At 72.5% G+C, this 48,431-nt stretch carries 49 protein-coding genes and 1 riboswitch; of the genes, 18 read left to right on the top strand and 31 right to left on the bottom strand.

What is annotated here, in order from left to right:
* Positions 1-514 precede the first annotated feature (514 nt).
* The gene (locus tag ACFXMF_RS25310; RefSeq protein ID WP_379992357.1) at positions 515-2,107 is read left to right on the top strand and encodes an ATP-dependent DNA ligase; all 1,593 of its coding nucleotides are present in this window, start codon (positions 515-517) and stop codon (positions 2,105-2,107) included.
* A 52-nt stretch (positions 2,108-2,159) separates the two neighbouring features.
* On the opposite strand, the gene ACFXMF_RS25305 is transcribed toward ACFXMF_RS25310, so the two are convergent.
* Positions 2,160-2,945, bottom strand: a complete 786-nt coding sequence (locus ACFXMF_RS25305; RefSeq protein ID WP_379992353.1) for an amidohydrolase family protein — start codon at positions 2,943-2,945, stop codon at positions 2,160-2,162.
* 249 nt (positions 2,946-3,194) lie between these two features.
* Between ACFXMF_RS25305 and ACFXMF_RS25300 the strand changes: the two genes are divergently transcribed.
* Positions 3,195-4,907, top strand: a complete 1,713-nt coding sequence (locus ACFXMF_RS25300) for an alkaline phosphatase D family protein (protein ID WP_379992354.1) — start codon at positions 3,195-3,197, stop codon at positions 4,905-4,907.
* A gap of 54 nt (positions 4,908-4,961) precedes the next feature.
* On the opposite strand, the gene ACFXMF_RS25295 is transcribed toward ACFXMF_RS25300, so the two are convergent.
* A complete protein-coding gene (locus ACFXMF_RS25295) occupies positions 4,962-5,975 on the bottom strand; it encodes an NAD(P)-dependent alcohol dehydrogenase (protein WP_379992356.1) in 1,014 nt (337 codons plus the stop codon).
* A gap of 132 nt (positions 5,976-6,107) precedes the next feature.
* On the opposite strand from ACFXMF_RS25295, the gene ACFXMF_RS25290 reads away from it, so the two are divergent.
* Entirely contained in the window at positions 6,108-6,917 is an 810-nt protein-coding gene (locus ACFXMF_RS25290; RefSeq protein WP_360320508.1) for a helix-turn-helix transcriptional regulator, read from the top strand.
* 97 nt (positions 6,918-7,014) lie between these two features.
* Here ACFXMF_RS25290 and ACFXMF_RS25285 read toward each other — a convergent pair whose 3' ends face one another.
* The 5 genes from ACFXMF_RS25285 to ACFXMF_RS25265 form a co-directional block, all read right to left on the bottom strand.
* Positions 7,015-7,992, bottom strand: coding sequence for a ribonucleotide-diphosphate reductase subunit beta (locus tag ACFXMF_RS25285; protein ID WP_360320622.1), 978 nt, complete (start codon positions 7,990-7,992; stop codon positions 7,015-7,017).
* Between the two features lie 17 nt (positions 7,993-8,009).
* Positions 8,010-10,328, bottom strand: a complete 2,319-nt coding sequence (locus tag ACFXMF_RS25280; RefSeq protein WP_379991941.1) for a ribonucleoside-diphosphate reductase subunit alpha — start codon at positions 10,326-10,328, stop codon at positions 8,010-8,012.
* Positions 10,329-10,403: 75 nt separating this feature from the next.
* A riboswitch (cobalamin riboswitch) is annotated at positions 10,404-10,654 on the bottom strand.
* 133 nt (positions 10,655-10,787) lie between these two features.
* On the bottom strand, positions 10,788-10,976 hold the full coding sequence (locus ACFXMF_RS25275) for a hypothetical protein (RefSeq protein ID WP_360320511.1): 189 nt from the start codon (positions 10,974-10,976) through the stop codon (positions 10,788-10,790).
* Between the two features lie 112 nt (positions 10,977-11,088).
* On the bottom strand, positions 11,089-11,664 hold the full coding sequence (gene mug / locus ACFXMF_RS25270) for a G/U mismatch-specific DNA glycosylase (protein ID WP_360320628.1): 576 nt from the start codon (positions 11,662-11,664) through the stop codon (positions 11,089-11,091).
* Positions 11,665-11,744: 80 nt separating this feature from the next.
* Entirely contained in the window at positions 11,745-12,569 is an 825-nt protein-coding gene (locus tag ACFXMF_RS25265; RefSeq protein ID WP_360320514.1) for a GNAT family N-acetyltransferase, read from the bottom strand.
* A 128-nt stretch (positions 12,570-12,697) separates the two neighbouring features.
* Here ACFXMF_RS25265 and ACFXMF_RS25260 point away from each other — a divergent pair, with 128 nt between their 5' ends.
* On the top strand, positions 12,698-13,075 hold the full coding sequence (locus ACFXMF_RS25260; protein WP_379991939.1) for a VOC family protein: 378 nt from the start codon (positions 12,698-12,700) through the stop codon (positions 13,073-13,075).
* 126 nt (positions 13,076-13,201) lie between these two features.
* Here the strand turns inward: ACFXMF_RS25260 and ACFXMF_RS25255 are convergent, their stop codons facing one another.
* Complete coding sequence (locus ACFXMF_RS25255; RefSeq protein WP_360320520.1) at positions 13,202-13,372, bottom strand: hypothetical protein; 171 nt, start codon at positions 13,370-13,372, stop codon at positions 13,202-13,204.
* Positions 13,373-13,524: 152 nt separating this feature from the next.
* Between ACFXMF_RS25255 and ACFXMF_RS25250 the strand changes: the two genes are divergently transcribed.
* Positions 13,525-14,229, top strand: coding sequence for an MOSC domain-containing protein (locus ACFXMF_RS25250; RefSeq protein WP_360320523.1), 705 nt, complete (start codon positions 13,525-13,527; stop codon positions 14,227-14,229).
* Between the two features lie 13 nt (positions 14,230-14,242).
* Here the strand turns inward: ACFXMF_RS25250 and ACFXMF_RS25245 are convergent, their stop codons facing one another.
* Positions 14,243-14,839 (bottom strand): LysE family translocator, encoded by a 597-nt coding sequence (locus ACFXMF_RS25245; RefSeq protein WP_360320631.1) that lies wholly within the window; start codon positions 14,837-14,839, stop codon positions 14,243-14,245.
* A 254-nt stretch (positions 14,840-15,093) separates the two neighbouring features.
* Here ACFXMF_RS25245 and ACFXMF_RS25240 point away from each other — a divergent pair, with 254 nt between their 5' ends.
* Together ACFXMF_RS25240 and ACFXMF_RS25235 are read left to right on the top strand one after the other, a co-directional pair.
* The gene (locus tag ACFXMF_RS25240; protein ID WP_360320526.1) at positions 15,094-15,435 is read left to right on the top strand and encodes a S26 family signal peptidase; all 342 of its coding nucleotides are present in this window, start codon (positions 15,094-15,096) and stop codon (positions 15,433-15,435) included.
* 105 nt (positions 15,436-15,540) lie between these two features.
* Positions 15,541-17,232: a dihydroxyacetone kinase family protein gene (locus ACFXMF_RS25235; RefSeq protein WP_380020787.1), complete on the top strand. Its 1,692-nt coding sequence runs from the start codon at positions 15,541-15,543 to the stop codon at positions 17,230-17,232.
* A gap of 205 nt (positions 17,233-17,437) precedes the next feature.
* Here the strand turns inward: ACFXMF_RS25235 and ACFXMF_RS25230 are convergent, their stop codons facing one another.
* From ACFXMF_RS25230 to ACFXMF_RS25210, 5 genes are all read right to left on the bottom strand, one after another.
* Positions 17,438-18,448, bottom strand: a complete 1,011-nt coding sequence (locus ACFXMF_RS25230) for a serine hydrolase domain-containing protein (protein ID WP_360320532.1) — start codon at positions 18,446-18,448, stop codon at positions 17,438-17,440.
* Complete coding sequence (locus ACFXMF_RS25225) at positions 18,445-19,389, bottom strand: DUF6895 family protein (RefSeq protein WP_379990244.1); 945 nt, start codon at positions 19,387-19,389, stop codon at positions 18,445-18,447. Before ACFXMF_RS25225 ends, ACFXMF_RS25230 begins: the two co-directional genes overlap by 4 nt.
* Positions 19,386-20,135: a hypothetical protein gene (locus ACFXMF_RS25220; protein ID WP_360320538.1), complete on the bottom strand. Its 750-nt coding sequence runs from the start codon at positions 20,133-20,135 to the stop codon at positions 19,386-19,388. Before ACFXMF_RS25220 ends, ACFXMF_RS25225 begins: the two co-directional genes overlap by 4 nt.
* A 42-nt stretch (positions 20,136-20,177) precedes the next feature.
* Positions 20,178-20,363, bottom strand: a complete 186-nt coding sequence (locus tag ACFXMF_RS25215; RefSeq protein ID WP_360320541.1) for a hypothetical protein — start codon at positions 20,361-20,363, stop codon at positions 20,178-20,180.
* A gap of 248 nt (positions 20,364-20,611) precedes the next feature.
* Complete coding sequence (locus ACFXMF_RS25210; protein ID WP_360320544.1) at positions 20,612-21,499, bottom strand: virginiamycin B lyase; 888 nt, start codon at positions 21,497-21,499, stop codon at positions 20,612-20,614.
* A 180-nt stretch (positions 21,500-21,679) separates the two neighbouring features.
* Here ACFXMF_RS25210 and ACFXMF_RS25205 point away from each other — a divergent pair, with 180 nt between their 5' ends.
* The gene (locus ACFXMF_RS25205; protein ID WP_360320547.1) at positions 21,680-22,288 is read left to right on the top strand and encodes a TetR/AcrR family transcriptional regulator; all 609 of its coding nucleotides are present in this window, start codon (positions 21,680-21,682) and stop codon (positions 22,286-22,288) included.
* Between the two features lie 165 nt (positions 22,289-22,453).
* On the opposite strand, the gene ACFXMF_RS25200 is transcribed toward ACFXMF_RS25205, so the two are convergent.
* Positions 22,454-23,257, bottom strand: coding sequence for an APH(3') family aminoglycoside O-phosphotransferase (locus ACFXMF_RS25200; protein WP_380017848.1), 804 nt, complete (start codon positions 23,255-23,257; stop codon positions 22,454-22,456).
* A 97-nt stretch (positions 23,258-23,354) separates the two neighbouring features.
* On the opposite strand from ACFXMF_RS25200, the gene ACFXMF_RS25195 reads away from it, so the two are divergent.
* The gene (locus ACFXMF_RS25195; protein WP_360320553.1) at positions 23,355-23,879 is read left to right on the top strand and encodes an O-acetyl-ADP-ribose deacetylase; all 525 of its coding nucleotides are present in this window, start codon (positions 23,355-23,357) and stop codon (positions 23,877-23,879) included.
* Between the two features lie 130 nt (positions 23,880-24,009).
* Here ACFXMF_RS25195 and ACFXMF_RS25190 read toward each other — a convergent pair whose 3' ends face one another.
* Positions 24,010-24,954, bottom strand: a complete 945-nt coding sequence (locus ACFXMF_RS25190) for an acyltransferase domain-containing protein (RefSeq protein WP_379990253.1) — start codon at positions 24,952-24,954, stop codon at positions 24,010-24,012.
* 140 nt (positions 24,955-25,094) lie between these two features.
* Positions 25,095-25,706, bottom strand: coding sequence for a GNAT family N-acetyltransferase (locus ACFXMF_RS25185; RefSeq protein WP_379990246.1), 612 nt, complete (start codon positions 25,704-25,706; stop codon positions 25,095-25,097).
* Positions 25,707-25,778: 72 nt separating this feature from the next.
* On the opposite strand from ACFXMF_RS25185, the gene ACFXMF_RS25180 reads away from it, so the two are divergent.
* Positions 25,779-26,522, top strand: coding sequence for an SDR family NAD(P)-dependent oxidoreductase (locus ACFXMF_RS25180; RefSeq protein WP_360320556.1), 744 nt, complete (start codon positions 25,779-25,781; stop codon positions 26,520-26,522).
* Positions 26,523-26,586: 64 nt separating this feature from the next.
* Here ACFXMF_RS25180 and ACFXMF_RS25175 read toward each other — a convergent pair whose 3' ends face one another.
* The gene (locus ACFXMF_RS25175; RefSeq protein WP_379990247.1) at positions 26,587-27,111 is read right to left on the bottom strand and encodes an HD domain-containing protein; all 525 of its coding nucleotides are present in this window, start codon (positions 27,109-27,111) and stop codon (positions 26,587-26,589) included.
* Positions 27,112-27,134: 23 nt separating this feature from the next.
* The gene (locus ACFXMF_RS25170; protein WP_360320562.1) at positions 27,135-27,941 is read right to left on the bottom strand and encodes a hypothetical protein; all 807 of its coding nucleotides are present in this window, start codon (positions 27,939-27,941) and stop codon (positions 27,135-27,137) included.
* A 182-nt stretch (positions 27,942-28,123) separates the two neighbouring features.
* Between ACFXMF_RS25170 and ACFXMF_RS25165 the strand changes: the two genes are divergently transcribed.
* Together ACFXMF_RS25165 and ACFXMF_RS25160 are read left to right on the top strand one after the other, a co-directional pair.
* Positions 28,124-29,071 carry a Gfo/Idh/MocA family oxidoreductase gene (locus ACFXMF_RS25165; RefSeq protein ID WP_380020785.1) on the top strand — a complete coding sequence of 316 codons (948 nt, stop codon included), beginning with the start codon at positions 28,124-28,126 and terminating at the stop codon, positions 29,069-29,071.
* A gap of 221 nt (positions 29,072-29,292) precedes the next feature.
* Positions 29,293-30,144 carry a phosphotransferase gene (locus ACFXMF_RS25160; protein WP_360320640.1) on the top strand — a complete coding sequence of 284 codons (852 nt, stop codon included), beginning with the start codon at positions 29,293-29,295 and terminating at the stop codon, positions 30,142-30,144.
* A gap of 86 nt (positions 30,145-30,230) precedes the next feature.
* Here ACFXMF_RS25160 and ACFXMF_RS25155 read toward each other — a convergent pair whose 3' ends face one another.
* The gene (locus ACFXMF_RS25155; RefSeq protein WP_360320568.1) at positions 30,231-31,850 is read right to left on the bottom strand and encodes an MFS transporter; all 1,620 of its coding nucleotides are present in this window, start codon (positions 31,848-31,850) and stop codon (positions 30,231-30,233) included.
* A 200-nt stretch (positions 31,851-32,050) separates the two neighbouring features.
* Between ACFXMF_RS25155 and ACFXMF_RS25150 the strand changes: the two genes are divergently transcribed.
* A complete protein-coding gene (locus ACFXMF_RS25150) occupies positions 32,051-32,740 on the top strand; it encodes a TetR/AcrR family transcriptional regulator (RefSeq protein WP_379990249.1) in 690 nt (229 codons plus the stop codon).
* On the opposite strand, the gene ACFXMF_RS25145 is transcribed toward ACFXMF_RS25150, so the two are convergent.
* Positions 32,741-33,430, bottom strand: coding sequence for an HAD family hydrolase (locus tag ACFXMF_RS25145; RefSeq protein ID WP_379990250.1), 690 nt, complete (start codon positions 33,428-33,430; stop codon positions 32,741-32,743).
* Positions 33,431-33,548: 118 nt separating this feature from the next.
* Between ACFXMF_RS25145 and ACFXMF_RS25140 the strand changes: the two genes are divergently transcribed.
* Positions 33,549-34,391 (top strand): SDR family oxidoreductase, encoded by an 843-nt coding sequence (locus ACFXMF_RS25140; RefSeq protein WP_360320577.1) that lies wholly within the window; start codon positions 33,549-33,551, stop codon positions 34,389-34,391.
* A gap of 77 nt (positions 34,392-34,468) precedes the next feature.
* Complete coding sequence (locus ACFXMF_RS25135) at positions 34,469-35,296, top strand: MOSC domain-containing protein (protein ID WP_379990251.1); 828 nt, start codon at positions 34,469-34,471, stop codon at positions 35,294-35,296.
* On the opposite strand, the gene ACFXMF_RS25130 is transcribed toward ACFXMF_RS25135, so the two are convergent.
* On the bottom strand, positions 35,268-35,912 hold the full coding sequence (locus ACFXMF_RS25130; RefSeq protein ID WP_360320583.1) for a helix-turn-helix domain-containing protein: 645 nt from the start codon (positions 35,910-35,912) through the stop codon (positions 35,268-35,270). The genes ACFXMF_RS25135 and ACFXMF_RS25130 overlap by 29 nt on opposite strands.
* Positions 35,913-35,974: 62 nt before the next feature.
* Here ACFXMF_RS25130 and ACFXMF_RS25125 point away from each other — a divergent pair, with 62 nt between their 5' ends.
* Positions 35,975-36,646 carry a phenylalanine--tRNA ligase beta subunit-related protein gene (locus ACFXMF_RS25125; RefSeq protein WP_360320586.1) on the top strand — a complete coding sequence of 224 codons (672 nt, stop codon included), beginning with the start codon at positions 35,975-35,977 and terminating at the stop codon, positions 36,644-36,646.
* A gap of 5 nt (positions 36,647-36,651) precedes the next feature.
* Here the strand turns inward: ACFXMF_RS25125 and ACFXMF_RS25120 are convergent, their stop codons facing one another.
* The 7 genes from ACFXMF_RS25120 to ACFXMF_RS25090 form a co-directional block, all read right to left on the bottom strand.
* Positions 36,652-37,080, bottom strand: a complete 429-nt coding sequence (locus tag ACFXMF_RS25120; RefSeq protein WP_360320589.1) for a YchJ family protein — start codon at positions 37,078-37,080, stop codon at positions 36,652-36,654.
* Positions 37,081-37,114: 34 nt separating this feature from the next.
* A complete protein-coding gene (locus tag ACFXMF_RS25115; RefSeq protein WP_360320592.1) occupies positions 37,115-37,624 on the bottom strand; it encodes a TetR family transcriptional regulator in 510 nt (169 codons plus the stop codon).
* A 74-nt stretch (positions 37,625-37,698) separates the two neighbouring features.
* Positions 37,699-38,988 carry an MFS transporter gene (locus ACFXMF_RS25110; protein ID WP_360320595.1) on the bottom strand — a complete coding sequence of 430 codons (1,290 nt, stop codon included), beginning with the start codon at positions 38,986-38,988 and terminating at the stop codon, positions 37,699-37,701.
* Between the two features lie 173 nt (positions 38,989-39,161).
* The gene (locus tag ACFXMF_RS25105; RefSeq protein WP_360320598.1) at positions 39,162-40,613 is read right to left on the bottom strand and encodes a M1 family metallopeptidase; all 1,452 of its coding nucleotides are present in this window, start codon (positions 40,611-40,613) and stop codon (positions 39,162-39,164) included.
* A 190-nt stretch (positions 40,614-40,803) separates the two neighbouring features.
* Positions 40,804-41,649 (bottom strand): siderophore-interacting protein, encoded by an 846-nt coding sequence (locus ACFXMF_RS25100; RefSeq protein ID WP_360320601.1) that lies wholly within the window; start codon positions 41,647-41,649, stop codon positions 40,804-40,806.
* A gap of 127 nt (positions 41,650-41,776) precedes the next feature.
* Positions 41,777-42,553: an SGNH/GDSL hydrolase family protein gene (locus ACFXMF_RS25095; RefSeq protein WP_379992070.1), complete on the bottom strand. Its 777-nt coding sequence runs from the start codon at positions 42,551-42,553 to the stop codon at positions 41,777-41,779.
* 121 nt (positions 42,554-42,674) lie between these two features.
* A complete protein-coding gene (locus ACFXMF_RS25090; RefSeq protein ID WP_360320607.1) occupies positions 42,675-43,280 on the bottom strand; it encodes a class I SAM-dependent methyltransferase in 606 nt (201 codons plus the stop codon).
* A gap of 218 nt (positions 43,281-43,498) precedes the next feature.
* On the opposite strand from ACFXMF_RS25090, the gene ACFXMF_RS25085 reads away from it, so the two are divergent.
* Entirely contained in the window at positions 43,499-43,927 is a 429-nt protein-coding gene (locus ACFXMF_RS25085; RefSeq protein ID WP_379992071.1) for a response regulator, read from the top strand.
* A gap of 52 nt (positions 43,928-43,979) precedes the next feature.
* Here the strand turns inward: ACFXMF_RS25085 and ACFXMF_RS25080 are convergent, their stop codons facing one another.
* Positions 43,980-45,017, bottom strand: a complete 1,038-nt coding sequence (locus ACFXMF_RS25080; RefSeq protein WP_379992072.1) for a TetR/AcrR family transcriptional regulator C-terminal domain-containing protein — start codon at positions 45,015-45,017, stop codon at positions 43,980-43,982.
* 287 nt (positions 45,018-45,304) lie between these two features.
* Here ACFXMF_RS25080 and ACFXMF_RS25075 point away from each other — a divergent pair, with 287 nt between their 5' ends.
* A complete protein-coding gene (locus tag ACFXMF_RS25075; RefSeq protein WP_379992073.1) occupies positions 45,305-46,930 on the top strand; it encodes an MFS transporter in 1,626 nt (541 codons plus the stop codon).
* Positions 46,931-47,009: 79 nt separating this feature from the next.
* Here the strand turns inward: ACFXMF_RS25075 and ACFXMF_RS25070 are convergent, their stop codons facing one another.
* Positions 47,010-47,897, bottom strand: coding sequence for a class I SAM-dependent methyltransferase (locus tag ACFXMF_RS25070; RefSeq protein ID WP_360320619.1), 888 nt, complete (start codon positions 47,895-47,897; stop codon positions 47,010-47,012).
* Positions 47,898-48,431: the final 534 nt, after the last annotated feature.

Genomic DNA, 48,431 nt, shown 5'->3' with positions numbered 1-48,431 from the left:
TGGTGTGTCTCGCTCCGCACGTGTTCTTGCCTCCGGTGGTCGGGTTCGGCTCGCGTCTCGGGTGGTGTGTCTCGCTGCGCTCGTGTTCTTGCCTCCGGTGGTCGGGTTCGGCTCGCGACTGGGGCGGCGCGTCTCGCTCCGTTCGCGTCCCCGCCCCGGTGGTCGGATTTCGGCTCACGACTCGATCCAACCGGCCCGCTCCGCCCGCGACCTCCCCAGCCCCCGGGCCCGACTCACCCCCGCTGCGCATGACCGCCCCACTCCACCGGCCCCACCCACCCCACCGGCCCCGCCCCACCCCACCGCGTCCCGCCCCTGACCGCTTCGCCAGGCCCCGCGCCCGAGCCGTTTCGCCGGCCCCGCCCCCTGGCCGCCCCGCCCGCCCTCTCCGCCCCGCCCACACGCCACCCCTCTCCCCACCCCGCCGCCGGATGGTTGCTCAGGGTGTGGACCGGGCGGAGTGGGGCGATGGTGCTGGGGGATGGCGCTGGCGTGAGGAGTGGTGGGTGTGGGGTTGTTGTTCGGTGATGTGGCCGTTGCGTCTCGGGAGATTGCCGGGGAGGCGGGGCGGAGTGCGAAGGCGGAGTTGGTGGCCGGGTGTTTGCGGCGCGCGGATCCGGCGGAGGCGACCGTCGTGGTGGCCTATCTGGCCGGTGCGTTGACCCAGCGGCAGATCGGGGTCGGGCCCGCCGCGTTGCGCGAGTTGCCGGCGCCGGCCGCCGAGCCGTCGTTGACACTGCTGGAGGTGGATGCCGCGCTGGAGGCGATCGGGAGCACCACCGGCGCCGGGTCGCAGGCCGCCCGACGGGCGCTGCTCGAAGCGTTGTTCGCCCGGGCCACCGCCGTCGAGCAGCGGTTCCTGATCGGATTGCTGGTCGGCGAGGTGCGCCAAGGCGCGCTGGACGGCGTGATGGCGGACGCCGTCGCGCGGGCCGCCGAGGTCCCGCCGGCGGCGGTACGCCGGGCGCTGATGTTGCGCGGTGCCGCCGGCCCGGTGGCCGCCGCGGCGCTGGCCGGCGGCACGGCCGCGCTCGCCGCGTTCACGCTGGAGGTGGGCCACCCGGTGCGCCCGATGCTGGCCGCCTCGGCGCCGGACGTGCCCGCCGCGCTGGCCAAGCTGCGGGCCAAGGACCCGGAGGCCGAGGTCGCGCTGGAATGGAAGATCGACGGCATCCGGGTACAGATCCACCGTGACGGCGACCGGGTCGCGGTGTTCACCCGCAGCCTGGACGACATCACCACGCGCGTCCCGGAACTGGTCGAGCTGGTGCGCGCGCTGCCGGGGCGTACCGCGGTGCTGGACGGCGAGGCGATCGCCCTGCGCCCGGACGGCCGGCCGCACCCGTTCCAGATCACCGCGTCCCGGACCGGCACCCGCGACGCCGCGCGGCTGCGGGCCGAGACGCCGTTGACGGTGTACCTGTTCGACGTGTTGCACGTGGACGGCGCGGACCTGATCGACCGACCGGGCGCCGAGCGCTGGGCCGCGCTCGAAGCGCTCGCGCCGGCCGGGCTGTTGGTGCCTCGGCTGGTCACCGGGGACGACGCGGCCGCGAACGCGTTCTTCGCCGACGCGGTCGCGCGTGGGCACGAGGGCGTGCTGGTCAAGTCGCCGGACACCCCCTACACGGCGGGTCGGCGCGGCGCCGGGTGGGTCAAGGTCAAGCCGCGGCACACCCTGGACCTGGTGGTGCTGGCCGCCGAGTGGGGCCACGGGCGTCGGCGCGGGACGCTGAGCAATCTGCACCTGGGCGCTCGGGATCCGGGCGGGGACGGGTTCGTGATGCTCGGCAAGACGTTCAAGGGGCTCACCGACGAGTTGCTCGCGTGGCAGACCGAGCGGTTGCAGGAATTGGCCGTCCGCCGCGACGACTGGACCGTATGGGTACGGCCCGAACTCGTGGTCGAGATCGCCTTCGACGGCCTGCAGACCAGTACCCGCTATCCGGGCGGATTGGCACTGCGGTTCGCCCGGGTGCTGCGCTACCGCGAGGACAAGACCGCGGCAGAGGCGGACGACATGGACACGGTCCGCGCGTTGGCCGCCGATCGACCCGATCGACCCGATCGACCCGATCGACCCGATCGACCCGACCGAGCCGACTGAGTCGACCGAGTCGACCGACCCGACCGCGCCCAGTCCGCCGACGCCGCCCGGGTCACCCCGCCCCGCCCCCGCGCGGCCGATACAGGGCCCGCGCGTTGTCGTGCAGCACGGCGCCGGCCAGATCCGGGCCGGCCGCCTCCGCGATCAGGTCGAGATCGCTGTCCCGGAACGGCCTGGGCGCCCGGGTGGACGGCAGGTCGGTACCGGCCACCAGCGCGTGCGGGGCGACGGCGAGCACGGCCCGCAGCGCGGCGGGTACGTCCAGGTCGCCCCGGCCGAAACCGGTGGCCTTGACGTAGGCCCCGCGCTCGACCAGGCGCAGCAGTTGCGGCAGGCCCTCCCGGGACAGGCCCAGGTGGTCGATGCTCAGCTTCGGCAGCGTGGCCACGACGGGCGCCAGGTCGGGCAGGTCGCGGGCGTCGAGGTACAACTCGACATGCCACCCGACCAGGTCGTGCACCCGACGGGCGAGCCGGGGCAACTCCTCGATCCGCGCGGATCCGCCACGACGGATGTTGTACCGGATCGCCCGCACGCCCGCCGCGTCCAGCTCGCGGATCGTGTGATCCGCGACGTCGGCCGGGAGTCGGGCGACCCCCACGAAGCCCGGACCCAGCCGGCGCAGCGCGTCGAGCAGATGGGTGCGATCGAGGCCCTGGAACGAACCGGACACCACCGCGCCACCGGTCACGCCGAGCGAGGCGACCCGGGCCAGGTAGTCGGCGACGGTGAAGGTCGGCGGCAGGTAGCCGTGATTGGCGACGAGCGGGAAGCGCGGATCGACGATGTGCAGGTGCGCGTCGAACACCGGCCGCGTGACCGCCGAACGCCCGGTCACCGGCTGCTCGCGGGTGTGCGCCGACGCGGATCGAACACGACACGGCCTCCGATGTGGCGCGGGAGCGGCTCGGTCACGCATACCGTAACCGCTCGACCACGCCGCATCCGGTAATGGCTCGACGACGCCGGGCCACCGGAGCCGCATAACGTATCCAAGAGCCCGCCGGCAGGCGAGTATTGGTGCCGGCCGTTCCGGGCAGGCGCCTGGCGCGGAGAGCGTCGACGAGGGTGGGGAGGGCCGAGGACGATGGCCGAGTTGTTGCTCGGTCCCGTGCTGCGGCACGTGGATCGTACGAGTGCCACCGTGTGGGTGGAGACCGACGGGCCGTGCGTGGTGACCGTGGCGTGCGAGGACGGCGTGGCCGAGGCCGGCACCTGGAACGTGTTCGGGCACCACTACGTGCTGGTGGTGCTCGACGGGCTGGCCCCCGGGCGGTCGCGGGAGTACCGGGTGTTGCTGGACGGGCGGGTGTGCTGGCCGCAGGAGCACTCGACCCAGCCGCCGAGCGTGCTGCGTACCGCCTCGGACGAGGTCCAGCAGGACCTGAACGTGGTGTTCGGGTCCTGTCGCTGGTCGAGTCCGCCGAGCACCGAGGCGGGCGAGGAGCGCCGGATGGACCCGGACGCGCTGGACACGCTGGCCCGCCGGCTGATGCGCTCGCCGGACGAACCGCTGCCGGACGCCCTGCTGTTGCTCGGCGATCAGGTGTACGCGGACGAGACCTCGCGCGCGATGCGGAACCGGCTCGCGCGGCGGCGTGACCTGACCAAGGCGCCGGGGCCGCAGATCGCCGACTTCGAGGAGTACACGCTGCTCTATCACGAGTCGTGGTCCGATCCACAGATCCGTTGGTTGTTGTCCACGGTGCCGAGCGCGATGATCTTCGACGACCACGACGTGATCGACGACTGGAACACCTCGCACGCGTGGCGCACCGAGATGGCCGCCACCGACTGGTGGTCCGAGCGGATCGCGGGCGCGCTCGCGTCGTACTGGATCTACCAGCACGTGGGCAATCTCGACCCGGCCGCGCTGGCGCGCGACGAACTGCTCGCGGCGGTCCGGGCAGCGGCGCCGGGCGAGGATGTCGGGCCGCTGCTACACGAGTTCGCCCTGCGCGCGGACGCCGAGGCGGACGGCAAAAGCGGGACGCGGTGGAGTTATCGACGCGACTTCGGCCGGACCCGCCTGTTGATGGTCGACTCGCGCGCGGGCCGCGTGCTCACCGGCGACGGCCGGGCGATGATCGGCGCGGACGAGCTGGCCTGGATCACCGAACAGGCGGACGAGGGCGGCTACGACCACCTGCTGATCGGCACCTCGCTGCCCTGGCTGCTGCCGCACGGCATCCACGACCTGGAGTCGTGGAACGAGGCGCTGTGCGCGGGTGCCCGGGGGCCGCGGGTCGCGGCGTGCAGCGAGTGGCTGCGACGGGCGGGCGACCTGGAGCACTGGGCCGCGTTCCGTGAGTCGTTCGAGGCGTTGTCCGCGCTGATCGGCCGGATCGCCCTGCACGGGCCCCGCGCGGGTGGGCCGCCGCCGGCGACCGTGTGCGTGTTGTCCGGGGACGTGCACCACGCGTACGCGGCCGAGGTGTATTGGCCCGTCCCGGGGGAGGGGCCGGGGGCCGGGGATGACCGGGGCGAGTCGGCCCGGGTCTACCAGTTGACCTGCTCGCCGGTGCACAACTCGGTCCCGCCCGCGATCCGGGTCGGCTTCCGTTTCGGCTGGGGCCGCACCGCGACCGGACTGGGCCGCGTCCTGGCCCGACACGCGCGACTGGCCCCGCTGCCGGTCGAGTGGACGAAGCTGGGCGGACCATGGTTCGGCAACCACCTGATGACGCTCACGCTGCGCGGCCGCCGGGCCGGCCTGGCACTGGACCGCGCCCAGGGCGGCCGGCGAAACCGCGCCGCGTACCTGCGCCGGGTGGGCCGGGCGACCCTACGGGAGCGATGAGCGCGGTTCCCCAGGCCGGCCCACCCCGGCACCCGCGACGGGCGCGCAGCGGGCTCAGGCGTGGTCGATCACCACATTGCCCATGAAGCTGCCCTGGCGGTAGTAGCGCAGTGCCTCCGGAACCTCGTCGAAGGACAGCTCGCGGTGGATCGGCAGGCGCAGCCGGGCCACCTCCACCGCGCGATTCAGCGCCTCGAACTGCGCCCGGCTGCCCACCGCGAGCGGACGCAACACCGCGCCCACCGTGAACAACGCCGCCGCGGCGGGCGACGCGTCGGAGGCGTCCGCGCCCAACCGGTGCCCGGCGAAGGCGATCTCGCCGCCGAGCGCGGTCGCCGCGAGCGACTGGGTCGGCTCGCCCGCGACGTCCACCACCCGGTCGACCCCGCGCCCGCCGCTCACCCGCCGCACCCGCTCGCCCCAGCACGGGTGTTCGCGGTAGTCGACCACCTCGTCCGCACCCAGCGCCCGCAGCCGCGCCGCCTTGTCCGGACTCGACGTGGTGGCGATCACCCGCGCGCCGAACAGCTTGGCGAACTGCACCGCGAACAACGACACGGCACCGGTGCCCAGGGTCGGCACCGTCTCGCCGGGCAACAACGCCCGGCCCCCGGTCAACGCGTTCCACGCGGTCACCGCGGTCAGCGGGAAGGCGGCGGCCTCCGCGAAGGACAGATGCCCGGGAAGGTGCACCAGGGCCTGTTCGCCGACCACCGCGAACTCGGTCAGCACGCTGTCGCGCGAACTGCCCAACTGCGCGGCGCGATCCAGGGCGAACGGCCCGTCGATCCAGTCCGGGAACACGGTCGCGGCCACCCGGTCGCCCGGCCGTACCCGGGTGACGCCCGCGCCGATCGCGACCACCTCGCCGACCCCGGCACCACCGGGGACGGTGTCCGGCAGCACCGGCAGCGGGTGGTGCCCGTCCAGGACCAGCAGTTCCCGCCGACTCTGCGAGGTCGCCCGGATCCGGACCGACACCTCACCGGGGCCCGGCTCGGGCCGCTCGTGCCCACGCAGGGCGAGGCCGTCGATGCCGGCACCGGGCCGCAGGTGACAGCTCTTCATCAAGGTGCCCTCCCGGACCGATCGGCCCACCCGTTCGGCGGGCCGTGGGAAGGATCATGCGAGCGGCGCCCGAGCCGGACAATTCCCGCGAGGGAATTGCCGGCGATACCCTCGGCTGCCTAGAACTGCCCCATGAGCACCACGACGACCCGGACCCACGGCCCGGACTTCCCCGCCGAGTTGCGCCGCTGGCGCACCGCCCGACGGCTGAGCCAACTCGAACTCGCCGCCCGCGCGGAGACCTCCCAACGGCATCTCAGCTTCATCGAGAGCGGCCGATCCCGCCCCGGCCGCACGATGATCATCCGACTCGCCGAATCGCTCGGCCTGTCCCTGCGCGAGCGCAACGCGCTGCTGCACACCGCCGGATACGCGCCGGTCTTCCCCGAATCCGACCTGGACGCACCGATGTTGCGCCCGGTCCACGACGCGCTGCGCGCGGTACTCGAAGGCCATCTGCCCTACCCGGCGATGGTGTTGCGTCCGTACGGGCAGATCGTGGCCGCGAACGCGGCGATCGACGTGCTGACCGAGGGAGCGTCCCCGGAACTGCTCCGGTCCCCGATGAACATGTTGCGGCTGATGCTGCATCCCGAGGGCATGGCGCCGCGGGTGCGCAACCTGAACGCGTGGGGCCGGCACGTGCTGGAGAACATGCGCGCCCAGGCGCTGCGCAGCCCGGATCCGCTCCTGGACGCCTTCATCGAGGAACTGCGCGGCTACGTCCCGGATGCCGAACTCGGCCCCGACCACCTGGGCTTCGCGGTCCCGCTGCGCCTGGCCGAGCCCGACGGCGCGGGCGAGCTGCGCCTGCTGACCACGCTGACGTCCTTCGCGACGGCCACCGACGTCACCCTGGCCGAACTGCATCTGGAGGCGTTCCTGCCCGCCGACGAGGCCACCGCCGCGGTCCTGCGCCGCCGGGCGACGGCACGCCCTTGAGCGGATCCGCCGGCACGGCCGCCCGCACACGACGAGAGCGCCGTGCCGGCCCGTTTCCGGGACGACAGGCGCTCTCGTCGTGTGCGGTGCCGCAGGCTCAGAAGTCCTCGTCGAAAGACACCGATCCGGTGACCGCGACCTGGTACGCGGAGACCCGCCGCTCGAAGAAGTTGGACAACTCCTGCACGTCCTGGAGCTCCATGAAGCCGAACGGGTTCGCCGAGCCGTAGACCGGGGCCATGCCCAACTGGGCCAGCCGGCGGTCGGCCACGTGCTCCAGGTAGGAGCGCATGTCCGCGACCGTCATCCCGGACACGCCGCCCTGGAGCAGATCCTCGGCGAACGCCGTCTCCGCCTCGACCGCCTCGGCCAGCATGCGCCGGACGTCCTCGGCGAGTTCGTCGTCGAACAGGTCCGGCTCCTCGGCCCGCACCGTCTCCACGACGGAGAAGGCGAAGTCCATGTGCGCGGACTCGTCGCGGAAGACCCAGTTGGTGCCCGAGGCGAGACCGTTGAGCAGCCCGCGCGAGCGCAGGAAGTAGACGTAGGCGAAGGCGCCGTAGAAGAACAGGCCCTCGATGCACGCCGCGAAGCAGATCAGGTTGAGCAGGAACTGCCGCCGGTCCTCCCGCGATTCGAGCCGGTCCAGGCCCATCGCCGAGTCGATCCAGCGGAAGCAGAACTCCGCCTTGCGCCGGATCGAGGGAATGTGCTCGACCGCGGCGAACGCCTGCTCGCGCTCCTCGTGGTCGGGCATGTAGGTGTCCAGCAGGGTCAGGTAGAACTGCACATGGACGGCCTCTTCGAAGAGTTGCCGCGACAGGTACAACCGGCCCTCGGGCGAGTTGATGTGCCGGTACAGGTTCAGCACCAGATTGTTCGCCACGATCGTGTCACCGGTCGCGAAGAACGCGACCAGGCGCTGCACGAGGTGGCGTTCGGCCGGGCTGAGCTTGTCCAGGTCGGCGAGGTCGCTGTGCAGGTCGACCTCTTCGACCGTCCAGGTGTTGCGGATCGCCGCGCGGTACTTCTCGTAGAAGTCCGGATACTGCATCGGACGCAGCGTGAGGTTCATTCCGGGATCGAGCAGGCTCACGTGCACGCCTCACAGGCTTCGGGGTTCTCCAGCGAGCAGGCGATGACCTCGAGGTCCGAGATCTCCTCGACCGGTGCGGCCGCCGCCTGGGCCGGCACGGTCGCCTGCTGGATCCGCGTCGCGGGGCGCGAACGCAGGTAGTACGTGGTCTTCAGGCCGGTCGACCACGCGTAGCGATACATCGAGGACAGCTTGCCGATGGTCGGGTCGGCCATGAACAGGTTCAGCGACTGCGACTGGTCGATGTACGGCGAACGAGCCGCCGCCAGGTCGATCAGCGCGCGCTGCGGAAGCTCCCACGCGGTGCGGTACAACTCGCGCACGTCGGCCGGGAGTTCGGCGATGCCCTGGACCGAGCCCTCGGCACGCTTGATCCGGTCGCGGACCTGCGGGGTCCACAGGCCGCGGGCCTTGAGCTCGCGCACCAGGTAGGCGTTGATCTGGAGGAACTCGCCGGACAACGTCTCGCGCTTGAACAGGTTCGACACCTGCGGCTCGATGCACTCGTAGGCGCCCGCGATCGAGGCGATCGTCGCGGTCGGCGCGATCGCCACCAGCAGCGAGTTGCGCAACCCGTGCTCGGCCACCCGGGTGCGCAGCGCGTCCCAGCGCTTGGTCTGCGTGGGGTACACGCCCTCCCACAGGTCCGGCTGGAGCCGACCGCGCGCGGCGTGCGTCTCGGCGTAGGCCGGGTGCGGGCCGTGCACCTCGGCGAGCGCCGAGGAGGTCTCCAGCGCGGTGAGGTAGATCTCCTCGGAGATCAGCGTGGACAACTCGCGCGCCTCGGCCGAGTCGAACGGCAGGCCGAGCGTGAAGAACACGTCCTGCAGGCCCATCAGACCCAGACCCACCGGACGCCAGCGCGGGTTGGACGCGGCGGCCTGCTCGGTCGGGTAGTAGTTGATGTCGATCACGCGGTCCAGGAAGACCACCGCGGTGCGGACCGTCGCGCGCAGCTTGTCCCAGTCCATGCCCTCCCCGGCGACCACGTGCGCGCCGAGGTTGACCGAGCCGAGGTTGCACACGGCCGTCTCGCCGTCGCTGGTGACCTCCAGGATCTCGGTGCACAGGTTGGACAGGTGCACCACGTTGCCCGGCTCCGCGGCCTGGTTGCAGGTGCGGTTGGCGGCGTCCTTGAAGGTCATCCAGCCGTTGCCGGTCTGCGCGAGCGTGCGCATCATCCGGGCGTACAGGTCGCGGGCGGGCAACTGCCGGACGAACCGGCCGTCCCGCTCGGCGGCTTCGTAGACCTTGTCGAACTCGGCGCCCCACAGGTCCGGCAGTTCGGGCAGCTCGTTCGGGTCGAACAGCGACCAGACGCCGTCCTCCTCGACCCGGCGCATGAACAGGTCCGGCACCCAGTTGGCCAGGTTGAGGTTGTGCGTGCGGCGCGCGTCCTCGCCGGTGTTCTCGCGCAGTTCGAGGAACTCCAGGATGTCCGGGTGCCAGGTCTCCAGGTAGACGCAGGCCGCGCCCTTGCGCCGGCCGCCCTGGTTGACCGCGGCCACCGACGAGTCGAGCGTCTTGAGCCACGGCACGATGCCGTTGGAGTGCCCGTTGGTGCCCCGGATCAGCGAGCCGCGCGAACGCACCCGCGACCAGGCCACACCGATGCCGCCGGCGAACTTCGACAGCCGGGCGATCCGCCCGTACATCTCGTAGATCGACTCCAGCTCGTCCTTGGGCGAGTCGAGCAGGTAGCACGAGGACATCTGGGTGTGCACCGTGCCGGAGTTGAACAACGTCGGCGAACTGGGCAGGTAGGCCAGCGAGGACATCAGCCGGTAGAAGCCGATCGCCTCGCCGGGCTCCTGGGCCAGGCCGCATGCGACGCGCAGCAGGAAGTGTTGCGGCGTCTCGACCACCTTGCGCGAGACCGGGTGGCGCAGCAGGTAGCGGTCGTACACGGTGCGCAGGCCGAAGTACTCGAACCGGCGGTCGCCCTCGACGTCCACGGCGGCGTCCAACTCGGCGGCGTGCCGGGCGACGAACGCCGCGGTCTCCGCGCCGATGATGCCCTCCCGGCGGCCCAGCGCGATGCCGGCGCTGAACGAACCGGCGCCGGCCTCGAACGCCTCGTCGGCGATCCGGCCGGCGAGCAGGCGCGCGGCGAGCCGCGAGTAGCCGGGCTCCTCGGCGATCAGTTCGGCGGCGGTACGCACCGCCAGGTCCGCGGCGGCGGCCCGGTCCGCGCCCTCGTTCAGACCCGCGACGACCCGGCGGACGACCCGATCCGGATCGACCTCCGGCAGATCGCGCGCCTGGGTGCGCACCAGGGTCGCGAGTTGCTCCTCGGGGCTTTCGTCGATCCGCATCCGGGTCGTGCCCACGCTGTCCACAACGGTCACGTGCTCTCTCCTCGCGAGCTCGTACGTACAGTGACCCCGCGCCCGAGGGCACGGGCAGCCGGCAGGTATTCGGACTCGCGGGCATGCCGGGGCACCACCGGGCACGACGTGCTCGGCGGACCGCGGAGTTCCCCATGGTCGTCGGGCCCCGAATGCCTCTCGGCGTTCGGCGCTCCAGGACGACGTTCGTTCCCGCTCACCGTTGCGGGGCAGTCCCGGCTTCGCACCGGGTTCCCTCTTGCCTCGCCGTTCCGCTGAACTCGGAACGGCGAACCAGCTACGTCGCAGAGCATATATGTAGTGGCGGGGTGGTCGTCGCACCCCCAGGTGTTGTGTCGTGTCGCGATTCTCGACGTACCACGGACCGCCGCCGGGGCGGCGGTGGGGTGGTTCGCCCCGGGACGCGTGGGACGCGCGGTGCGCGGATCAGGGGCGACCGGTGCGCGGCCCGGGCCGGGCCGGGCGCGCGTGCCGGGCCGGTCGGTCGTGCGGTCGGTCCACCGGTCGCGGCACCTCCCGACCCGAGTCGCGCCACTCGGCGACCAACGCCTCGTAAACGGGGGTCTCGAACGTCTCGGTGGGCCACGGCCCGAACGGGGCTCGCAGGATCTTCATGCCGACCCAACCGTGCAAGACGGCGTGAAGTAACCACCAACCGGGTGATGCCACTCGGTCGGTTGACGTGTCGACTCGGATACAGGTCGTCGAAACGGACCCGACCCGCCCGTCACGCGGGCGGCGCGCCGCCCGGTCCGGGTGGGGCCGCCGAATCCGGGCCCGGGTCCGGATCGCTCGCCACCCGCAGTTCGGCGAACGCCTCGGCCAGCGCCGCCGCCGTCCAGTGCGCGTTCAGGCCGCTGGGATTGGGCAACACCCAGATCCCGGTGTCGCCGATCGTCTCGGGCTGCCGGCCGACCACCGCCTTGGGCCGGCCGAAGCCGGTCCGGTACGCACCGATGCCCAGCACCGCCAGCCAGGCCGGTCGGTACGCGTGCACCCGGGCGGTGAGCGCCGCGCCGCCCGCCCGGTACTCGTCCTTGGTCAACTCGTCCGCGCGGGCGGTGGTGCGGGCCACCACGTTGGTGATGCCGAGGCCGAGTGCGAGCAACCGCTGCTGCTCGGTCGGCGCGAGCAGCCGGGGCGTGAACCCGCTCGCGTACAGCGCGGGCCAGAACCGGTTCCCGGGCCGGGCGAAGTGCCGGTCGGTGGCCCCGGACCACAGGCCCGGGTTGATCCCGCAGAACAACACCCGAAGGTTGGGCCCGATCACGTCCGGGATGCTCCGGCCGTGTGCGGCGGCCATCTCGGCGGCGGTGGGATTGCGGCCCGGCGGGATCGGCAGCACGAGCGGCCGCTCGGGAGCCGGCTCGGGTTCCGGCCCGCTCACGGCGCGTCCGCGATCATCGAGGTGCCCACCGACCGGAAGCCGAGCCGGCCGTACATCCGGGCCACGTCCTCGTCGCCCGCGGACAGGAACACCGTCTCGCTCCCGTCGTCGAGCGCGTGCCCGGCCAGCTCCCAGGTCACCGCCGCCGCGAGGCCGCCGCGTCGGGCCGCGGGGAGGGTGGCCACGCCGACGATCTCGGTGGTGTCGTACAGATGCTGGTAGCTGCCCACGCACAACGGTCCGGTCGGGCCGTACGCGGCGTACATCACCGTCTCGCCGGAGCGCAGCCGCTCGTTGAGGTAGGACAGCAGGTCCGGGTCCTGGCCCAGGGCGGCGGTGTCCCGCTCGGTCGGACCGTCGGTGCCGGACGCGGTGCCCGGATTCGCGAAGCCGACCGCCGCGACGCTGTGCACGATCGCCAGATCGGTCGCGTCCGCCCGGATCCGACGCACCGTCACCAGGTCCGGCAGGAACGGTCGTTCGGCGGGGCGTTCGGCGGGATCGAGCACCATCAGCGGGTGCTCGTGCACATGCAACTCGGCCTCGATCGCGGCCGCGCGCAGCGCGGGGGTGGTCTCGTCGACCCATTCGAACGACTCGGGCACTTTCAACTCTCTCTGTCGTGCCCGCACCGCGCGTACATCCGCGGCGGTGGGCTCGACGGAGCCGCCGAGCGTGGGACGTGCGTACCGGGGCCAGCCCTGGCCATCCCGGACGAACAGGGTCAGTCCGCCGAATGTCTCCGCGTGAGCGGCCCGACGTGCGACCGCGTCGTAGAACGTCTCCAGATGTGCGCGCACCTCGGCGGCGGACTTCGGCATGCGGGCCAGTGTGACACGAACACCCTTTTCGCTACCGGCGGAGGCCGCGCCGGCGACGGAACGAGCGGCCGCGCCCGCGGGCGGTAATCCCGTTGGCCCGCTCGATCCCGCGGCACACAATGGCGGGCATGGCCATTTCGCTGCATCACATCGTGATCGACGCACACGACCTGCCCGGCCTCGCCCGCTTCCGGGCCGACGTGCTGGGGTGGGAGATCCTGTCGGAGCGCGAGCGCGAGGTGGTCGTCGGGACCGAGCCGGGCGCGCCGATCGGCATCTGTTTCATGCCGGTGACCGAGGTCAAGGCGGTCAAGAACCGGCTGCACCTGGACCTGACCCCGGGCGCCGGACCCGGCGAGCGGGAGGCGGAGATCGAGCGGGTCCTCGCCCTCGGCGCCCGCCGCGTGGACGTCGGCCAGACCGGCGACGAGTCGTGGACGGTACTGGCCGACCCCGAGGGCAACGAATTCTGTGTCGTGCGAGCCAAACGCACCCTGATCGGATGAGCGTCGCCGCGCTCGATCACGGAGACCCGGGGCGCCGCCCGTGAACCCGGGCCGCGCGCACGAAAATCCGGGGTGAACGCACCGGACTCGCCGACGAGCGCGGCACGTTCGCCCCGGATCGTCGGATCAGCCGGTGTTGTCGGGCGAGTTGCTCGGCGGGTTGCCCGGGCCCTGCCCGCTGCCGCCGCGCCGACGGCCGAGCCGGTCGCGCACGAGCCGACGGCCCTGCTCGACCTGACGCGGATTGCGGCGGATGTAACCCTGGATCTTCTTGAGCGTCTTCGACAGCGAACTCATGTCGTGGTCCCTCCCTGAAGCCCGGACAGACGGGCCGCGGCGTCCCCGAGGGCGCCGATATCAGCTTTTTGCCCCGGTCCGGCCCGGATACGCGGTCGGTGCTCGCGCAATCGGCCCGATCCCGGCCGCCGCCGGCCCGGTAGCCTGCGGACATGCCGCACGTGATATCGGTGAACCTGGCCCGGCCGCGCCCCAACCCGACCGGGTCCGGGGTCGAAACGACCGGGATCGACAAACGACCCGTCGACCACGCGGTCTCCGTGCGCCCGCCCGGACCCGGAGCCGAGGAACCGGGCAGCGGCCTGGTCGGCGACCGGGTATTCGACCGACAACACCACGGCGGACACGATCAGGCCGTCTACGCCTATGGCCGCGAGAACCTCGACATGTGGGCCGGCGAGCTCGGGCGCGAACTGGGCAACGGCAGCTTCGGCGAGAACCTCACCACCTCCGGCCTGGACCTGGAGGCCGCGCTGATCGGTGAGCGCTGGCGAGTGGGCGCCGCCGGACCGCTGTTGGAGGTGTCCGCCCCGCGCATCCCGTGTGCGACCTTCGCGCTGTGGCTGGACGAGCGGCGCTGGGTACGCAGGTTCACCGAACGCGCCCTGCCGGGCACCTACCTTCGGGTGATCGAACCGGGCGAGATCGTCGCGGGGGACGGGATCACGATCGTCTCCCGCCCCGCCCACGACCTCACCATCGGCGAGTGTTTCCGGGCCCTGACCACCGAGGCCGACCTGCTGCCACGACTGCTCGACGTCGCGGAACTGCCCGAGTACGCACGCGAGGTGGCCCGCAAGCGCACCGCCCCGGCACCCGCACCCGAGCCGGCACCCGCGCCGGACCGGGCCGGATAGGCCGCGGCGCCGGTTACGCGGTGGCCGGGTGGCTCCGATCGGTGGCCAGCTTGATCGCGAGACCGCCCAGGACGGTGCCCATCAGGTAGCGCTGAATCCGCAGCCAGGACGGCCGCCGGGCCAGGAACACCGCGATGGTGCCGGCCGCGAGCACCAGGATCGTGTTCACCGTGAGACTGATCAGGATCTGGATGCTGCCCAGCGCGAATCCCTGGAGCAGCACGTGTCCGGCGGCCGGATCGACGAACTGCGGGATCAGCGACAGGTACATGATCGCGGCCTTGGGGTTCAACAGGTTCGTCAACAGACCCATGGTGAACAGCCGCCGATTCGAGTCCGGCGCCAGTTCCTGCGGCGCGAACGCCGACACGCCACCGGGCCGCAGCGCCTGCCAGGCGAGCCAGCCGAGATAGGCCGCGCCGGCGAGCTTGACCGCCGTGTACAACTCCGGCACCACCAGGAACACCGCGGACAGACCGAGGTTGGCCATCGACATGTAGATCAGGAAGCCGAGCCCCACGCCGAGCAGCGACACCAGGCCGGCCCGGCGGCCCTGGGTGATGCTGCGCGAGGTCACGTACATCATGTTCGGCCCGGGCGTCAGCACCATCCCGAGCGCCACCGCGCTCACCCCGAGTATCGCGCCGGTCCCGATCACACGTGCCCCCGCTGGTGGTACGGGCGGTCGCCGCAACCGTCGCCGCCGCCGTTCGTTGGTCGGGCAATTGTGTCCGGCCCCCGCATTTCCCGGCAACCGGGTTCGCCAAGAGGGCGTCGGGCAGGCTGCCCGACGGCGCGAAAAAAACCCGTGGCAGGCTCGGCGCTCATCCGTCATCCTGGTGCGCGATGGGGATGATGGACAGCATGGCCGCCAAGGTGGCGCACGGCGCCACCGTCGAGTTTCGCCCGCGCGGGGCCTCCATGGTCCCGCTTATTCGCAGTCGCCAACTCGTGACCGTCGCGCCGGTCGACCCGGCCCGCCTCGAAATCGGTGACATCGTGCTCGCCCGGGTCGCCGGAAAGATGTACCTCCACCTGGTCTCCGCGCTGGACGGCGCCCGTGCGCGCGTGCAGATCAGCAACAACCGGGGCCGCGCCAACGGCTGGACGTCGCAGGCCCGCGTCTACGGGATCTGCGTGTCGGTGGACGGCGTCCCGCGCCCGAGCGCCTCCCGGAAGGTGCGTGCGCCGGTGTCCATGGAGTAACAGGCACCGGGGTCGGCCGGGACACCGGACAACGCACCCGATCGCGCGTGATCCGCGCGCCCCCGATGGGGTTGGTCCGGTGCGCTTGAAGGTAGAGATTCAGCCATGAAGAAGCTGATCAACGCCGCCCGCGACGTCGTCCCCGAGATGCTCGAGGGACTCGCCCTCGCCCATCCCGACATCGCGCTGCTGGCCGATGCGAACGTCGCGCTGCGCGCCGACGCCCGGGCCCACGCCGAGCGCGGCCGAGTCGCGGTGATCTCCGGTGGCGGAGCCGGCCACGAACCCGCGCACGCGGGCTATGTCGGGCCCGGGATGCTCACCGCGGCCGTGTCGGGGGACGTGTTCACCTCCCCGTCCACCGACACCATCCTGGCCGCGATCCGCACGGTCGCCGGGCCGGCGGGCGTGTTGCTGGTGGTCAAGTCGTACACCGGGGACCGGCTCAACTTCGGGCTCGCCGCCGAGCTGGCGCGGGCCGAGGGGATCGCGGTCGAGACCGTCGTGGTCGCCGACGACGTGGCGCTCGCGACCGGCGACGACACCGCGGGCCGACGCGGGATCGCCGGGACGGTGTTCGTGCACAAGGTCGCGGGCGCGGCGGCGGAGGCCGGCGCGAGTCTGGCCGAGGTCGCGGCCGAGGCGACGGCCGCGGCGCGCGCGGTCGGCACGATGGGCGTCGCGCTGACCCCGTGCACGGTGCCGGCGGCCGGCCGGCCCGGGTTCGAACTCGGCGAGGACGAGGTCGAACTGGGCCTGGGCATCCACGGCGAGGCGGGCGTGCGGCGGGACAGGATCGCCCCCGCCGACGACTTCGTCACCGAACTGCTCGACCGGATCGTCGGGGAGACCGGCCTGGCCGCCGGCGACCGGGTCGCGCTGCTGGTCAACAACCTCGGCGGCACGCCCACGATGGAACTGGACATCGTGCTGCGCGGCGCGGCGCACGACCTCGCGCGTCGGGGCCTGGTCCTGGAACGAGCCTGGCGCGGCCCGTTCCTGACCGCGCTGGAGATGGCCGGCATGTCGCTGTCCCTGCTCCGGGTCGACGACGCGCGGTTGGCCCGACTGGACGCGGCCACCTCGGCGCCGGCCTGGCCGACCCCGGTGGTCGGCCGGGTGGGCGCGGTCACCGTGCTGCCGGCCGCGCCCGCGCCCGGCAGCGCCGACGCCGGCACCCCGCTGACCGAACCGACCCCGCTGACCCGCGCGATCGAGGCCGTGTGCGCGGCGCTGACCGAGGCCGAACCGCACCTGACCGAGCTGGACCGGATCGTCGGCGACGGCGACCTGGGCATCAGCCTGGAGCGCGGGGCGGAGGCGATCCGGCGCGAGTTGCCCGGGTACGGCGGCGGTACGCCGGCCGCCGTGCTGCGCGGCCTGGCGGACACCGTGCGGCGGGCGCTCGGCGGTACGTCCGGTCCGCTGTACTCGGTGCTGCTGCTGCGTGCGGCCGCGGTCGTCGCGCAGGACACCGGGCCGCGCGGGTGGCGCGAGGCACTGGCCGCGGGGGCGCGGGCGATCGGCGAACTCGGCGGTGCGCAGGTCGGCGACCGGACCATGCTGGACGCCCTGATACCGGCGGGTGAGGCGCTCGTGGGCGGCGCGAGTCTGGCCGAGGCGATCGACGCGGCCGCGGCCGGCACCGAGGAGACGGCCGGCCACAGCGCCCGCCGGGGCCGCAGCAGCTACCTCGGCGACCGGGCGATCGGCACCGTCGACCCGGGCGCCGAGGCGGTGGTGATCTGGCTGCGCGCGATCGCCGACGCGCTGGACGGCGAGGAGGAGAACGGGTAACCACCGATCCGGCCGGGCCGCCCACCCCCGCGCCCACCGGCGCCGGGACGTGGCCGGCGGCCCGGCCGGGTACACCGATCGCCCGGCCGGGCAGGGGAGTTCGAGCCGCGTTCCCGGCTGTCCGGGACGCGACCGGATCCCGCCGCCGGTGCCGAGACACCCGCCCGTTCCTTCGAACCTCGATACCCGGCGCGCCGGTTCGGGTTCAGTCCGCCATAGCCGTCGCCGCGAGGTCGCGCAGGCATTCGTAGGCGACCTGGACGAACGGTGCCCGCGGCCCCGCCGCAGTGTTCACCAGTGCCGCCAGCCCGACCCCGGCCTGCGGGCTGAAACCGACGAACGCGCTGAAGCCGCGCGTCGCTCCACCATGGAAGATCAGATCGTGCCCGGTGCGGGGGCGCAGGTTCCAGACCAGACAGAGCCGATCGTCGGAGTGCGGCGGGATCAACCGCGGTTGCCGCACCCGGACCAACGCCTCGGCGAGCGTGGCCGGTTGCACGTCGGCCGGCGCCAGGTGTGCGGCGAGATACCGGGTCAGGTCCGTCCCGGTGCTGCGCAGTGCCCCCGCCGCCGGCAGCCCCGGCATCCGCCACGGCGGTCGCGGCCGGCCGTGCAGATACCCGGTCACCTGCGGCCCGTTCGGGTCGCACGTGGTCATCGTCAGGCCCAGCGGCACACCCAGTCGGGCGACCAGCAGATCCGGGTAGGGCTGCCCGGCGGCCCGCGCGAGCGCGTGCCCGAGCAGGCCCACGCCCAGGTTCGAATAGCACACCCGGGTGCCCGGACGCGCGTGTGGCCGGGCCCGGCCCAGCAGCGCGAACAGCCGCTTCTCGTCGTAGCCCGCGTACGGATTCGAGTACCACGCCGGCAGTGCCGTGCGCAGCGAACCGCGCGGGAGCCGGGGCAGCCCCGAGGTGTGCGTGGCCAGGTGCAGCAGCGTGACGTTCGAGGACCAGCGCGGTCGCGCGGTCGGCGGCAGGTAGGTGATCAGCGGATCGTCCAACCGGGCCTCCCCGCGCGCGACCGCGTCGGCGAGCAACAGCGCGGTGAACGTCTTGGTCACCGAGCCCAGTTCGAAACGGGAGTCCGCGTCCACCGCCGACCCGCGACACACCACCGAGGGTTCGCCCGCCCGGACGGTGGCCACCACGAGCGCACTCGACGCCGGGGTGGCCCGCAGCAGCGGCACGATCGGCGCCGCGTACGCGTCGCTCACCCGAGTGTGGGCGCGGGCGCGGTGCCCAACGAACGGGCCAGCGTGACGGTGCCGGCCACGATCGCCACCACCGCCGTGTGTTCGTGGTCCTTGAACGCCCGCTCCGGATCCTCGTCCACCGGGTCCGCGTCGCGCGGGAGCAGTCCGCTGGGATGTTGCGCCGCCGCGAGGGTCTGCCAGCCCTGGGCGTCGCACACCGGTTCGGCCAGGCACGCGTCGACGATCAACAACTCGCCCACCAGGTCGTATTGGGCGACCTCGGCCCACACGTCGACCCAGACCGGCAACCACACCCGCAGGTAGTCGCGGATCTCGGTGGGCAACAGCTCGGGGTGCGCCCCCCAGTCGGTGATGTGGAACACCGCGTGCGTCATGTGGTACGCGGTCATCCAGTCGATCACCCACGGCTCGGGGGTCATCCCCAGCCACGTATCGGCGGCGAGCGCGGGCCAGTCCGGTCGATGGGTCAACCCCGCGACCCGACTCGCGTTGGCCACCGCGAGTCGGCGGTTGGGCATCATCTCGATCGCGTGCACCGACCGCAGCTCGTTCAGATGCGCCAGCAGACGATCCATCCGCTCGTGTCGGATGCCGGCCCGGACGAAGTGCGCGTACGTCTCCAGCGGATCGGTCACCAACGGGTGCCGCACCTGGCGTTCGTACAGGAAGTCCCCGTCGCGGAACTGTCCCCACGCGAACTCGACCAACGCGCGGGCGGCGGCCAGGTCACCGGGCCCGGCGACGCCCTCGCGCAGCACCAGCGAGCAGGCCAACGCCATTTCGCCGAGCGGCTTGTACGCGCTGTCCTGGTCGTTGAAGTCGACCACGGTGTGCGTGGGCAACGGGCCGAACCGCGCGTTGTCGTGCAACCAGCGCAGGGCCCGCGAGCCGATCGTGTGGGCGGTCTTGAGCACGTCACCGCGCGCGAGTCCCCCGGTCATGAGTCCTCCAGTCCGGTGACGTGTTGGGCGATCCGGGTGTCCAGCACGGTGCGGGTGCTGCCGCCGCCGAACAGGCGCACGTGCCGCAGCAGTGGGTCCAACTCCAGGGGGAAGGCGACGCCGTCGGCGGCCAACAGCGCGAGCCAGCGCGCGATTCGGGCGGCGGTGCGGTAGTCGCGGCGCAACATCGCGCGCACCACACCGCGGGCCAGTGACTCGGCGTTGCGCCGCGCCGCGGCGTGGATCGGGCCGTCCAGGCCGGGCAGGGCCAGGGAGGAGAGTTGGGCCATCCGTACCGACCAGGACTGCCAGGTCGACGCGTCGGCGACCTGTGCGCCGTCGCCTGGCGTGGGTACGTCCATGGCCAGGCCGAAGCGGGTCAGCGTGTGGGCGGTGGCCCAGTCGCGCCAGGTGATGATCCACGCGGTCTCGGGCGAGGCACCCAGCGTGTCGGGCGGGAACACGGCGAACGCGCGGGCGGCGGCCTCGACCTGGTCGGTCGGCAGCGGCGTGCCGCGCAGTACGTGCGGGGCGAGTGCGTCGGAGCCCAGGACACGCAGGCCGGGCAAGTCGGCGTCGGGGTCGTGGGGTTCGGCCAAGCGAGGATCGGCGGGGGCGAATCCGGCGGGCACGACCGTGCCCTCGGCGTCCATGAGGACACCGAGGGCACGGCCTGCCACTCGCTCGACCGCCGCCGTGTAGTCCTCGTGTGGCGAGGTGTCGGCGAAGGGCATTTGTGTGATCAACTTCCCGTCGGTACCGGTGATGTCAAGGACATCCGAGCCGGTTCAGCGCTCCTTCGGGGGCTTCGGCGACAACAGCAAGCCAAGCACCAGGAGTCCGCCACCGAAGTCTTCCGGTGCGAACAGCGGCGCGTCACTGATGGTCGTCTCCTCCTCGATCATGAGCGTCGCGACGGTACCGGCCTGGGTCGGCGTGGCCGCCGCGGGCTGACGGATGTATTGGGTAAGCATCGGGTGCTCCCTCATCGTGACTTCATCGCCGGGCTCGACGATGCCCCCGTGTCTCGACCATAGGCACTTTTCAGGCCGATTTGCATCATTTGACAAGGGGTCGCGTGTCTTGTCCGCGCGTTGCGCGCGGGCGCGTGACAGGGCGCATTCGGGGAGTGCGGCGGGTTCGCCGAGGGTCGGACCGGGAGTGTTCGCGGAGTTCGCCGTGACCGGGTGAATCGGCGCTCACCAGGGCGTTTTCCGGTCGTTCAGGGAGTGATTCGGGCCAGGGCGCCGACCTCCAGGGCGACCCAGATCGCGCCGTCCGGGCCCTGGACGAGGCCGTGCGGTTCGGCTCCGGGGGTCGGCAAGTCGTACTCCGTCAGAGTGCCGTCACCGGCGAGTCGTCCGACCCGATTGGTACCCCATTCGGTGAACCAACAGTCGCCGGCCGTGTCCAGCGCCACCGCGTGCGGGCGGGACTGCGGGTCCGGCAGCGGGAATTGCCGGTAACCGCCGGCGCGGTCGAGTCGACCGATCGCGCCCGCGCCGATTTCGGTGAACCACAACGAGCCGTCTGCGGCCGCCGCGATGCCGACCGGGGCGGCACCCCGGGTGGGCAGTGGGTGCACGGTCACCTCGCCGGTCGTGGTGATTCGGCCGAGTGCGTCGGCGGCGTTCAGGGTGAACCACAGTGCGCCGTCGGCGCCGGCGGTGATCGCGGACGGAAACGCGTCCGCGATCGGCAGCGCGAAGCCGGTGACGCGGCCGGCCGGGTCGATGCGGCCGATGCGATTGGCGACGGTCTCGGTGAACCACAGCGCGCCGTCGGGTCCGGCGGTGATTCCGTACGGGCCGGAGCCCGGGGTGAGCGGGTCGAAATGGGTCACCGCGCCGGCGGTGGTGATCCGGCCGATGCGATGCGCCTTGTGTTCGGTGAACCACAGGGCGTCGTCGGGTCCCGTGGTCAGTACGGTCGGGCCGCATTCGGGGTCGCCGAGGTCGTGGCCGGTGTGCGTTCCGTCCGGGTCGAGCCGGTCGATCCGGCCGGAGTGCACGAGGGTGAACCACAGTGCGCCGTCGGGGCCGAGGGTGATCGCGTACGGCCCGGACTCGGGTCCGGTGAGCGGGAATTCGCGGACGGTGGGGGTCGCCATACGGTTCCTTCGGTCGAGCGGGGTCCTGTCGTTAATGCAACCTGGTCGCGTTAGTATGAGTATGACGAATGGGGAGGCGCTAATGCAACCAGGTTGCCTTTGGTCGGCTCGCATGTGGTCGGCGCGGATGCGGATGCCGGGGTGGATCGTGGTGGGTTCGGTGCGATCGGAGGACGGCCGGTGAGCGGCGTCGGTGGGGTGCGGCCCGGTGGGCGGACCGCGCGCACGCGGGATGCGGTGCGGCTGGCCACGTTGGCCGAGTTGGCGGACAAGGGTTTCGACGGGCTGACCGTGGAGGCCGTCGCCGCGCGGTCGGGGGTGCACAAGACCACGGTGTATCGACGTTGGCGCAACGCGGCCGGGTTGGCCGCGGACGCGTTGGACTCGGCGGCGGAGGAGCCGTGGCCGCTGCCGGACACCGGCACCGTGCAGGGTGATCTGCGGGCGATCGCCGCGATGGTGGTGAGCGGGTTCGAGGACCCCGATCGGGGGCCCACCGCGCGAGCGTTGGTGGCCGCGGCGGTGTACGAGCCGACCACGGCCGAGGCCCTGCACGGGTTCCTGCTGGGCCGGCTCGGGCAGGCCGAGCAGGTGGTCGAACGGGCGGTGACGCGGGGCGAGTTGCCCGCCGGTACCGATGCGGGGGAGGTGGTGCGCACGGCCGTGGGCTCGCTGTACTACCGGTTGTTCATCACGCACGAGCCGGTCGACGCCGGGCAGGCGCGGCGCGCGGCCGACGCGGCGGTGGCGGCGGCCCGGGCGGGGGTTTTCGTAACCGAACAGGGGTGAGCGGGCAGCGGCCCGTGGACCGAGGCAACCGGTCGAGCGCGGGCCGGAGGAGATCTTTGATCGACTACCACTCGACGATGTGCGGATGCGTGCGCGGCTGCCTGGGTCGGCCGCGCTCTCCCCGGGCCGGGCCGGGGATCGAACCGGTCTTCGCCCGATGCGTGTTCAGCAGAATTCGTCGAGCAGGCGATAGAACTTCAGGCGCTCGGGGTCGAGGGCGCCCGGTGGGTCGTAGCGGGTCAGGAAGCGGGCCGCGTGGGCGGGGGAGTACTGCGCGTTGTCGTCGTCGAGGAGGCTGCGGGTGAGCAGGGCCGGGTCCGCGTGGCGGTCCGTGCGGCCCAGCCGGCCGAGGTCGATCAGGCCGGTCACCCGCAGGGTTTGCGGGTCGAGCAGGATGTTGGGCGGGCAGTAGTCGCCGTGGCCGACGACCGGGTCCTCGTCGGCCGGTGTGGTCGCGACCAGTTCGGCCAGGAGTTCGGCCTCGGTGCGTCCGACGCGGTCCTCGTCCAGGTCGTCGAGGTCGACCAGGCCGGCCGCGAGCGCCTGTTCGGCGGCGGGCACGGTGACCGCGAGGCCGCGGTCGAACGGGCATTCCTCGACCGGGAGTTCGTGCAGGGCGCGAGCCATGTCGGCGAGCGCGTCGACGACCGCGTCACGTCGATCGACCGGCCACGGCTCGGCCGCCGAGCGGCCGGGCACGGCGCGTGTCAACAACCAGCCGCCGCCCGGCGCCTCGACGTCGTGGTCGAGGATCTCCGCGACGGGGATCCCCTGCTGGGCCGCCCACAGCCCGCGAGCCACCTCGGCGGCGAGATGGAATCCGGAATCCGGGTGCGCGCTGGGCGTCCCGATCTTGAGGTAGAACTCCTCGCCCCGCCGGCACAGCCGATGCACGCCCGCCCCGGACGCGCCGACCGTGATCGACTCCCACTCATACGCCGCGAACCGGCGCCGAAGATCGTTCGTCATCCCGGCATCCTCACCCACGACCCACCTGCCCCGCCGGCGAATTCCCCGCCGGCGCCCGAGCGGTCGCAGGTGCTCCCGGAAGCGGCATGATGAGCCCATGACGGATCTCACGCTCGTCCTGGGCGACCTCACCGACCAGCACGTGGACGCGGTCGTCACCGCCGCCAACGCCTCGCTGTTGGGCGGTGGTGGGGTGGACGGGGCCGTGCACCGGCGCGGCGGACCGGCCGTCTTCGAGGCGTGCCAGGAGCTGATCGCCTCGACCTACGGTCCGGCCGGCCTGCCGACCGGCGAGGCGGTGGCGACCACGGCCGGCGCGCTGCCTGCTCGATGGGTGATCCACACGGTCGGCCCGGTCCACGGCGAAGACGATGACGGCCCGGCCCTGTTGGCCTCCTGCCATCGTGAATCGCTGCGCGTGGCCGAGGAATCGGGTGCCACCACGATCGCCTTCCCGGCGATCTCCACCGGCTCGCACGGATGGCCCCTCGAACAGGCCGCCGCGATCGCGATCGAAACGGTGCTCGACACCGAAACCACCCTCGACGAAGTCCGCTTCGTGCTTTTCGATCGGGAAACCCATGCCGCCTACGAGGCCGCGCGGGCCGCTGCCACACGCTGACCGGGGCGGAACGGCCGTGTCGCGTCCCGGGTTCGTCCCGGGCGGGGCCGGCCGGTGGGTGGGTTCGGGGGCCGTGACGATGATGTGATGCCGGATCGAAGACCCATCGACCGAACGCCCGGCGGCGGGCTCAGAGTTCGAACCAGCCGGTGCGGACGTGCCAGTGTCGGCCGGCGCGCAGGTGGTCGCCGATCGCCCGTTGCAGGGAGGTGTCGCGAGGGAGGGATTCCGGCGACAGGTCCGGGTCGCCGAAGACGAAGCCGATCGCGGCGGTGTCGTCGGTGGTGCGCTCGGCCGACTCGGTGGGCAGGTGGAAGCGGCGCTGGAAGCGGACGATGTTGGAGTGCTCCGGCAGGTATTCGCGCAGTTGCGGATCCAGCAGCCACGAACCGCACACCGCCGCCCGGTAGCGCTCGGTCGGGAAGTGACGCGGGAAGAACTCACGGGCCGCACGCAACGAATCGTCACAGGCCGCCGGAGTCAGCGGCCCGTGGAAGTCCGGGATGTGCAACGCGAGCGCGGGATCCTGCGGCCGGTAGGCCAGACCGAGTTCGACAGCGCTGGTCGCGGCCCGCTCCCACAGGAACGAGCGTTGGAACTGCAGTCGGCCGAGCTGATACAGCTCACCGCGAAAGTGCAGTTTGGGCCAGTGCAGCGCGAGCAACCCACCGGTGCCGCGCCGCCGCCGGTGCACCGCGAGGTGCCGGCCGAGGTCGCCGAGGGTGCGGCGGGAGACCTCGACGGGGATGCCGAGCGAGTGATGGTAGGCCAGCACGAACGGGCGTGCCGCGATGAACACGAACACGTGGAACCAGCGCCCGACCGGGCCCGATGCGGCCGGCAACGGCGGGACCTCCAGGTGCTGTTCGACCGTGCCGATGCCCGCGACCAACGCCCGGACGGCCCGTTCGAACACCTCGCGCAGTTCGGGATCGGCGAGCAACATCGCCCGGGTCGCCATCAGTTCGTTGACGTCCTCGTGCGGGACGGCCAACTCCGAAAGCACCGCGACCAGGTCGTCGTCCGCCGGCAGGGTCACCTCGACGCCGGTCGCGAAATCGGCCAGCCCGTCCATCCACGCGGCCAACCGCGGGTCCGCTCGAAGCGCCTGCGCGCCGCCCGGCGTCGGGTCGCCCGGCCGGCGCCGATCGACATCCACCCCGGACCCGGTCCGCATGCCGCGCCATCGCCGGCCGGCCGTCCCACGCCACCCGGTCACGCGCCGGGTGTCCGCAGGTCCAGGGAACAGAAGACCTTGTCGTAGCGGGCCGAGCCGATCGCCACGAAGTCGTGCAGCCGACCGTATTCGACGAATCCGAGCGAACGGTAAAGGTGCAACGCGTTCGCGTTGTCGCCGCGGGCGTCGAGGGTGAGGATCTCGATCGCCTCGGCGCGGGCGTCCTCGATCAGCGCCGCGGTGAGCAATCGGCCGATGCCGCGACCGTGCGCGGACCGGGCCACCGCGAGCTTCTCCAGATCGGCGTTCGGGCGGTGGGTGGGCCGGGTGTACCGGCGCCAGTAGCCGAACCCGAGCAGATCCTCGCCCGCGTAGGCGAACCGCACCGACGCGTTGCCGGCGCGCTGGGCCTCGGCCAGATCGGTGAGCAGCGCGGCCACCTCGGCACGCGGCGGCGGGGTGACCCAACCGAGCGCGGCGCCGCCCAGAACCAGCTCGGCCAGGATCGTATGCACCGGCTCGACCGCGTGCTCGACGGAATCCGGCGCCCGCAGCACGATCCGGCGGCCGTCCCGGTACTCGTCCGGGTTCGCGCGCGTGCCCGCCGTCGTGGTCCCGGGGGTGGTAGCCGCATTCGTGTTCACCGTCACGAAGGCAAGGCTATTGAGTCCGGGCGGATCGTGGGTAGCGGGCCTGCCGGCCGGATCCGGCAGACTGTGCGGGTGAGTGGAACCGTATTGGTCCTCGGGGGCCGCAGCGAGATCGGACTGGCGGTCGCCGAGCGGCTGGCCGCGCGCGGGGCGCGCACCATCGTGTTGGCGGCGCGCCGCAGCCACGACCTCGACGACGAGGAGGCGCTGCTGCGCAGGGCCGGTGCCCGGCACGTGGACCGGATCGAGTTCGACGCCGACGACCTGGTGGGGCATCGGCCGATGCTGGACGAGGTGATCGCCCGGCACGGCCCGCTGGACGTCGTGGTCACCGCGTTCGGCATCCTCGGCGATCAGCGCCGGGCCGAGCTGGACGCCACCCATGCGGTCGCCGTCGTGCACACCGACTACACGGCGCACGTGAGCGTCCTGACCCACCTGGCCACCGTGTTGCGGGCGCAGGGGCACGGTCGGTTGATCGTGTTCTCGTCGGTGGCGGGCGTGCGGGTGCGGCGCGCGAACTACGTGTACGGCTCGGCCAAGGCGGGGCTGGACGGCTTCGCGAGCGGCCTGGCCGACGCGCTCGCGGGCAGCGGGGTGCGCCTGCTGTTGGTCCGGCCCGGCTTCGTGGTGGGCCGGATGACCGAGGGCATGTCGCCGGCACCCCTGTCCAGCACCCCGGACCAGGTGGCGGACGCGACGATCCGGGCGTTGTTGCGCGGGAAGGGCGAGGTGTGGGTGCCGGCCGTACTGCAGCCGGTGTTCGCGGGCATGCGGGTGCTGCCGCGGCGGGTGTGGCGCAGGTTGCCGCGCTGAGCCGTGGTGGGCGCCGACGTCGGGTGCCGGTGGTTGTGCCGCGGCGAGTGGTGCGGACGGTGGTTCAGAGCAGCAGTGTGTCCACGTCGATCGTGGTCAGGAAGTCGTCGAGGCCCTGGAAGGTCTCCCATTGGGGGCGTCCGGAGGCGGTCGCGAGCAGCGCGGTCAGGGCCTGTTCCAGGGCGACGTCCCGCTTGCCCTTCCACGCCTTGTCGGCCAGGCTCACGAGCAGTTCGTCCGGATCGCTCGGATCCCACGCCGCGTGGGTGCGGGCGAAGCGGGCCCGGGCGGGCGGCACGCCGTGGGCGGTCAGCAGGTCGTAGCCGGCCTGCTCGTGGCACGAACCGGGCCCGGCCATCTCCGCCGGGTGCAGGGTTTTGCCGATGTCGTGGGTGGCGGCGCCGAACAGCACCGCGTCGCGGTCGAAGACCAGCTCCGGGTGGCTCGCCGCGACCCAGTCGCACAGTCGGTGGGCGACGTCGTGCACGATGCGCAGGTGTTCGACCAGGCGTGGACAGGGCGTGAGTTGATCCAGGAGGACGGCCACTTCGGGGGGCAGCGGACGAAGCTTGGCGGAGGTCACCCGCACAGGGTAAGAGTCCTGCGGCGGCATCAGGAAGCGGGGCCGCCCAGCGCCAGGGTCGACACGTCGCCCATCACCACGATCGGGTGCGCCGCCGGATCCAGCGCACGCAACAGCACCGGCAGGGCCTCGGCGGGCAGCGTCACACAACCGTGGGTGGGCCCGCCGTGGTCGATGTGCAGCCAGATGCCGCCGCCGAGGTCCTCGCCGCGCGGGCGGGTGGGGTCCAGGGGCGAGGTGCCGGGGACCCGGTTGTAGTCGATCGCGATCACCTGGTCAAAGGTGCCGGCGAGCGGCTCTCCGGCGAATCCGGTGCCCTCGACGGCGAAGTCGTCCGACCGGTCGTAGGACAGCCGGGTGCCGGGGTCGGGTTGCAGGCCGCCCGCGTCGGTGAGGGTGAAGACGCCGATCGGCGAGCGGAGATCGCCCTCGTGGTGGTCGGGCGTCCAGCCGAGCCGCCCGTTGCGTGCGGGCAGGGGGCCTTCGGTGCGCCAACCGCTTGCGTCGCGGGTCCAGAACGAGGCCGTGGCGCGGTCGCCGTCCGGGCTGTTGCCGACGACCAGCAACAACTGGCTTGTCTCGGCCGGGATTTCGGCCGCCCAACCGGGCCCGATGCCGGTCGGGACGGCGACCGGCAGCGGCGGCCGGCCCTGGAAGGGAACGGTGTTCGGGTCGCCGGCGGTGCCGTCGGCGGTGCCTGCGACCGTACCGGCTGCGTTGCCGGCGTCGTTGCCGGGACGGGGTCCGGCGGCGGAGGCGTTCCGGGCGCCGGGCACGGCGATCAGGGCGAGCGCGATCGGTGTGGTGCGCAACAGCGAGCGTCGGGAGATCGTCATTCGTCCACGACTACCCGCTCTCCGTGAGCTACTCGTGCACGGTGGTGGGTGTGTCCGGGGGCGCCACCCGGTCGGCCCTGCCCGGTGTCACTCGTCGGTGGACGCCTCGGGGGCACCGGGGCATCGGCGGCGGGGCCGGGTGTCGGGTGGGACCGCCCCGATGGGAGGGTCGACGGGATCGGATGTCGGAAAGGGGAACAATGCGGGTCGGCGTGCTTGGGGTCGGGCGGATCGGGGCGTTTCACGCCCGGGCGCTGGGTGGGATGGCGGAGGTCGAGCAGGTTGTGGTCGCGGACGCGGACCACGGGCGGGCCGAGGAGTTCGCCGCGCGGTCCGGGGCCGAGGCGGCCCGGTCGACCGAGGTGTACGGCCGGGTCGACGCGGTCGTGATCGCGGCACCGACGGCGGTGCATGTGGAGCTGCTGCGCCGGGCGGCGGACGCGCGGCTGCCGATCCTGTGCGAGAAGCCGATCGCGCTCGACCCGACGGTCGCGCGCGAGGCGGTCGAGTACGTACGGGCACGCGGGGCGGAGCTCCAGGTCGGTTTCCAGCGTCGGTTCGATCCGATGTACCTCGCCGCGCGCGAGGTGGTGCGCGCGGGCGCGCTCGGCACGCTGACTCGGGTGCACGCGGTGAGCGTGGACCGCCGGCCGCCGCCGCCGGAGTTCGTGCCGACCTCGGGTGGCATCTACCGGGACACGCACATCCACGACTTCGACATCGTGCCGTGGGTCACCGGCCTGCCGATCGTGGAGGTGACCGCCATCGGCGCGAACCGCGGCGCGGCGGTCTTCCGCGAGCACGACGACGTCGACGTTTCGGCGGTGCTCTTCCGGCTCGCGGACGGCACCCTCGGCACGGCGCACGCGGGCCGCCGGCACGAGCCGGGATACGACGTACGCCTCGAACTGGCGGGCACACACGGCACGCACGCGTGCGGCGGCGTCACCGAGGGCGATTTCCTGACCCGCTTCGCCGACGCGTACCGCGCGGAACTCGCCGCCTTCGTCGCCCTGGCCGCCGGCCGCATCGACAACCCCTGCCCCGCTCCCGCCGCCCTCGCCGCCCAGGCCGTGGCCGAAGCCTGCGTGGTATCCCGCCGAGAAGGCCGCACGGTACGGGTGGAGTAGACGAGGAGGGCGCCGCCCGGCCTCGGTTCGAGCGGAACCGCCGACGTCCGCTGATCCGTCGCGCCGGTCGGCCGGGGCGGCACCGGCCACGCGCCGGGGCGACGCGGTGTGTGCGATTCCGGATCCGACGTACTGTCCGGGTAGCGACGCGGCGGGAGAGCGGAGCAGGCGTGTCCGAGGAAGCGGAACAGGAAAGAGGAAGAGGAGTGCCGTCCGTGTCGATGCCCGATGGGGAGACCCTTGCCTGGTTGCGTGAACTCGTGGGCGACGTCCCGGTCGAGCCCATGGGGGTGGGGGCCAACCGGCTCTACGCCGTTGGCGACCTGGTTCTGCGGGTGTTTCACCATGCCGAGCGGCTGGCCACCGACCCGTGGTACCGGCCCGAGCAGGAGGCGCGGGTGTTGCGTCTGCTTGCCGATACCGCGGTGCCCGCACCGGAGTTGATCGCGGCTCGGTTGGTCGGTCCGGCCCCGGCGCTGCTGACCACGCGGCTGCCGGGCACGCCCGAGCCGCCGAGCGATCCGGCCGTACTGCTGTCGGGCGCGGCCGAGTTGTTGGCGACCGTGCACGCGGTGGATCCGGCCGCCGCCGATCCGGTGGCGTACGCGCCGTACTACGACCCGGCGGTCGACGGTGCGCGGACCGTGCCGACCTGGACCACACGCCCGCACGTGTGGCAGCGGATGTTCGTCGCGCTGGCCGAGGAACCCCCGCACGCCGCACCGGGCTTCATCCACCGCGACTTCCACGCCGAGCAACTCCTGTGGCTGGACGAGCGGATCGTCGGCGTCGTGGACTGGACCACCGGGTGCGTCGGTCCGCGCGGCATCGACCTGGCGCGGTTTCGGCTCAATCTCGCACTGAGCCACGGGGTGGCCGTCGCGGAGGAGTTCCTGTCCGCGTACGCGAAGGCGTCCGGCCGGACCGAGGAGCACCATCCCTATTGGGATCTGCTCGACGCGGGCGACGCGCTGCTCGATTGGCCGGAGCCGAGGACCGGTTCGGAAGTCGTCGAGTGGCAGCGCTTCGAGGCGTGGGTGGGGCGCGCGGTACGGACCCTGCCCAGGGGCTGACCCGGCCGGCGGGGCACGCGCGAGGGCCGGAGAACGCCGACGGGCGGTCGACGCGAGGTCGACCGCCCGTCCGCCGTGCGGCGAGCTCAGCCCACCGGCTCCTTCTGCCGCTCCGCCGCGGCGGCGCCCGCGCCCGGCTCCGACGTGTCCGCGCGCGCGGCCTGGGTGCGGGCGCGGTTCGGCAGGATCAGGCCGACCAGGATCGTGCCCGCGGCGAGCACGATCCCGCCGATCAGGCTGGTGTGTGCGACCGCCTGGGTGAACGCGTGGTCGGCGGCCTGGACCAGCGCGTGTGCCTGCTGCGGACCCGCGACCTGGCCGACCTGCTCGGCCGCGGCGAGCGCGCCGCCGATCGAGTCCTTCGCGACGTCCATCGCGGCCGGCGGCAGCTTGCCGTCGACGGCCTTGGTCAGTTCGGACTCGTACGAGGTGGCCAGCACCGAGCCCAGGATCGCGATGCCCAGTGCGCCGCCCAACTCGACCGCGGTGTCGTTGACGCCGCCGCCCGCGCCCAGTTCGTTCTCCGGGAACGAACCCATGATCGCCTCGGTGCACGGCGACACGCTCAGCCCGATCGCGACGCCGAGCAGCAGCAACGGGGCCAGGAAGTCGCCGTAGCCGGAGCCGTCCGAGACGCGCGTCATCAGCAGCACGCCGGTCGTGCCCAGCGCCATGCCGGTGGTCACCGTCACCCGCATGCCCAGCCGCGGGGTGAGTTGCCCGGTGGCGATCGCGCCCAGGCACACCGCACCGGCCAACGGCAGCAGCCGCACGCCGGTCTCCAGTGGCGTGTAGCCGAGCACGAACTGCAGGTGCTGGGTGAGGAAGTAGATCGCGCCGAAGGTGCCCAGGAAGAACAGCAGTACGGCGAGCATCGAGCCGGAGAACACCCGCTCGCCGAACTTGCGCAGGTCGAAGATCGGGCGCGGGTGCCGCAGTTCCCAGGCGACGAACGCGGCCAGCCCGAGGACGAACACGACCAGCGCGGTCACCGGACCCGTGCCCCAGCCGAAGTGCGGACCCTCGATGATCGCGTACACCAGCGAGCCCAGCGTCGCGATCGACAGCGCGCCGCCGACCAGGTCGAGTCGGCCGTAGTCGTGCGCCTTCGACGGCGGGACCACGAACAGTGCGGCGATCACGGCGATCAGCGCGATCGGCACGTTGATCAGGAACGTGGAACCCCACGCGTGGCTCTCCAACAACCACCCTGCCAGCAGCGGGCCGAGCGCGATCGCCAGGCCCGAGGTCGCCGTCCACGCGGTGATCGCCTTGGCCCGCTCGCTGCGCGGGAAGGAGGCGACCAGCAGGGACAACGTCGCGGGCATGATCACCGCGGCCCCCAGACCCATCACCGCGCGGGCGATGATCACGCCTGAGGTGGAGTCCACCAGCGAGCCGCCGACCGAGCCGGCCGCGAAGATCACCAGGCCGGTGATCAGCGCGCCGCGCCGGCTGTACTTGTCGCCGATCGCGCCCAGGATCAGCATCAACGCCGCGTACGGCACGGTGTAGGCGTCGATCACCCATTGCAGGTCGCGGCCGGACAGGCCCAGGTCGCGGGTCATGTCGGGAGCGGCCACGATCAGCGACGTGTTGGCCATGACGATGATCAGCAGGCTCAGGCAGAGCACGCCCAGGGCCCACCAACGGCGTGAGTACGGCCGATCCATCCGGTCGACCGGCGTGGTGGCGAATACGGACATCGGAACGCCTTTCGGAGCAGGCGGCCGGCGCAGCCGCAGTAATTGCACAACGATGTGCAACTTAGTTGATTGCACATCAGTGTGCAAATATGCTGGAACGAGTCGGGTCAATCGGGTGATTCGCCCACTTGTCGCAGGGTTCGGTGCCACCGGGAGCGGATTTCTGAGAGGCTCCGGGTCACCCCGGGAAGGAATGCGCGATGCAGACGAAATCGGGAGCCGAACAGGCTCCGGCCGAGGCCGGCCACGCGGAGGCGGGCGCCGCGCCGCCGCGCCGGCGCCACGCGCAGTCCAATCGGGAGCGCATCCTGGCGGTGGCCCGGACCGAGCTGATCCGGGACCCGGACGCGTCGATGGACGACATCGCGCGGGCGGCGGGTGTGGTGCGGCGCACCGTCTACGGCCACTTCCCCAGCCGGGAGGCGCTGGTCGCCGGACTGGCCGAGGAGGCGCGGCGGGACATCCTGGGCGCGGTCGAGGGCGCCCAGCGGGACGGGGACTCGCCCGAGGAGGCGGTGGCCCGCTTCGATCTCGCCGCCTGGCGCGGCGGCGATCGATATCGGCTGCTGATCAGCTTCGCCCAGCGCAATCTGGGCGACGGCGGGATCCCGGCGATGCTGGCTCCGGTGCGGGACCGCTCGATCGAACTGATCGCCGTGGGGCAGCGCAGCGGTGTGTTCGCCGACTACCTGCCGGCGCCGGTGCTGGCGTTGGCGCTGGAGGGGATGTGCGTGGCACTGCTCCAGGCGGTGAACGAGGACGTGCGGGTGACCGCCGTGGACCAGGCGGTGGCCTCGCTGGTGGCGCTGGGCGTGCCGGCCGCCCGGGCGATCGAGGTGGTCACCCGGGTTGCCGCCTCGGACGAGGCCGAGGCCGAGGCGGCGCGCTGATCATCGCGAGGTCGCCGTCCCGGCCGGCCCGGTGAAGTCGGTGATCAGGGCCGGCAGCTCGCGCATGGACTTGAACACGGTGGTGCCCGGCCCCTCCAGCAGGTGCGTGGCGATCAGGTCCGTCGCGTAGGCGAACGAACGCATGCCGGCCGCGCGGGCCGCGAGCAGGCCGTTGACGCTGTCCTCGACCACGACGCACTGCTCGGGGGCCACCCCCATCCGGGCCGCGGCGTGCAGGAACACGTCGGGCGCGGGCTTGCCGTGGGCGACCTCGCTCGCGCTGAAGATCCGGCCGGCGAACCGGTCGTGGAGGCCGGTGCGGCCCAGGGTGTGCGCCATCTTGTCGTGACCGCCGCTGGAGGCCACACAGGTGGGCAGGCCGAGCTCGGCGAGCGTGTCCACCGCGTACTCGATGCCGTCGACCGGACTCAGCGCGCGATCCACCTCGATCCGATGCAGGCGCTCGAAGCCGCGCGTCCACTCGGTGGCGGTGTCCGCCCCGACGCGCTCCGCGATCTGCTCCGCGATCGACACCGAGGAACGACCCACGAACCGCTCGATCACGTCGGCCGGGGTGAGCGGCCAGCCGTGCTCGGCGCCCAACGCCACGTGCACGCGGATCGCGATCGGCTCGCTGTCCACCAGGACGCCGTCGCAGTCGAAGATGACGAGTCGAACAGGGTTGATCATGAAGGGAGCGTAGAGCGGCACCCCGTCCGCGAGCGGTGCGGGTGGCAGGATCGAGTTCGGGCGGAGTTCCCCTGAAGATTTACTGGATTCTGTCAAGGTAATCCGGCATGGTCGGCGCATGCCTCAGCACACACCAGTCGCCTTCGTCACCGGAGCCAGCCGCGGTATCGGCCGTTGTGGAGCCATCGCCCTGGCCCGAGCCGGCTACGACGTGGTACTCACCGCCCGCACCGTGCGCGAGGGGGAGGGCCGGGGCGGGCCCACCTCGTCCACGGCGGATCCCACCACGTTCGCGATCCCCGGCAGCCTGGAGACGACTGCCGCGCAGATCGAGGCGCTGGGCCGGCGGGCGCTGCCGATCCGGATGGACCTGATGGACCGGGGCTCGATCCTCGACGCCTGCGACACGGCCCTGGACGCGTGGGGCCGGGTCGACCTGCTCTTCAACAACGCCATCCACCAGGGCCCCGGCGCGATGGATCGTATCCTCGACCTGCCGATCGAGGCCGCGCAGAACCTGCTCGTGGGCAACTACCTGCACCAACTCGTGCTGATCCAACGGCTGTTGCCGCACCTGCTCGAACAGCCGCGCAGCCACGTGGTGAACATGACATCGGGCTCGGCCCGACTGAATCCGCCCGGGCCGGCGGGCGCGGGCGGCTGGGGCGTCGGCTACGCCGCGTCCAAGGCCGCGTTCGGGCGGGTCGCCGGCGTCCTGCACGCGGAGTATCGCGAGCGCGGGCTGCGCGCGTTCAACGTCGACCCCGGCTTCGTGCTCACCGAGTCGCAGAAGGCCCGCGGCTCCAGCGGCCACCTCCAGGCCAACTTCACCGCGGCCACGCCCGACATCCCCGGCGAGATCGTCGGCTGGCTCGCCACCGCCGCCGACGCCGATCGCTACGCGGGCGAAACGGTGTTCGCGCAGCGGGTCTGGAAGGAACTGCACCCGGCGGACGCGTGAGCGTCGCGCCCGATCGCGTCGTCGTACCCACCCGGGCCGGCCCCGGCGGGTGGCATCGGCGTCGATAGGGTCGCCCGATGGCCACCGTCGTCGAACTGATCCGCTATCCGATCAAGGGCTGTGCCGGCACGCCGTGCGATCGGGCGCTGCTGACCCCCGCCGGGCTCGCGCACGACCGCGCCTTCATGGTGGTCGACGCGGACGGCGTCTTCCGCAGCCAGCGCCGCGATCCGCGACTGGCGCCGATCCGCCCGGAGATCGACGCCGCCGGCGAACGCCTCACCCTGCACCGACCGGGCGCCGACCCGATGACCATCGACGTGGACACCACCGGCCCGCGGCGCGACGTGCGGCTGTTCGACAACGCCTTCCGGGGCATCGACCAGGGCGACGCGGCCGCCGACTGGCTCTCGCACGCACTCGGCGCGGACAGCCGACTGGTCCGGGTGCCGCCGGAGCACGAACGGGTGACCGACGGCGCGATCCCGGGCACCGCCGGCTACGCGGACAGCTCGCCGCTGCACGTGCTCTCGCGCACCTCACTCGCCCTGCTCGACGCGCGCCTGGCCGAGCGCGGCGAGGCGCCGTTGCCGATGACCCGTTTCCGGCCGAACGTCGTGGTCGAGGGCTGGGTCGAGCCGCACACCGAGGACCGGGTCCGCCGCTGCACGGTCGGCGAGGCCGAACTCGGCTACGCCAAGCTCGCGATCCGTTGCGCGGTCACCATGGTGGACCAGGAGACCGGCGGCAAGGCGGGGCCGGAGCCGCTGCGCACCTTCGCCGACTACCGGCGCGCGCCCCGGGGCGGGGTGGCCTTCGGCGGCAAGTTCGCCGTGCTGCGCCCCGGCAGGTTGGCGGTCGGCGACGAACTGGTCGTCACCGAGTGGGGTCCGGCCGAGCTGTAGCGCCGCGGGCGGTGGTGTCCGGGCGGGTGGGCAGGAGCACGACGCCGATGAAGCGGGTGGGGCTCGGGGCCTCGTTGCGATAGCTGTGCGGGCGGTCGGCGGCGAAGCGGGCGGCGGCGCCCGCGGGGACCAGGACGGGTTCGCCGGCCACTTCCAGGGTGAGGGTGCCGTCGAGGACGGTGACCAGCTCGCGCACCCCCGCGCCGTGCGCCGCACTGACGTGCGCGTCGCCGGGGGCCAGCGTCCAGCGCCACAGTTCGGCCGAGACCGGCGGGTCGCTGCCGATCAACAGGTCGCCGTGGCCGCCGTGTTCGCCCTGCCACAACCGGGTGCCGCCGCCCGCCGGGGCCACCTCGACGAGCGGCGCGGGGGCCCGGTCGACCAGGCCGGTCAGGGGCAGGCCGAGCGCGTCGGCGATCCGGGCCAGGGTGAGTACACCCGGGTTGCCGCGGCCCTGTTCGACGCCCACGAGCGCGCCCTTGCTCAGGCCGCTGCGTGTCGCGAGCGCCTCCAGGGACCAGCCGCGCGCGGTGCGGGCGGCTCGCACGTTGGCCGCGATCGCGCGACTGACCGCGGTTTGACCGGGATCGGCCGACGGGTCATTATTCTGCTCCATGCGGTTCACTGTAGTGGACCGCGGCCCGATCGGGCCGCCGGCTCGCGGAGGAGAATCCGAACGTGCTCACGTCCATCACCATCGACCCGGCCGTGCACGCGCTGCGCCCCGACGCGGTCGTCCTGGCCCTGATCGCCACCGGCCTGCCGGGCGGTCCGAGCGACGAGGGCTCCCGCGCCGCGCTGGCCGAGGCGACCCGGTCCCTGCCCGAGACCCCGCCCGAGGAGCACCCGAACGTGGTCGCGTGGCGCGAGGCGTATCGGGCCTTCGGCGCCAAGCCGCAGCGCACCCGCTGCTCGGTGGAGGCGCTGATGCGGCGCGGCGGGCTGCCCGAGGTGAACCGGCTGGTCGACCTGTACAACGCGGTCTCGGTGCGGCACGTGCTGCCGGTCGGCGGCGAGGACCTGTCCCGCTACCGCGGCGCGGCCCGCCTGCTCCGCGCCGAGGGCACCGAGCCGTTCGAGGTCCTGGAGGCCGGGGTGCCCGCGATCGACCACCCCGTGCCGGGCGAGGTGGTGTGGTGCGACGACGAGGGCGTCACCTGCCGTCGGTGGAACTGGCGCCAGTGTGTGCGCACCCGGATCACCGAGGACACCACCGAGGCGCTGTTCCTGTTCGAGCGGCTGGCGCCGATGACGATGGACGCCCTGCACGAGGCGGGCGAGGACCTGACCCGGCGGCTGCGCGACCTGTCCCCGGCGGTGCGGATCGAGAGCCGGTTGATCGGCGCCTGAAGCCTTCAGCGAGGCAGCGGGCCGACGTACACCCAGGCGCCGTCGTGGCGGACGAAGCGGCTGTGTTCGCGCAGCGAGTCCCGGTGGCCGTGTTCGCGATGGCTCGCGACGAACTCGACGGTGCCCTCCTGATGAAACGGCCCGCCGCCGGTGCTCGCGAGCACCTCCAGACCCAGCCACCGGGTGTGCTCGTCCAGGTCGAGCCGCTCCGGCCGGGTGTCGGGATGCCAGGTGCGCAGCAGATAGGCCGCGTCGCGCACGACGAACGCGCTGTAGCGCGAGCGCATCAGCGCCTCGGCGGTGGGCGCGGGGGAGCCGGCGTGCCGGGCGCCGCAACACGCGCCGTAGGTGTCGGGCAGGCCGCAGGGGCACGGCGAGCCGGCGGTGACGGCCGTGCCGGCGTTCGATCGGGGACGTGCGGTGCGTCGGGACATGCCCCGATTCTGGCCCAACCGGACCGCGTCGCGGCTACCCGGTCTGCTCCGGCGGCGATGGCGCCAGGCACGGGCCGGGCAGCAGGTCGCGGATCATCGCCTCCCACTCGTCGGTGCTCGGCGGCGCGTCGGTGAGCAGGGCCTGGATGAGCAGGCCGTCCAGGGCGCCGACGAAGACCCGGACCCGAACCGGGTCGGTGCTGAAGCGCCGCGCGAAATCGGTGACCGCGGCCATCCAGTGATCGGTGGACTCGCGCAACTCCGGCCGTCGGGCGGCGAGCAGGAACAGCTCGTACTCGGCGACCAGCAGGCCGGGCGCGGTGCAGATGTGGTTCAGGTGTTCGGCCAGTGCACGTCGGGTGTCGCCGGGGGCGGCGGTGATCGAGCGCACGTGCAGCGCGTCCGCGGTCATACAGGACGTGAGTGCCGCGGTGAGCAGGTCGTCGACGCCGGCGAAGTAGTACGTGGAGGCGCTGGTCGGCAGCCCCGCCTCGCGCGAGACGGTGCGGTGGCTGACCCCGGCGGCCCCGTCGCGCTCGACCACCCGCAGAGTGGCCTCGATCAGCGCTCGGCGGCGACGTTCGCCCTTGGCCCGGCGGCCGTCGACGGCTTCCTCGATCAGTGGGATTCACCTTCTCGTACGGGGGCGACGTCGGCCGACGGGGCGCGGTCGGGGACGGCGTCGGCCGGCGAGGCGCTGTGCACGATGGTGGTCTCGGTCGCGCGCGGCGCGGTGCGGCGCAGCACACGGTATCCACCGGCGGCCGCCGCGGCGGCGAGCAGGGCCGCGCCGGCGGCCACGCCGAAGCCCGCCCGGGCCCCGAAGTGGTCGACGACCATGCCGGACAGCGAGGCGCCGGTCGCGACGCCGATCCCGATCCCGGTGCTGATCCAGGTCATGCCCTCGGTCAGCCGCGCGGGCGGGACCAGACGCTCGACCAGACTGACCGTCAGGATCATGGTGGGCGAGATCGACATGCCCGCGACGAACACGGTGGCGGCGAGCATGAACAGGTTGGCGGCCATCAGCAGCGGCAGGATGGTCACGGCGGTGACGCCGACGCTGATCAGCAACATCCGGGGCAGCGGGGAGACGAACTTGAAGGCGCCGAAGGCGATGCCGGCCAGGCAGGAGCCGGCCGCGTAGGTGGCCAGCACGAAGCTTGCCGAGCCGCGTTGTCCGTGTTCCTCGGCGAACGCGATGGTGACCACGTCCACGGTGCCGAAGATCGCGCCGATCGCGATCAGGGTGACCACGAGCACCTGGAGACCGCGGATGCGCATCACCGACGTGCTCTTGCCGGCGACGCGCGGATGGGGCGGAGGCTCGGTGCCGCGCTGCATGGTGAACAGCAGCACGCCGATGGTGAAGAAGACGATCGCGGCCAGCGGGCCGGCCTCGGGGAACGCCGCGACGGAGAGCTGTACGGCGATGATCGGGCCGAGGATGAAGCACAGTTCGTCCACGACGGACTCGAACGAGAACGCGGTGTGCAGGTGCGGGGAGCCGCGGTACAACACCAGCCAGCGGGAGCGCACCATGGCGCCCATGCTGGGCATGCAGCCGGCCGGCACCGCACAGGCGAACAGGGTCCAGGACGGGGCGTCGTAGCGTGCGCAGAGCAGCAGTACGCCCATCGCCAGGACGCTGACCGCGGTCGCCGGGACGAGCACGCGGCTCTGACCGTAGCGGTCCACCAGGCGCGAGATCTGCGGTGCGATCAGTGCGGTGGCCAGTGCGAACGTGGCGGCCACGGCACCGGCGAGGCCGTACTCGCCGCGCAGTTCGGAGAGCATGGTGACGATGCCGATGCCGGTCATCGAGATGGGCATGCGGGCGATGAAGCCGGCTGCCGAGAATCCCTTGGCGCCGGGCGCGGTGAAGATGTCTCGGTAGGGGTTGCGCACGGGAATTCCCGTCGATAGAAACAGAAAGTGGGACGTTCGTTCCAGTTTCTATCACGGGTTGTGCGCTGGGCCAAGCCGCTTTCCGTTTCCGCCTCGGCGGGCAGCCCCGGTCGCGACCTGCCGACGCGGCGGTCGGCCTGGCGCCCGGCCGCCGCGTCGGTGGTTCGGGTCGGTCAGGCCGGGTCGACGGTCCAGTCGGGGTGGCCGGGCATCGGCGGCGTGTGTGCGCCGTACAGCCACGGCTTCAGGAACGGGGCCAGGTCGCGATGGGCGACCTCGGACGCGAGCTCGATGTAGTCGGACGTGCTCGCGGCGCGGCCCCGATAGCGGGTGGTCCAGGCGCGTTCGATCGCGGCGAAGGTGTCCGCGCCGACCTCGATGCGCAACGCGTACAGGACCAGCGCCGAGCCGTCGTAGCGCATGCGCTTGAACAGATTGGGCTCGGTGGGCTCGGCCGGCGCGCCGGTGTCCCGGCGCCAGATGTCGTGTTGCCGGTAGGCGTCGCGCATCAGCGCCTCCATGTCGGCGCCGCCGTTCTCCTCGCTGTAGACCCGCTCGTAGTAGCGGGCGTGCCCCTCGCTCAGCCACAGGTCGGACCAGCGCTCCATGGACACGCTGTCGCCGGTCCACTGGTGCACGAGTTCGTGCACCATGTTGCGCTCGGCGTTGACCTTGTCGCCGAGCAGATCGGCCTTGGGGATCAGGGACAACGACTGGGTCTCCAGCGCGACGCCGAGGTCGGTGTCCGCCACGAGCAGCCCGTAGCTGTCGAACGGATAGGGGCCGAGCCGGCTCTCCACCCAGGCCAGATGACGGGGCGTCAGCGAGCGGTATTGCTCGACCCGGTCGACCAGGTCCGGCGGAACCGCGTCGCGCAGCCGGGTGCCGTCGGCGGCCTTGCCGTCGATCAGCGTGTACTTGCCGACGGCGAGTTGGAAGAGCTGGCCGGCCACCGGCTGCCGGCTGTCGTAGGTCCAGCGGGTGCGGCCCGGCGCCGCCCGGCGCTTGTGCGTGAGGGTGCCGTTGGACAGCGCGACGAGGTCGTCGGCGGCGGTGATGTTGACCGTGGTCCGGGCCCGCAGGCTGGGATGGTCGTTGCTCGGGAAGATCATCTTGGCGCCGTCGGGCTGCGGGTAGATCACCGTGCCGTCGGGCGTCGGGATCCAGCCGAACGTCTCGATCGCGTCGTCGCGGTGCCGCTGCTGGGTGGGATCGGCGATGTACTCGACCCGCACCGTGAACGGGCGGCCCTTGCGCAGCGGCCGGGCCGGGGTGATCACCAGCTCGTCACCCTCGCGGGTCGCCGTCGCGGTCCTGCCGTCGACCGTGACCCGGCCCAGCGTGTTGCCCGCGAAGTCGAGGTCGAACCGGGACAGCGCCTGGGTGGCGGTGGCCTCGATCGTGGTGGTCGCCGGGAACGCCGTGCCGGGCGCCTGCCAGTCGAAGTCCAGGGTGTAGTGGTCGGCGCGGTAGCCGCCGTTGCCGCTCAGCGGCAGCAGTGGGTCGCCGATGCCGGATGCGCCGGGAGTGGGCCGGGCGTCGCTCGCGTGCGCGCCGGCCGCACCGGCCGCGGTGAGGACGAGGGCGGTCGCGATGGCGAGGAGGGCGTGTGGTGGACGTCTCATGCGCCCCACCCTGTGCCGGCCCGGTCGCTCGCGGTAGTGCCCGACGCACGCTTTCACCCGGGTGGCTCGGCCTGCTCCGGGGTTTGCCGCAATTGTCGGCGGTCGGACGGGTGAACGATCCCGCGCGAGACCCGACCGGCCGACCCGGGACCGTTGCCGGGTCCCGGGCCGCCGACTTGTCGGATGCGGGTCAGGCGCGCTGTTCGGCGGCGCGTTCGGCCGCCTTCTCGGCGGCCTTGTCCGCCTGGAAGCCGTCCTCGTCGCGGCCCTTGCGCCAGTAGCCGGAGAAGGAGATGTCGGTGCGGTCGACCCCGCGCTCGTCGACCAGGTGTCGGCGCAACTCCTTGACCACGCCGGCCTCGCCGTGCACGAACGCGTGCACCCGGCCGGTGGGGAAGTCGAGCGTGCGCAGCGCCTCCAGCAGACCGGGGCCCGCGTCGCGGGTGATCCAGGTGAGGTCCAGATCCAGCCCCGGGTGGGTGGCCGGCAGCGTGCCGGTGGGGGCCTCGGCGGAGGTGCCCACCTCCAGAAACGCGATCGCCTTGGCCGCGGCGGGCAGGCGCTCCAGCGAGGCGCTGATCGCCGGGTACGCGCTCTCGTCGCCGATGAACAGGTGCCAGTCCGCCTCGGGGTCGGGCGCGTAGGCACCGCCGGGGCCGATCAGCCGCAGCGGGTCGCCGGGGCGGGCGTTCGCCGCCCACGGACCGGCCAGGCCCTCGTCGCCGTGGTGGACGAAGTCGATGGTCAGCTCGCCGGTGTTCGGGTTGTGCGCGCGCACCGTGTAGGTACGGGTGCGCGGCCAGTCCTCGCGCGGGAGTTCGGCGCGAATGGTCTCCATGTCGAACGGCTCGGGATAGGTCACCCCGGGCAGCGGGAAGAGCACTTTGACGTACGCGTCCGTGAAGCCGTTGTCGGTGAAGTGTCGGTATCCGTCGCCACCGGCGACGATCCGGACCAGATGTGGGCCGACCCGCTCGCTGCTGCGCACCTGGAGGTCGATCAATTTGCGGGTCTTGCGGACCGGGCGTTCGGCCATGGAGGTTCTCCTCACCTGCACTGGGCGACTGCTGCCGTGCTAGTTAGGTAAACCTAACCAGCACGGGTCGCGGGGTGTTCCCCCGGGGTGCGCCTTTGTTGCCTGGTGTGCCCGGCCGGGCCCCTGTTCACCGCCACGGGGTGAGATCGGCGCGCTTGGGCGGGCGGCCGTCGCCGGAGGAGCGGCCGGTGGCCCGGCGGGCGAGCCACGGGCCCAGATGGGTCCTGGCCCAGCGCACGTCGGCGCGCCGGCGATCGCTCCAGGCCGCCGGCGCGGCGGCGGGCAGCGGGGCGCGCCAGTCGAATTCGGCGGGTAGCCCCAGGGCCTGGGCGGTGGCCTCGGCGACCCGGCGATGCCCCTCGGTGGACAGGTGCAGGCGATCGTCGGCCCACATCCGGGGGTCGTCGAACGCGCGCACGGTGAACAGGTCGACCACGGTGGCGTCGTGCCGCGCGGCGACGGTGTCCACGAAGGCGACCAACTGCTCGATCCGGGGCATCAGTCGGGCCGACGAGCGCAGTCGGCGAGTGGGGTCGGTGCTGCGGAACAACACCAGATGCCCGCCGCCGGCGGCCAGCTCGGCGGCGGCCTGTTCGAACACCGCGCAGACCGCGCCGACGTCGCAGCGCGGGCGCAGCACGTCGTTGAGGCCGCCGGCCAGGGTGATCAGGTCGCCGCCGAGCGCGGCGGCGATGTCGATCTGTTCGTCGGCGATCTGGCGGATCAGCTTCCCGCGCACGGCGAGGTTGGCGTAGCGCAGGGTCGGCGTGTCGACGGACAACCGGTCCGCGAGCAGGTCGGCCCAGCCGCGGTAGCTGCCGTCGGCGGCGAGGTCGGACATTCCCTCGGTGAAGGAGTCACCGACCGCGACGAAACTCGTGAAGGTGGGATGTGGTGTGTGCATGGCCGGAAAAGCCTAGCCGCCGGCGCGAACGGGTCGGCGCGGGGCGGCGGATCGGGGCCGGGGTTCCCCTGATCGTCGCAACCCGAGACCGAGGGCGGGCGAGCCGCGCGGGCCCCGACGCTCAGCGCCGGCGGGCCACGCCGAAGAAGTAGTCGCCCAGCAGGGACTTGCTGCCGACCACGTCGAGCCCGTGCCGGGGGAGTTCGTCGAGGAAGTCCCGGTCGCCGAAGCGATCCTCGGTGGGATGGTCGAACAGGAACGCGAGGCTGGGCCGGGCCAGCGCGCGAGCGGTCATCTCGGAGAAGTAGAACCGGCCGCCGGGGCGCAACACCCGGCCCACCTCGGCCAGGCACGCACGCCAGTCGGTGATGTGGTGCACGATCGCGAAATCGAAGACCGCGTCGTAGCTCGCGTCCGCCGCGCCCAGGCCCGCCCGCAGGTCGGTGGCCGAACACTCGACCAGCGCCACCCGGCTGTTGCCGTGCCAGCGCCGGCGCGCCCGGGCCAGCGAGGCGGAGTCCAGGTCGATGCCGTCCACTCGCGCCGCGCCGAACCGGTTCAGGATCAGGTCGATGCCCCGGCCGGTGCCGCAGCCGATCTCCAGGGCATGCGCACCGGGATCGAGCCGGCCACCCAGGCGCAGCAACAACGGCGTCTCGTACCAGACCTGCGGGGCCCGGCGAAGGGGGCTGGCGACGACGATCTTCTCGACCGTGTTCATCCGCATGGCGTACTCCCCTGATTGCCGAGTGTGGCCGGCGCACCACGATGGGCCATCTCGTGGACGACGTCAAGGACGCGGGGGCGGGTCGGGTGGGCACTCCTGTGCGACGGACGGGAGGCGTTAGCCTTCGGACGTGGGTCGGTGGTGCGAGCGCGCCGAATTCGCCGAGTGATGCCGGTCCGGGGCGCGGGTCGGTCGGGGCCGTGACCGAAGGTGGTGCGATGAGCCGGACCGCGATGACAGGAACGTTGACGGTGTTGCTGGTGGAGGACGATCCGGGCGACGCGTTGATGATCGAGGAGGCGTTGCTCGATCGGGAGCGGGGTCACTCGTTGAGCCGGGCCGCGGACGGCATGGAGGCGCTGGAGTGGTTGCGCACCCACCCTCGGCCGGACCTGGTGATCCTGGACCTGAACATGCCCAGGATGGACGGCCGCGAGTTGTTGTCGGCGATGAAGGCCGACGAGCGGTGGCGGACGATCCCGGTGGTGGTGCTGACCACGTCGGCCGCGCCGGACGACGTGCGGCGCAGCTACGACCTGCACGCCAACGCCTTCGTGACCAAGCCGGTGGAGTTGGAGTCGTTCCTGGCGGCGGTGCGGGGCATCGACGAGTTCTTCCTGAAGTTGGTGACGCTGCCGCGCGGCTGAGGGGTGGTCGCCCGGTCGGCGGCCCGCGTCCCGCCATTCGGGTGCGGCCCGTTCACCCGGTCGGGGGGACCAGCGGCGCGATGCCGTCCAGCAGGCGTTCGAGTCCGAAGTCGAACAGTGAATCGAGATCCATTTCCAGCTCCGGATCCGTCAGCGCGGCGGCGTACATCGGGAAGTGGCCGCTGCGCAGAATCAGGTCCATCGTCGCGTCCTGGGCCTGCATCCACTCGTCGCTGGAGATGCCGGTGGCCCGCTCCGCCTCGAACTCGGTCGCGATGTTGACGGCGGTACCCCGGACGTAGTTCAACAGCGTCACCGCGATGTGCATCATCACCTTGGGCGGCAGCCCGGTGAATTCGGCCATCGCCCACTCCACGTGCGCCATGCCGCGCACCGTCGGCAGCGGACGCGTCATCGACATGACGTGGGCCAGCCACGGGTGCCTGCGATACATCTGCCACTGGAGCCGGGCCGAGGTCTCCAAACGGACCCGCCAGCCCACCTGTTCGTGCGACGGGAGGGGCGGTTCGCCGAACACGCTGTCGGCCATCGCCGCGAGCAGGTCCTCCTTGCCGGGCACATGCCGGTACAGGCTCATCGCGGCCACGCCCAGTTCGGCGGCGATCTGGCGCATCGACACCGCGGCCAGGCCGCGTTCGTCGGCGATCGCCACGGCGGCCGATACGACGCGCTCGCGGGTGAGTTCGGCGTCGGTGCGTGGGGGGTGCACGGGCGGTACGGCGATGGTCGCGGCGCGCGGGCGGGGGCGGTCCTGGGGGGCCGAGGGGCCCGGGTGATTCGGGTGGTCGGCGCGGCCAGGGTGGTCGGCGTGGCCGGGGCGCTCGGCGACCACGGTGCCGATGCCGCGTACGGCACGGACCAGGCCGGCCTCGCGCAGCGCGGTGAGGACCTTGGTCGCGGTGGCCATCGCCACGCCCCATTCGGCGGTGATCGCCCGGGTGGAGGGGACCCGGTCGCCGGGCCGCAACTCGCCGGCCTCGATGCGGCGGCGCAGCTCGGCGGCGATCCGGGTCGAGGGGATGGCCGGGGTGGTGGGGGCCGGGGCGGCGGGGGGAGTGGGGTGGGTCATCGAGGTCTCCCGGGCGGTTGGGTCGTTGGGTGGTGGGCGGGCCGGCGGTTGTGGTGGCAGGGCCGGCGTCGGTGGTGCGTGTTCGTGGTGCCGGTGCACTAGGGCGGTGATGGGTGCACTATAGGGTGCGGATGGCCTCGGTGGGTAGTGCAGTCGTTTTGGTGCACTACTTGGTGAAGGCTTTATCTGCCTTGGATTCAAGGCCGTTGCGTGCGTCTGTGGATGCTGCTTACTCTGTACGCGTTCAGCGCGTACGCCGTATAGGTGCATCACTGGGGGAGATTTTCGTGACGACCGTCGAGACATCCGAGCAGCCCGGGGCGGTGCCGTTGGCAGGGCGGCGGGAGTGGGTCGGGCTGGCCGTACTGCTGCTGCCGCTGCTGTTGGTGAGCATGGACGTGTCGGTCCTCTACTTCGCGGTGCCGTTCATCGGCCGCGCGTTGGAGCCGACCGGCACGCAGCAGTTGTGGATCCTGGACATGTACGGATTCGTGCTCTCCGGCCTGCTGATCGTGATGGGTGCGCTCGGCGACCGGATCGGCCGGCGGCGACTGCTGCTGGTGGGCGCGGCGATGTTCGGCGGCGCGTCGCTGGTGGCCGCGTACGCGCACAACGCGGAGACGTTGATCGCGGCCCGGGCGCTGCTGGGCGTGGGCGGCGCGGCGTTGATGCCGTCCACGCTCGCGCTGATTCGCACCATGTTCCTCGACCCCAAGCAGCGCGGGACCGCGATCGCGATCTGGACGGCCGTGATGACCGGCGGGATCTCGCTCGGGCCGATCCTGTCCGGCGTGCTCGTCGAACACTTCTGGTGGGGCTCGATCTTCCTGATCAACGTGCCGGCGATGGCGTTCCTGCTGTTCCTGGTTCCGGTGTTCGTGCCGCGCCATCGGGGCCTGGCCCGGGGGCCGTTCGATCTGATCGGCGCGGTGTTGTCGCTGGGCACGTTGTTGCCGGTGGTCTGCGGGATCAAGGAGATCGCCCGCTCCGGAGCGGCCACCCTGCCGGTGCTGAGCATCGGCTTCGGGCTGATCGTCGGCGCCCTGTTCGTGCGTCGCCAACTCACCGCCACGCACCCGCTGTTGGATCTGGAACTGCTGCGCATGCGGGCGTTCGGCGGGTCGGTGGTGGCCAATGTGTTGTCGATGTTCGCGATCGTCGGCTTCGCCATCTTCACGACGCAGTACCTGCAATCGGTGCTCGGGATGAGTCCGTTGCGGGCCGCGCTGTGGAGCCTGGTGCCCTCGGGGGCGGTGGCGGTGGCGACTCCGGTGGCCACCGTGCTGGCCCGGCGGATGGACAGGGTGTGGGTGATGTGTGGCGGGTTCGTGCTCGCCGCGGGCGGCTTCACGGTGTTGGCCGGGGCTCGGCCGGACTCCCCGTTGGTGCTGCTGCTCGGCGGGTCGGCGGTGTACGCGGCGGGCGTGGTCGCGGTGATGACCCAGGTGACCGAGATGGCGATGGGCGTCGCGCCGGCCGACCGCGCCGCGTCCGCCTCGGCGGTGTTGGAGTCCGGGAGCGAACTGGGCGGCGCGCTGGGCATGGCGCTGCTGGGCACGATCGGCGACGCGGTCTACCACCGCGCGATGGCGGATACGGCGCCGAGCGGGCCGGCCCGGGAGACGCTCGGCGGCGCGCAGGCGGTGGCGGCGCACCTGCCGGAGGATTCCGGCCGGGCACTGGTGGACTCGGCTCGGGAGGCGTTCTGCGACGGGATGAACTCGGCGGCGATCGGGGCGGTGGTGGTGATGATGGTCGCGGCGGTGTACTGCGCCCGGTTCTTGCGGGGGGTGCCGGTTGCGAACGGTGGCGGCGTGAGCGTCGAGGACGGTGTGGGTTCGAGGTCGGAAGCGGATTCCGGTTTGGGTGATCGGGCGGCGGTCGGGTCGGGGGAGGCGTCGCAGGTGCGGTGAAACGACGGGCGGGGCAGGGGGCACGATCGGCTTGGCGCCGGTCGTGCCCCTTCCGCCTGTCGGGGGTCCGCCGACGAGGTCACCTGCGGGCGCAGGCGCGGGCGGTGTGGATGGTGGTGGCGGCGAGGTAGAAGGCATCCGGGCGCCACAGGATGCCGGTGTCGGCGTCGGTGTCGAGCAGGGCGTCCAGTGTGGCCAGGTCACGCTCGTCGAGGCGGTCGGCCAACAGGGCTCGACGGTGCGACAGTTCGGCGTACAGGTGTTCGCGCGGCGCGGCGTCCAAGGGCGAGGGCAGGTCGATCAGGAACGAGTGCGAGCCGGTGGGCACCAGGCCGGCGCGGGCCAGCATGGCGGGCCAGTCCTCGACCTCGGCGCGCGCACCGGGCAGGGACGCGCGCAACTCGGCGAACCAGTCCTCGTGGGCGGCGTCCAACCGGGCCTGGAGCCCGGGCCGGCCGATGCCGATGTCGCGGGGCAGGAAGCGCGGGGCCAGGCTGCGTTCGGCGACCGCGATCACCCCGCCGGTGCGCAGCACCCGGGCCAGCGCGTCCAGGGCTGCCTGCTGGTCGCCCAGGTGGTGCACGACGTCACCGGCCCAGACCACGTCGGCGCTGCCCAGGGCGGGCAGGTCGGCGGGCAGGTCGACCCGGTGGGTACGGACCCGGTCGCCCAGCCCCTCGCGCCGTGCCCGGGCCCCGGCTCGGGCGAGCAGGGTCGGGCTGGGCGCGCCGGCGACCACGTCGGCGTTGGGGAAGTAGCGGGCCAGCAGGCAGGAGGCGATGCCCGGACCGCCGCCGAGGTCGAGGATGCGATCCACCCGGGCCAGCGTGTGGTCGCCGTGGAGCGCCAGATCGCGCAGGCGCGTGGCGGCCTGTTCCAGGAAGGGCGCGTGCAGCTCGGCCTCGCGTTCGAGGTACGACCCGGCGGCGTCCCGATCCAGGTCGTCCGGGCTGGGGTGGCTGGTCATCGCTGGGTCTCCCGAGGTCGGGGCGCTCATCGTGGTGGGCGGCCGGGGGTGATCTTGTGTGGTGGGGGGTGCAACGTCGGGGGAGGGGTGCGGTAATCCGGGGGCGGGTGGGGGTGGGTGGGGAGAGCGGCGAGTCGGAGGGGCTGGGGCGCGGGTCGGGTGTGGAAGCTGGGTTGGGGTCGTGAGGGTGGTGGGTGGTTCTGAGTCGTGGGTCGGGTGCGGCAGGCGGGCCGGGGTGGGGAGTGCGGCGAGTCGGAGGGCTGGGGCGTGGGTCGGGTGTGGAAGCTGGGCTGGGGTCGTGAGGGCAGCGAGGGGGTGGGGCTGGGGTGCGAGCGGAGCGAGCCGAGAAGTTCGAGACGCGAGCCGGGCTCGGGGCCGGGGCCTGGGTCGTGAGCGGAGCGAGCGGGTGGGGTGGCTTTCGGCGATGCGGCGCTGCTTTTTGTTGGGCGCCTTCGGCGCCGGCTCGCGAGGCACCACTTTTTTGTTCCGTCGCGGGCTCCTCCACAAAAAAGTGGCCCCTCGCTCGTGACTTCG

Source organism: Embleya sp. NPDC059213 (genome assembly GCF_042754445.1).
Classification (GTDB): Bacteria; Actinomycetota; Actinomycetes; order Streptomycetales; family Streptomycetaceae; genus Embleya.
The sequence above is the reverse complement of the archived record's forward strand: the minus strand, read 5'-3'. Positions and strand labels throughout refer to the sequence as shown.

Excerpts from the sequence above, each read along its gene's own strand:
- ACFXMF_RS25300 (WP_379992354.1), top strand. The coding sequence starts at position 3,195 with ATGGCCGAGTTGTTGCTCGGTCCCGTGCTGCGGCACGTGGATCGTACG.
- ACFXMF_RS25295 (WP_379992356.1), bottom strand. The coding sequence starts at position 5,975 with ATGAAGAGCTGTCACCTGCGGCCCGGTGCCGGCATCGACGGCCTCGCC.
- ACFXMF_RS25290 (WP_360320508.1), top strand. The coding sequence starts at position 6,108 with ATGAGCACCACGACGACCCGGACCCACGGCCCGGACTTCCCCGCCGAG.
- ACFXMF_RS25285 (WP_360320622.1), bottom strand. The coding sequence starts at position 7,992 with ATGAACCTCACGCTGCGTCCGATGCAGTATCCGGACTTCTACGAGAAG.
- ACFXMF_RS25280 (WP_379991941.1), bottom strand. The coding sequence starts at position 10,328 with ATGCGGATCGACGAAAGCCCCGAGGAGCAACTCGCGACCCTGGTGCGC.
- ACFXMF_RS25275 (WP_360320511.1), bottom strand. The coding sequence starts at position 10,976 with ATGAAGATCCTGCGAGCCCCGTTCGGGCCGTGGCCCACCGAGACGTTC.
- mug (WP_360320628.1), bottom strand. The coding sequence starts at position 11,664 with ATGGCCGCCGCACACGGCCGGAGCATCCCGGACGTGATCGGGCCCAAC.
- ACFXMF_RS25265 (WP_360320514.1), bottom strand. The coding sequence starts at position 12,569 with ATGCCGAAGTCCGCCGCCGAGGTGCGCGCACATCTGGAGACGTTCTAC.
- ACFXMF_RS25260 (WP_379991939.1), top strand. The coding sequence starts at position 12,698 with ATGGCCATTTCGCTGCATCACATCGTGATCGACGCACACGACCTGCCC.
- ACFXMF_RS25255 (WP_360320520.1), bottom strand. The coding sequence starts at position 13,372 with ATGAGTTCGCTGTCGAAGACGCTCAAGAAGATCCAGGGTTACATCCGC.
- ACFXMF_RS25250 (WP_360320523.1), top strand. The coding sequence starts at position 13,525 with ATGCCGCACGTGATATCGGTGAACCTGGCCCGGCCGCGCCCCAACCCG.
- ACFXMF_RS25245 (WP_360320631.1), bottom strand. The coding sequence starts at position 14,839 with ATGGTGCTGACGCCCGGGCCGAACATGATGTACGTGACCTCGCGCAGC.
- ACFXMF_RS25240 (WP_360320526.1), top strand. The coding sequence starts at position 15,094 with ATGGCCGCCAAGGTGGCGCACGGCGCCACCGTCGAGTTTCGCCCGCGC.
- ACFXMF_RS25235 (WP_380020787.1), top strand. The coding sequence starts at position 15,541 with ATGAAGAAGCTGATCAACGCCGCCCGCGACGTCGTCCCCGAGATGCTC.
- ACFXMF_RS25225 (WP_379990244.1), bottom strand. The coding sequence starts at position 19,389 with ATGACCGGGGGACTCGCGCGCGGTGACGTGCTCAAGACCGCCCACACG.
- ACFXMF_RS25215 (WP_360320541.1), bottom strand. The coding sequence starts at position 20,363 with ATGCTTACCCAATACATCCGTCAGCCCGCGGCGGCCACGCCGACCCAG.
- ACFXMF_RS25210 (WP_360320544.1), bottom strand. The coding sequence starts at position 21,499 with ATGGCGACCCCCACCGTCCGCGAATTCCCGCTCACCGGACCCGAGTCC.
- ACFXMF_RS25200 (WP_380017848.1), bottom strand. The coding sequence starts at position 23,257 with ATGACGAACGATCTTCGGCGCCGGTTCGCGGCGTATGAGTGGGAGTCG.
- ACFXMF_RS25195 (WP_360320553.1), top strand. The coding sequence starts at position 23,355 with ATGACGGATCTCACGCTCGTCCTGGGCGACCTCACCGACCAGCACGTG.
- ACFXMF_RS25190 (WP_379990253.1), bottom strand. The coding sequence starts at position 24,954 with ATGGACGGGCTGGCCGATTTCGCGACCGGCGTCGAGGTGACCCTGCCG.
- ACFXMF_RS25170 (WP_360320562.1), bottom strand. The coding sequence starts at position 27,941 with ATGACGATCTCCCGACGCTCGCTGTTGCGCACCACACCGATCGCGCTC.
- ACFXMF_RS25165 (WP_380020785.1), top strand. The coding sequence starts at position 28,124 with ATGTCGGAAAGGGGAACAATGCGGGTCGGCGTGCTTGGGGTCGGGCGG.
- ACFXMF_RS25160 (WP_360320640.1), top strand. The coding sequence starts at position 29,293 with ATGCCCGATGGGGAGACCCTTGCCTGGTTGCGTGAACTCGTGGGCGAC.
- ACFXMF_RS25155 (WP_360320568.1), bottom strand. The coding sequence starts at position 31,850 with ATGTCCGTATTCGCCACCACGCCGGTCGACCGGATGGATCGGCCGTAC.
- ACFXMF_RS25150 (WP_379990249.1), top strand. The coding sequence starts at position 32,051 with ATGCAGACGAAATCGGGAGCCGAACAGGCTCCGGCCGAGGCCGGCCAC.
- ACFXMF_RS25145 (WP_379990250.1), bottom strand. The coding sequence starts at position 33,430 with ATGATCAACCCTGTTCGACTCGTCATCTTCGACTGCGACGGCGTCCTG.
- ACFXMF_RS25140 (WP_360320577.1), top strand. The coding sequence starts at position 33,549 with ATGCCTCAGCACACACCAGTCGCCTTCGTCACCGGAGCCAGCCGCGGT.
- ACFXMF_RS25135 (WP_379990251.1), top strand. The coding sequence starts at position 34,469 with ATGGCCACCGTCGTCGAACTGATCCGCTATCCGATCAAGGGCTGTGCC.
- ACFXMF_RS25130 (WP_360320583.1), bottom strand. The coding sequence starts at position 35,912 with ATGGAGCAGAATAATGACCCGTCGGCCGATCCCGGTCAAACCGCGGTC.
- ACFXMF_RS25120 (WP_360320589.1), bottom strand. The coding sequence starts at position 37,080 with ATGTCCCGACGCACCGCACGTCCCCGATCGAACGCCGGCACGGCCGTC.
- ACFXMF_RS25105 (WP_360320598.1), bottom strand. The coding sequence starts at position 40,613 with ATGAGACGTCCACCACACGCCCTCCTCGCCATCGCGACCGCCCTCGTC.
- ACFXMF_RS25100 (WP_360320601.1), bottom strand. The coding sequence starts at position 41,649 with ATGGCCGAACGCCCGGTCCGCAAGACCCGCAAATTGATCGACCTCCAG.
- ACFXMF_RS25095 (WP_379992070.1), bottom strand. The coding sequence starts at position 42,553 with ATGCACACACCACATCCCACCTTCACGAGTTTCGTCGCGGTCGGTGAC.
- ACFXMF_RS25090 (WP_360320607.1), bottom strand. The coding sequence starts at position 43,280 with ATGCGGATGAACACGGTCGAGAAGATCGTCGTCGCCAGCCCCCTTCGC.
- ACFXMF_RS25085 (WP_379992071.1), top strand. The coding sequence starts at position 43,499 with ATGAGCCGGACCGCGATGACAGGAACGTTGACGGTGTTGCTGGTGGAG.
- ACFXMF_RS25080 (WP_379992072.1), bottom strand. The coding sequence starts at position 45,017 with ATGACCCACCCCACTCCCCCCGCCGCCCCGGCCCCCACCACCCCGGCC.
- ACFXMF_RS25070 (WP_360320619.1), bottom strand. The coding sequence starts at position 47,897 with ATGACCAGCCACCCCAGCCCGGACGACCTGGATCGGGACGCCGCCGGG.